Source organism: Brevibacillus halotolerans (assembly GCF_026891775.1).
Taxonomy (GTDB): domain Bacteria; phylum Bacillota; class Bacilli; order Brevibacillales; family Brevibacillaceae; genus Brevibacillus_B; species Brevibacillus_B halotolerans.
Window position 1 is genome coordinate 1 of sequence record NZ_JAPTNK010000017.1, and the last position, 57,671, is coordinate 57,671.

Sequence of the window (57,671 nt, forward strand, 5' to 3'; positions counted from 1 at the left end):
CTAGTAAGACCCCTTATAGACGATGAGGTTGATAGGTTCGGTGTGGAAGTGCAGTAATGCATGGAGCTGACGAATACTAATCGGTCGAGGACTTATCCACATTGCCTTTATGCTGACTTTCATTATCCAGTTTTCAGGGAATAAAGATAGAAGCTAGCTACCATTCATGGTAACTAGCTTTTTTGGTGTGTGAACAGACTATTTAAGGAGTTGTAATTGCTGTTCTACCATATAGGGGAAAATTCCCATATGATGCTTGCAGAACCTTTCTATTAATAATTTTTCTGCATACTGATGTGACAACACTAGATCTCCCCATAATTCGCTTTCATAACGACAAAGCATGCTTAGACCATAGAGCAGTAAATAATGATTTGCAAATTGGGGAACAGGATGATTATCGATATCATTCCAAAGATAAATATTTCTATTCTGATCTATTGAAAAGAGGGGATGCTCAAACAGAGACACTCGGTCATCACACTCAAAAAGTCGTCCCTGATTCGAAACAGATGAAGTTGAAGGAAGAGTGAACCTAGCTTTATCGGTGTTTTGTCTAAGGGTACAGAATAAAGGAAAGCTTCCGGAGGTTCCTTGATTATTAGTAGCAGCAAATAGACGATTTAAATAATGCTGCAAGGTTTCGTCTGAATAAGAAAGTGCCCCTTGGCTAGCATGAGGCAGAGCAAAAACAAAGGGTCGCTCTGTCATGATTGACACAGCTACCCAAGGACTTGGTTTTTGAAAATGGTCCATTTCCTCACGAAGCTCAGGTATTGATAAGAAAAGATCACTTACTCGATAACGATCCGATATGGGATGGATCGAAAGGAGTCGACATAGATGTGGAAAGAAGCCTTCCTTTTGGGGTTTCATTTCATCATCTAGTAAATGGTAGGGATTTTTCTTAACTTTTCGTGCTGTAACACCATGCTGTAGCATGCGACTGTTCTGGGGATAATCTGGATCTTTGGCAAGGATTAGACCCTTAAGTAAATGAACGCATCCGTAAAATAATAAGAGAGGCTTAATTAATAAAGAGCTTTTCGCAGCCATTTCATAATAATGTCTAGCCTGCATCCAGGTATATAAAAAACGAGTACTGTTTTGAAAGGCATGCTTTTCAGGATTTTGTAAGCCCATTCTATGATAAGAGGCTGTAAGAAAAGATCGTGAAGTAGGCTCTGTTTCCATAATAGAAAGCTGTTGCCAGACATCTTGAAGAGACATGGAGAAAATTACCCCTTTATTTTCCGAATATTCACTTTTATAAATGATATTCTTATGGAATCTAAGAAACATTTATATTTTCTCCTATAAAAGCGAACAATATAAGCATTCCTTGACATTAAATTGAGCCGTTTGCTACACTGATGAAAAGATTTTCGGCTGAAAGGGGTCCTTGAACCGTGTGGGAAAATAAGTTTGCTAAGGAAGGTTTAACTTTTGATGACGTATTATTGGTACCAGCTAAATCAGAAGTGCTTCCAAAAGACGTTAATGTATCCACAGTATTAAGCAAAAAGGTGAAACTCAACATACCATTAATCAGCGCCGGTATGGATACAGTAACCGAATCTGCACTTGCTATTGCAATGGCTCGTCAAGGCGGTCTAGGTATCATTCATAAAAATATGACCATTGAACAGCAAGCAAGTGAGGTAGATCGCGTAAAGCGCTCTGAAAGTGGTGTTATAACAAACCCATTTTCGTTAACTGAAAACCACACTGTTGCAGATGCAGATGCCCTCATGGGTAAATATCGTATTTCCGGTGTACCAATCGTTAACGATCAAAACCAATTGATTGGTATTTTAACAAATCGTGATCTACGTTTTGTACATGACTTCTCCATCATGGTCAAAGATGTAATGACTAAAGAAAATCTAGTTACAGCACCTGTAGGCACTACATTGCCAGAAGCTGAACAAATTTTACAGAAGCATAAAATCGAAAAGCTACCTTTGGTAGATGAAAATAATGTCTTAAAAGGGCTTATTACGATTAAGGATATCGAAAAGCTTATTCAATATCCGAATGCAGCGAAGGATGAGCAAGGACGATTGCTTTGCGGGGCAGCAGTAGGGGTATCCAATGATACATTTGAGCGTACAGAAGCTTTAGTACAAGCAGGAATTGATGTACTAGTTATTGATACAGCTCACGGCCATTCTAAAGGGGTTCTAGAGACCGTTAAGAAGGTCCGCAGTCTTTACCCTGATTTAACGATTATTGCTGGTAACGTCGCTACTGGACAAGCTACGAAGGACCTGATTGAAGCAGGAGCTTCTGTTATTAAAGTGGGAATTGGTCCTGGTTCCATTTGTACGACTCGTGTTGTTGCCGGTATTGGGGTTCCACAAATCACAGCGATTTATGAATGTGCAACCGCAGCGCGTCAATATAATATTCCAGTTATCGCTGATGGTGGTATTAAATACTCTGGTGACCTAGCAAAAGCTATAGGTGCTGGTGCATCTGTTATCATGATTGGTAGTTTGTTTGCAGGTACAGATGAATCTCCAGGTGAATTTGAAATTTATCAAGGACGCCGTTTTAAAGTGTATCGTGGAATGGGCTCCATTGGCGCTATGAAAGCGGGAAGTAAAGATCGTTACTTCCAGGAGAATGCTCAGAAGCTTGTTCCTGAAGGTATTGAAGGACGCGTAGCTTATAAAGGGCCTTTGGCTGATGTTGTGTATCAGCTTGTTGGTGGTCTAAGAGCTGGTATGGGCTATTGTGGAGCGGCAACCATTGCTGATCTACGTGACAAGTCTACTTTCGTTCGTATTACTGGTGCAGGCTTGCGCGAAAGCCATCCGCATGATGTTCAAATTACAAAAGAATCTCCGAACTACTCTATTTCATAAGGATAGGGCAACGATCGCTTTACCAAGCTAAAAAGCAAGGTAAGACAAAAGGGCTTTCCATTTGGGAGTCCTTTTGTTTTTTATATAATCCAAAAACTAGAATATAAGTCGTAGAGTAGATCATTACCATATAAGATTGCAGAATTCGAAACGATGTCCTAAATAAAAAAAGAAAATCTGAATCCAAATATCCTTTTAGAACGTCAGGTTAAAAGAAGGGTTTTCCGGATGGATACGATTACCAGTTCTTTTTCTCATGGAGATGCGTCTGGTGCTCTTCAAACAACGGCTTTTAGTATGATAGACTAAAGACTGTGTTCAACAGGAAAAAAGAAAAAAAGGATATTTTTAAAAGTAGGGGGAGTGATCGTAGACATGATGCACAAATGGACAGCAAGAGTAAGCAAACTTTTATTGGCTGGTGCAATTGGTATGCTATCCATTGTGGGAGGAGCAATGCAGGCTTCTGCTGCTGAGACGGCTGCCAATCTTGATCTAGTGGCGAGTTCAGCAATTTTAGTCGAGGCATCAACGGGAAAGGTTTTGTACAGTAAAAACCCAGATCAGCCATTACCACCAGCTAGTATGACTAAAATGATGACAGAGTATCTGGTATTAGAGGCTATTAAAAAAGGTAAAATTAAACAAGATGAACTTGTACCTGTTAGTGACTATGCTTTCTTTATTGCCAAAAAGAAGGATTCCTCAGGCGTGTACTTAAATGCTGGGGAAAGTCACAAGGTAAGTGAACTATATAAAGCTATGGCGATTGCCTCAGCTAACGATGCTACAGCCCTGTTAGCAGAAAAGATTGGTGGAACTGAAGCCAACTTTGTAGACATGATGAATAAAAAAGCCCAAGAGATTGGGATGAAAAATACGTTTTTTGTTACATCCACTGGATTGCCTGCTAATGAATTAGGACCTTATAAACCAGCGGATACGAGCAAGGATAATGTGATGTCTGCACGTGATGCAGCTATCTTGGCGGATCGTTTAGTGAGTGATTATCCTGAGGCATTAGAAATTTCTAAAATCCCGCGCTGGGTGTTCCGTGAAGGTCAAAAAGAAGAAATCAAGCTAGCAAACAATAACTGGATGCTTCCAGGCTTGCCGAATGAAACGCTTGGAGTAGATGGTCTTAAAACTGGTTATACGGATGCAGCACAATTTTGCTTTACGGGAACGGCTTATCGTGATGGAATGCGCCTGATCACAGTTGTCATGGGAGCTAAAACAAAAACAAGCCGTTTTGAAGAAACCAAAAAGTTATTAAATTATGGCTATAGCACCTACAAAGCTACGGAAAAACTGGGAAAAGGCGTTCCTGTTCCAGGATTTGAAAATGCGCCACTTAAAAAGGGTGTATCTCTAGAGGTTCCGGCTATTACCGCTAAATCAGTTAATGTTGTGGGTAAAATCGGAGAAGAAGCGAAAGTAACGCCGCGTGTAGAATATAAACCTTTGACCGCGCCTATTAAAAAAGGTGACGTGATTGGAACAGTCTACCTTGATACAGAAGGAAAAAGCGATTATTTGATGCCAAGCAATCAAAAGGGCGGGGTAGATTTAATAGCTGCTGAGGATGTAGAAGAAGGTAGCTGGATTCGCCTATTCTTTAGAAGTATCTTCGAATTTATCGCTAATCTGTTTAAAAGTATTGTTGGCTAATCAAGCAGGGGTAGTGCTGCCGAGGGCAGAACTTTAAAAGAAGGCAAATATTCTGTCAAGATATGTTGTCTACTTTTTCTGATTGGTTTACAATAAAAACAATGTTGCAAATCTAATCCTTTTGTAGGGATGTTCACTTATAGGGGAGGCTCACTGATGGTACAGGTAGGTACAGATCGTGTTAAACGTGGAATGGCAGAAATGCAAAAAGGCGGCGTAATTATGGACGTTGTTAACGCCGAGCAAGCTAAAATTGCGGAAGCTGCGGGTGCAGTAGCCGTTATGGCACTGGAACGCGTTCCATCTGATATTCGTGCGGCCGGTGGCGTAGCGCGCATGGCTGATCTAGGAATTGTAGAGGAAGTATTAAAAGCGGTTACGATTCCTGTAATGGCAAAAGCACGTATTGGTCATTTTGTAGAAGCACGTGTCCTTGAATCTATGGGAGTAGATTATCTTGATGAAAGCGAAGTACTTACTCCTGCTGATGACTTGTACCATATTAATAAAAAAGATTTCACAGTGCCATTTGTTTGTGGAGCGCGTGATTTGGGTGAAGCTCTTCGTCGTATCGGAGAAGGTGCATCGATGATTCGTACAAAAGGGGAGCCAGGAACAGGAAACATTGTTGAGGCTGTTCGCCATATGCGTACGATGCAATCACAAATCCGTAAAGTGCAAAGCATGTCTTATGATGAATTAATGGCTGAAGCGAAAAATCTTGGAGCTCCGTATGAATTGTTAGAGCAAATTCACAAAACAGGAAAGCTTCCTGTTGTAAACTTCGCGGCTGGTGGTGTTGCTACACCTTCTGATGCTGCTTTGATGATGCAACTAGGCGCAGATGGTGTATTTGTAGGTTCCGGTATCTTTAAGTCCGAGAATCCTGAAAAATTCGCACGTGCTATTGTAGAAGCGACTACACACTATACAGATTACGAATTGATTGCACGCGTTTCGAAAGACCTTGGTTCTGCGATGACTGGAATCGAAATTTCCAAGTTGCCGCAGGCTGAGCGCATGCAGGAGCGCGGCTGGTAATATGAGTAAGACAAGAATCGGTGTTCTCGCCCTACAAGGTGCGGTTGCAGAGCATATGCGCATGCTTGAGTTGGCAGGTGCAGAAGCAATCGCAATTAAAAAGGTGGACGAGCTATCTGAGATAGATGGCTTGATCATTCCCGGTGGCGAGAGTACAACAATTAGTAAGCTCATGCATAAATACGGCTTTATGGATGCGATTCGTCAGTTTGCGAATGAGAAGAAGCCTGTCTTTGGAACATGCGCAGGCGCTATCTTAATTGCAAATGAAATTGAACATGCACCAGAAGCCCATCTAGGTTTAATGGATATGAAGGTAGCGAGAAATGCTTTTGGGCGGCAAAAGGAAAGCTTTGAAATCAAGATGCCAATCGCTGGCGTAGCTTCCGACTTTCCAGCGGTCTTTATCCGTGCGCCTCTTATCCTGAAAATCGGCAATAAGGGTGAAGTGCTGGCGAAGCATGAAGACAATATCGTAGCGGCTCGCCAAGGGCAATTTTTGGCGGCATCCTTTCATCCAGAACTAACAGATGATTATCGATTGCATAAATATTTTTTAGACATGGTGAATGAATATCAAACAACAGGGAAAGCATCCGTATAGGGTGCTTTCTTCTTTTCAAAATAAAACAGAGCGTGTAAAATGGACATAGAGCATTGTTTGCAATTGCTTACATCATGTAGTACATTTAATAACAAGAAAAACACCCATAAAAAACATGTTGATAAGAAATAGTACTCTGTTTTAATTGGTTAAGAGAGTCGATGGTTGGTGCGAATCGACCCAATGGGCAGAAGAATCCATCTTTGAGTGGTAAAGGACATAACTTTGCCCGGTCTCGCGTACCGTTATTTACGTGGAATGAAGAGGATAAGACCAGCTTGCTTACCTACGGCAGAGCGATATGGCTTATCAATGAGGGTGGCAACGCGGAGTTAACATTCGTCCCTGGTAAGTGGGATGGGTGTTTTTTATTTTGTCTAAAATTTGGAGGGGTTTTACATGTTAGACGTAAAAATACTGCGTCAGGATCTTGAAGAAGTAAGACGTCGATTGGCGCACCGTAATGAGGATATCTCCGCACTGGATCAGTTTGCTGAAGTGGATGAAAAACGTAGACAGCTTATTCAAGAAGGGGATACCCTAAAAAATAAACGTAATACAGTATCAGAACAGGTAGCTGTATTAAAGCGTAATAAAGAGAATGCAGATCATTTGATTTCTGAGATGAAGCAAGTGAATGAACGCATTAAGGCATTGGATGAAGAGCTGCGCGAGTTAGATGAACAGCTCACTATCATTCTATTAAGCCTTCCTAATTTGCCGCATGAAAGCACGCCAATAGGTACAACTGAAGATGACAATGTAGTGCATCGTGTGTGGGGAGAAGCTTCGACCTTCAGCTTTGAACCAAAGCCGCATTGGGAGGTAGCCGATGCGTTGGGTATTCTTGATTTTGAAACAGCCTCTAAAGTAACGGGAAGCCGTTTTGTTTTCTATAAAGGCATGGGAGCTCGCTTAGAACGTGCCCTAATCAACTTCATGATGGATCTTCATGCAGACAAGCATGGATACGAAGAAGTATTGCCGCCATATATGGTTAATCGCGCTAGCATGACAGGGACAGGGCAATTACCTAAGTTTGAAGAGGATGCATTTAAGATTGATGGGGTAGATTATTTTTTGATCCCAACCTCTGAGGTACCTGTTACAAATATGCATCGTGATGAGATTCTTGATGTGGCTCAACTTCCGATTAAGTATAATGCATTTAGTGCATGCTTCCGTTCTGAGGCTGGGTCAGCTGGACGTGATACACGTGGATTGATTCGCCAGCATCAGTTTAATAAGGTTGAACTTGTGAAGTTCGTGAAACCTGAGGATTCATATGAAGAGCTAGAAAAGCTGGTAAACAATGCGGAAACCGTGTTGCAAATGCTTGGCCTGCCATATCGTGTCATGAGCATGTGTACAGGTGATCTTGGATTTACAGCTGCGAAAAAATACGATTTGGAAGTATGGCTTCCAAGCTATAGCACGTACCGTGAGATTTCTTCTTGCTCTAATTTTGAAGATTTCCAAGCTCGCCGTGCCAATATTCGCTTCCGTCGCGATGCAAAAAGCAAGCCTGAATTCGTGCATACAATGAATGGATCTGGCTTGGCATTAGGTCGTACAGTAGCAGCTATACTGGAAAACTACCAACAGGAAGATGGTTCTGTTGTAATTCCAGAAGCATTGCGTCCTTACATGGGTGGAATCGATCGGATTATAGCTAAGAAATAACTGTATAAGTACAGTTTGAGTGGTAGCAATAAACTTCATAGGTAAAAGCATAACTGGTAGTCGTCTATTTAAAAGGCGGCTACCAGTTTTTTTGTGATTTTGAGTGTGAAAAAAGCTATGGATTAAGGGTTTTTTATGATAAAAAACAATTTATTGGAAAATTCATGTAAAAAAGATTGCCAATTCGGAATTAACTGTTATATATTAATTTATATAAACTTTGATTGTTATAATACAGATTTACACAGGATAAGGAGGATGCAAGATGGACTGCTACAAATGTAATGGAAATGGCGAAAACGATTGCCCACATTGCAAGGGGAAAGGTCATTCACACGAGGGAGGTTACTGTGTCTCATGCCAGGGACATGGTTTCATCAGTTGTTGCACATGTAGTGGATCAGGATTAGTTGAATAATTGAGGCAGTTATACGGAGGGGAGTGTTGAAAATGGAAAGAATTTTAACTGAAATTCAACCGTATCCAACTGACGTTCAAATTACCGGAGAGATGAATGAACGTTATCTAGAAATATTGACACCAGATGCAGTAGCTTTTCTAGCTGAGCTATCAAGATTATTTGAAGCGAGACGACAGGAACTTTTGGTAAAAAGAGAAAAACGACAACAGGAATTTGACCAAGGGAAAATGCCTCACTTTTTAGAGGAAACCAAAGACATTCGGGAAGCGGATTGGACGATTGCTCCTATTCCCGCTGATTTACAGGATCGTCGGGTTGAAATTACTGGTCCTACCTCAGATCGGAAAATGGTCATCAATGCTTGCAATTCAGGTGCTAAAGCTTTTATGGCTGATTTTGAGGATGCCAATTCCCCTTCTTGGCGAAATACGATAGAAGGTCAAATCAACATGAGGGATGCCATTAACCGCACGATTTCTTTTACTAGTAACGAAGGAAAAGTATATCAATTAAAGGAGCAAATCACTACGTTGTTAGTGAGACCGCGCGGCTGGCATTTACAGGAGAAGCATATTTATGTAGATGGTCAACCTATGTCAGCTGGTCTTGTGGATTTTGGGCTCTATTTTTATCACAATGCTAAAAAGCTTTTGGAAATAGGGTCCGGCCCGTATTTTTATCTTCCGAAAATAGAAAGCCACGAAGAAGCAAGGCTATGGAACGATGTTTTTATATTTGCTCAGCAAAGACTAGGGATTGAACAAGGAACGATTAAAGCGACAGTGCTTATAGAAACAATTCTTGCAAGCTTTGAAATGGATGAAATTTTGTATGAACTGCGGGATCACAGTGCTGGACTTAACTGTGGACGATGGGATTATATTTTTAGTTTTATCAAAAAATTCTGCAAAAACAGCAATATTATCTTCCCTGACCGCGCTCAAGTAACCATGTCTGTTCCTTTTATGAAAGCTTATTGCGATCTAACTATTCAGACGTGTCATAAACGTAATGCTCATGCGATGGGAGGAATGGCAGCACAAATTCCTGTTCGCAATGATGTGTTAGCGAATGAAGCAGCTTTTGAGAAGGTAAGGCTCGACAAAGAAAGGGAGGCACTGGCCGGTCACGATGGCACATGGGTTGCGCATCCTGGTCTGGTCCCAGTTGCTATGAGTGTATTTGATCAAATCATGCCTTCAGCTAACCAATTGCATCAAAAGAGAACCGATGTACAGGTATGTGCGGCAGACCTACTTGCTGTTCCAGAGGGGACGATTACAGAGCAGGGGTTACGGACAAATATTAGCGTCGCGATTCAATATATAGAGGCATGGCTGAGGGGAATGGGGGCAGTACCAATTAATAACCTCATGGAGGATGCGGCTACGGCGGAAATATCTCGTGCTCAAGTCTGGCAGTGGATTCGGCATCCAAATGGAAAATTAATAAATGGCCCTAAAATTACATGGGAATTGGTAGAGGGATTGATCCATGAGGAAATCGCTGTCTTAAAGCAGAAAATTGGTCCCGAACGTTTTGAGGCGGGAGAGTTTTCCCGAGCGATTACTTTGTTTAAAGAGGTTGTTCAGGCAGAAGAATTTATGCCTTTCATTACGATACCAGCGTATGAGTACATCTAAAAAAGGAAGAGGAGTGGAGAAAAATGACTAAAATGAAGCAGATAAAGGATTTGGAGCAGTCTTGGGAGTCTAAACGTTGGGAAGGGATTACAAGACCATATTCGGCTGAGGAAGTAGTTCGCTTACGCGGTTCCATTCAAGTCGAGCATACCTTGGCAAAGCTAGGGGCAGATCGACTTTGGAATCTGCTGCATACAGAGGATTATGTTCATGCTTTGGGAGCTTTAACGGGGAATCAAGCAATCCAGCAAGTGAAGGCGGGGTTAAAAGCTATTTATTTAAGCGGGTGGCAAGTCGCTGCTGATGCCAACCTTTCTGGCCACATGTACCCCGATCAAAGCTTATATCCAGCTAACAGTGTCCCACAAGTGGTAAAAAGAATTAATCAAGCGTTCCAGCGGGCCGATCAAATTTCTTATTCAGAAGGAAAGGAAGATGTCAATTGGTTCGCACCAATCATAGCGGATGCGGAAGCAGGGTTTGGTGGACCACTTAATGTATTTGAATTAATGAAAGCCATGATTGAAGCCGGCGCAGCAGGTGTTCATTTTGAGGATCAATTAGCCTCTGAGAAAAAATGTGGTCATATGGGGGGAAAGGTCTTAATTCCTACTCAGGCAGCCGTTAGAAATTTAATAGCTGCACGATTTGCTGCGGATGTGATGGGTGTGCCAACCATCGTGATAGCTCGTACCGATGCCAATGGGGCCTACCTGTTAACCAGCGATGTTGATCCGCGCGATCAGGAATTTTTGACAGGAGATCGTACAGCAGAAGGATTCTATCAAATACGTGGAGGACTAGATGCAGCGATTGCCAGAGGACTGGCATATGCGCCTTATGCAGATCTTATTTGGTGCGAGACATCTGAACCTAATTTAGAAGAAGCTAGACGTTTTGCCGAAGCGATTCGTGAGAAATATCCCAATAAGTTATTAGCCTATAATTGTTCTCCATCCTTCAATTGGGAAAAGAAACTAGATGAGGAGACCATCGCTTCCTTCCAGCAGGAAATCGGAAAGATGGGGTATAAGTTCCAATTTGTTACTCTAGCTGGGTTCCATGCGCTTAACCACAGCATGTTTGAGCTAGCTAACGGCTATCGGGATCGAGGTATGGCAGCATACTCAGAGTTACAGCAAGCAGAGTTTGCTAGTGAGCAGAAGGGATATACCGCAACAAGACATCAACGTGAGGTGGGCACAGGCTATTTCGATGAAGTCGCTCAAGTCATCTCAGGCGGTACTTCTTCCACGACAGCCCTGCATGGCTCAACAGAAGAAGAGCAATTTTCAGGCAGTAGATAGGAGCGGGAGTTTAGCGATAAGCTAGCATAAAGATGATAAAACCAGACGATATGAATACAAAAAAGAGCAGGTTCCTTTTTAAAAGTTACCCTGCTCTTTTTCATGCAGTAGCAAAACGATGCGGTTATGTTTTATGAAAAGTATATCAGTAATGTCGATTGCCTTTTTATGCGCATGGGGGAATCTCATTAGGTGGGATTCTCCCAATCTTTCCTATCGTCAAAGAGATGGATGAAATGCTTTTCGATTGATTCAATAGCAGATAAATGTGGTTACATGATAACAGATTAGTTATTAATGCAGAGGTGATAAAAAGAATGAACCCAACGAATATTTTTGAAGTGACGCAGCAGGAAACCGAGTCAGGGACAATTGTATTCCTACAGGGCCAGCTTGATTTATCGATGGCTCCTTATTTTCGAACGGTTTTAGAGCCCCTCGTTATACAAAAGGACAAAACATTAACCTTAAATCTACGAGATTTACGATATATCGATAGCACAGGGATAGGAATTATTATTTCCTTTCTCAAAATGCGAAATGAAATGGGAACAACTTTGAATGTAGAGGAAGTTTCTCCTAAGACCCAGCGTCTATTCGATATGATTGGAATAACGAAGTTTTTAATGCCACAAAAGGAATCACGTATGGAGAAGACAGGAGGAACGGCATGATTGCTCAAAATAAATTAGTCCGTATGACCATACCTGCTCATGCTGACTTTATCGATGTAGTTCGGCTTTCTTTATATGGATTAGCAACCAGAATGGGCTTTTCTTTTGAAGAAATTGAGGATATGAAAGTAGCTGTATCAGAGGCTTGTAATAATGTTATTGTTCATGCCTATGCAGGAATGGAAGAAGGATTTATTGACGTGGCATTTGAGACCGCTCCTGATAGCCTGCGCATTGTTATTAAAGACTATGGAGAGAGCTTTGATTATCAAACGGTGTCTGAAAAGGCGGACTCTTTACACGATAAAGAAATAGCGGATATTAAGGCTGGCGGATTAGGAATTTACATGATGCAGGCACTGATGGATGAGGTAGAGGTATCAAACGATCATGGTACAGAGGTGGTACTTACTAAATGGCTTGGCGGAAGTCTAGGAGGGAATACGCATGCAGCAGAATCCAATGTTAGCGTCATCTCCCGGGATAGTAGAGAGTGATCTGGAAAAGATACGAAGGTATCAGGATACAGGCTGCCAAGAGCTGGCTACAGATTTATTAATGAATTATGATTCTATGATTAAAATGGCGGCTAAAAAGATCTCTCGTAACTGTCGGGATTTTTATGAGGATTTATATCAGATTGGGCAGATATCATTACTCCGCTCATTAGAGCAATTTGATGCTAGTTTAGGATTTGCTTTTGAGCCTTATGCGATGAAAAGTTTAATTGGGCATATGAAAAATTATTTAAGAGATAAATCTTGGTATGTTCAGGTGCCACGTCGGATTAAGGAAAAAGGCGCACGTATTCAACAGGTTATTGATGAGTTAACCATTACATTGGAGCGATCTCCAGACGTTGGGGAGATTGCTGATAAAATGGAAATGTCTGTAGAGGAAGCAATTGAGGTATTAGCTGGTCGTGAGTATTACCAACTAACTTCTCTTGATGCTCCTCTAAGTACAGACGAGGGCGGGTCGACAATTGGAGATTTAGTCAGTTCCCCAGTGGACGATTTTGGAGCGCTCGAAAATCAGTTAGATTTAAGAGAGGCATTCGAGCAATTAAAAGAAGAGGAACAAAAAGTCATATATGCTGCATACATAGATGGTCTATCACAGCGAACGATTGCTAATGAATTGGGGATTTCACAGATGAGTGTATGCCGTATCCAAAAAAGAGCGGTTAAAAAGCTGCGCGATCTATTATCGACGGGTCATATTGCTTCAAAAAAATAGAGAAGACACGTTATGTAATATAAGATAACCGGTTTCAAATAAAAGAACACTTGGTTATATTCATGCTACAAATGAAAATAAATAAAACGGGAATGGAGGAGTTCTGATGAGATGTAGAGCCGGGGTATGGAGCCGGATACCGCTTCGAAGCTGGTTGCAAATTCCTGTAGACGTTATCTTCAAACAGAAGCAAGCTAGAATGAATTGGTTAACAATGAAGCCACTTCGAGCTCAAATTAATCATAGAAGCTTGCTAGACATAGGGTGGGTGAGTCAAGGTACTCGCCCACTTTTTGTTTGTCAATGAGTATGATCTTACAAGGATTACTAACAAATAAGCAGGGGATTGTAGATGGTGATCGATCAGAGTGAAGAGTTTGAAGTTCAATAACTCGCGAGCTATACTGAAGAATAATAGAAAATGGGTACGGAAAGTAGTGATGATAGATGGAACCACAACACGAGAGATTTATGAGAGAAGCGATGAATGAAGCAAAAAAGGCAGCAGCGTTAGGAGAGGTTCCGATCGGTGCGGTTATCGTACGAAAGGGAGAGATTGTCGGCAGAGGATACAATCTGCGTGAAACGCAAAAAGACCCGACTTTACATGCCGAAATGATTGCGATCCGGGAAGCGAGTCAAAAACTAGGAGGATGGCGTTTAATCGGCTGTGACCTGTATGTGACTCTAGAGCCATGTCCGATGTGTGCAGGCGCAATTGTGCAAAGTCGGATTGAACAGGTTTATTACGGGGCAACTGATCCAAAAGCCGGTTGTGCAGGAACCTTGATGAATTTATGCGCTGAACCAAGATTTAACCATCAGGTGCCTGTATGGGCAGGGATATTACAAGAAGAATGTCAGATGATGCTTAAGGATTTTTTCCGACAACTGCGAAAAAAGAAGAAGGAAGATGCAAAGAACATCTCCCTCACACAAACTGATTAAATTCTGCTCTTCGCTTACTCGGCTTCTTGTCCTTTTCGCAAGGAGTTCAATTCTTCTTCGGTTAGTTCACGGAATTCACCTAGCTCAAGTGATTCATCGAGTAGGAGAGGACCCATACGAACGCGTTTTAAATAAATCACTTTAAGGTCGAAAGCGGCAAACATACGCTTTACCTGATGATATTTTCCTTCCATGATGGTCACGTGAATTTCTGAAATGTCCCCTGAATGAAGAATTTCGAGAGTAGCTGGCATGGTTTCATAACCGTCATCCAACGTTACACCTTGCTTGAAAGCAGCGATATGCTCCTCTGTAACACGTCCCTGAATCTGGGCAAAATACTCTTTGTCTACTTTCTTTTTCGGAGAAAGCAGGCTATGGGAGAGTTGTCCATCGTTGGTTAGAAGGAGAAGTCCTTCTGTGTCGATATCGAGACGACCTACAGGGTGTACTTTATGTCTCCATTCATCTGGCAACAAATCGACAACTGTTTCATGTAGAGCATCCTCAGTTGCTGAAATGACACCGGCTGGTTTATTAAGCATGACGAATACCCAACGTTTGAATTGAAGAGGTACACCATCAATTTCTATATGCTGTTGCTCTGGAATGACGTGCATGCCAGGATCGGTAGCCACGACACCATCAACGGTAACAATGCGCTGTTTAATCAGTTGTTTTACTTCCTTACGAGTTCCTTTTCCTGTGTTAGCTAATATCTTATCTAGACGTTCACGTTTCATTCATTCAGCCTCACTTTGTTCTTCCTTTCTCCCTATATTGGCTGATCTGATAACGAAAATCAAGGAGACGCTCTAGAAATATACTTGCTTGCTTTTTCCTGTGCTGGATTTGTTTATCGCTTGCTTATCCCAATTCTATTATGGTATGCTATGTAAGCAAAAGGTTTTCAGTACTTTGTTTATAAAGTTTGCCGTGCTAGATGGGGAGGTTGCGGTGCCCTGTAACCTGCAATCCGCAATAGCAGGATTGAATTCCTATCAGCGGTCATTTTATGTGAGGTCTGCCTTATACCGTTGGTGTTGAGGATTGGGTCCTATGCAACGTGAACCTATGAACCTGGTCAGGTCCGGAAGGAAGCAGCCATAAGTAGGACCTTGCGTGTGCCGTAGGGTAGCCTGGTCTGAGTCAATTGTATAAGTAACGCTCGGATGGAATGTATCAATGATAGGTGCACGGCATCTATACATATAACTAGAACGTCACTTTTAATAAGTGGCGTTTTTTGTTGTTACCTGGCGAAGAGTAGCGATATATTTTGGAGGAAAACTATTCCATACAAGCAGGGGCTTACCATTTTGTTGCCGAATCTCTATTTGAAGTCTACGAAAAGTCATAAACGCTTATTGTAAGTAATGGGGAAGGGGAGAGGCAACAGTTGGAGAAAATCATAACGTCACAGAAGTGCCATGCTTTCTCAAGACTAAAGCAATACTCACAGCATATCAAACACGCCTTGCTCATAGTTGATGGACAGGGTCTCATTTTGGAAGTGAGTGAAGCATTATTGCAGGCAACAGGGTTTAGCTACGAACAGATCATCGCTGCACCATTTCAAAAAGTAGTACCGTATATGAATTCTGTTAGACATCTTTATGATAGTTTATTAGAAAAAGAAAAACAGTCATTAAAGCCAACAGAAATGATTTATCAGGATGTTCAGGGGAAAAAATCAAAAACACCTGTTATGATTACGATTTCTTATAAAAATGGGGAGCCGATCTATTTTCTTCATTTCTTCCAGCTAACCAAGGATTTATCCATATCCCTATCTCACCGCATGGCTAACCAGCTCACCTCTGAAATTAATCTGGGTGTCGTCGTTCTAGATGTTCAGGCTCGATTGGTCGATATAAGTCAAGTAGCCTGTAAAATATTAGGTGTAGATCGAGTGCTTGTATTAAACCAGCATATTGATCAGGTTTTTGCGGGGATTCCTGAGGAGCAGCGACTAGTACAGCGAGAGCTTTTAGAAGGAGTAAAATTCCAAAATAAAGCGATGTCCTGGACAAATCAAAAGCAACGTTACGAGCTTTTAGTAGACTCTAATACCTTGCATAATGAAGTAGGTCAAATTGTTGGAGCTTATGTTATCTTCAAAGATGTGACCAATATGCGTTCATTAGAACAAAAGATTGAACGGAGTGACCGGCTGGCGATGATCGGTCAGATAGCGGCAGGGACTGCCCATGAAATAAGAAATCCGTTAACCTCAATCAAAGGTTTTTTACAAATGTTTCAGCAATCATTCAAGGAAAATGGGATGGATAAAGAAAAGACCTTTACTGATATTATGTTGACGGAGCTGCACCGGATTAATTCATTAGTAAGTGAATTTCTGCTTCTGAGTAAACCTCGCGATGTTCAATATCAAATGATCAGTTTACATACTGTCTTTGAAGAAATCATGCCCATCGTTGAAAATGAAGCACTGTTGCATGGAATTGAGGTTCGTTATACAGGGACAGAGGCCTTACCAATGGTTGTCGGTGATGCTGAATTATTAAAGCAGGTTTTCTTAAATATCTGTAAAAATGGAATGGAAGCAATGGGGAATGAAGGAACTCTGACGGTATCATACCATTATGAAGAGGATTGCAATAAGATTAGTCTAAATATTCAAGATACAGGTCCAGGGATACCTGGATATTTAATCGATAAGATTTTCGATCCTTTTTTCACAACAAAGGATGAAGGAACTGGGCTAGGATTATCTGTTTGCCAAAAAATCATTCATGATATTGGAGGACAAATTCGTGTCTCCTCTAAAGGATTTGGAACAACCTTTCACATTTTATTATCATATATCTAAAAAAACATAGCGTTCGGGGCATCTTCAGGTATGAGAGATGGGGCCGGGCGCTATATTATTTGAGCGGAAATATGGTTTGGTGTAACCAACTTTGGAAAAAGGCTATTGCTTATAGTATAATAAATAAGATGCAAAAGGTTTGACAACAGGTGAGAAGGAGTGAGCAAGGATGGCTTATACAGCGCTATATCGGGTATATAGACCGCAAACCTTTGGTGATGTGATTGGACAAACTCATGTCACAACAACCTTGCAAAATGCTCTTCGCGAGGGGCGACTTTCGCATGCTTACCTGTTTAATGGACCAAGGGGTACAGGGAAGACCAGTGCCGCTAAGATTATGGCAAAAGCAGTAAACTGTCAAAATCCACAGGATGGTGAACCTTGTAACCAATGTCCAGCATGTATAGCAATAACAGAAGGTTCAGTGACCGATGTCTTGGAGATTGATGCTGCATCCAATCGTGGTGTCGAAGAAATCCGAGATATACGTGATAAGGTCAAATTTGCACCAAGCGAAGTAAAATATAAAGTGTACATCATTGATGAGGTACACATGCTGACAACAGAGGCGTTTAACGCACTGTTAAAAACATTAGAAGAACCGCCCGGGCACGTGCTATTTATATTAGCGACGACCGAGCCGCATAAGCTGCCAGCAACCATTATTTCACGTTGCCAGCGCTTTGATTTCCATCGCATTTCGCTAGCTGAAATGACTCAGCGTTTACAGCATATATGTGATGCTCAACAAATTGAAGCTGAGGAACAAGCACTCAAGCTAGTTGCGAAAATGGCTGAGGGTGGAATGCGTGATGCACTTAGTTTGCTAGATCAGGCTATTAGTTATAGCGGGAATCAAGTAAGCGCATCTGACGTGTTAAAGATTACAGGGGCTGTGTCCCAAGCTTATTTTTCCACACTTGGTCGTATGATTTCTGAACAAAATGTAACGGGGGTAATGGAAGAGCTGGAGAAAATTATGTCTCAGGGAAAAGACCCTGAACAGTTCTTACAAGACCTGCTGTTTTATTTTAGGGATATGTTGTTATATAAAACAGCCCCTAATCTGGAAGAAATCATGGAGCGTACACTAATTGATGAAAAATTCCCAGAGGTAGCCAACCGCTTTGCTCTGCCTGTTTTATATGAAGTAATAGAACAGCTTAATCAGGCCTTGACCCAACTGAAATGGTCAACGTTCGCACGAGTTTTGGTAGAGATGACATTGGTTCGCTTATGCCACCTATCTGCCTCGTCCTCCACAGCCGGTTCTATATCTGTAGGGCAAGAAGCAATGGAGGCTGGTAATGGAGCAGGTGCGCGCGCTGTACCAAACACTGCTTCTGGAGGGACTCAGGCGGTGTCTAGTCCGGATGTGGCTCCTCTTTTCGAGCGTGTAAAAATGCTAGAAGAGAAACTAACCCAAATTCTACAGGGAAATCTTGTAGCAGGAGGAAAAGCGGCTTCAGAAGAAGGAAAACAACGAGAGGTTCGACGAGCTATGCCGGCTACAGGCGGTTCGAAGACTTCTATGACGAAGGTACGTGAAGCTGTTCGCCAAGTGGATGAGGGACTTTCCCAAAAAATCCGTGGTGCGTGGGGCCAAATTTTATCCGAAGTGAAAAAGGTCCACTATAAATATCATGCATGGGTTGTAAGCGGTCAGCCAACCGTTGCTAGCTCTGATGCCGTAATCGTTACTTTTAAAGGATCGATTCATTGTGAAAAAACAATGGAACCAGAGCTAAGAGGTATTGTCGAGCGTGCGTTTCTTACTGTAACAGGTAAACCACTTCAGCTTCTATCCATAACAGAAGACGAGTGGGAAAATGTCCGGGGAGAACAAACGCATTCCAATCCCTCAGGGTCAGATGAGCCCCCAGAAGACCCCTTTATAGCTGAAGCGATTCGGGTCGCTGGAGAACGATTGACACACATTAAGGAATAAAGCACGAACACATACATTTAAAGGAGGAATTACGAATGAAAAACATGCAGCAAATGATGAAACAAGTTAAAAAAATGCAGGATGAGATGCAAAAAGCACAAGAACAATTGAAGGAAAGAGTAGTAGAAGGTAAAGCTGGCGGTGGCGCTGTAGTTGTAAAAGCGAATGGACATAAGCAGGTTATTGATGTAACAATCAATCCAGAAGTAGTTGACCCAGAAGACGTGGAAATGTTGCAGGATCTAGTTCTTGCTGCAATTAACGATGCTATGAAAAATGTTGATGAAGTAGTTGGAAAAGAAATGGGACGCTTTACTGGCGGCATGAACATTCCTGGATTGTTCTAATTTGCCAGCATAAGCTCCCGTAAAGGAGTAGGTCATTGTGTTTTATCCAGAGCCCGTCTCGAAATTAATAGAAGGATTTATGAAATTGCCGGGCATTGGACCAAAAACAGCAAGTCGGTTAGCTTTTCATGTGTTAAGCATGAAGGAAGATGACGTACTTGATTTAGCAAAAGCATTGGTTAACGCCAAACGGCAACTGCACTATTGCTCGGTTTGTAATAATATCACCGATTCGGATCCCTGTCAGATTTGCCGCGATAAAAGCCGTGATGGCTCTATCATCTGTGTCGTTCAAGAACCAAAAGACTTGGTTGCCATGGAACGAACCAGAGAATTTGTGGGGTATTATCACGTTCTGCATGGTGCCATTTCACCTATGGATGGGATTGGTCCTGAAGATATTCATATTCCCGATCTGCTCAAACGCTTAGGTGATGAACAAGTACAAGAGCTTATTTTAGCTACAAACCCTAATATTGAAGGGGAAGCTACAGCTATGTATATTTCTCGTTTAGTAAAACCCTTTGGCATTCGTGTCACCCGTATTGCTCATGGTCTACCTGTCGGTGGGGATTTAGAGTATGCCGATGAAGTAACATTGACTAAAGCCTTAGAAGGTCGCCGGGAATTATAATAATAGGGATAAGAGGTGCATGAGAAATCATGCGCCTTTTTGTTATATGAGGTAATAAAAGATATTTTATGCTTCAATGGGGTTATAGCTTGGACAGACCCACATTTATTAATAGAGAAAGTAAGTTCCTAGTACGGAAACCTACATTTGGTCAGGAAGTATTTTTTTATAGGGAAAGAAAGTGCTTTTTTACTAGGACGAGGCATAACCTAAAGAGTAGGAGAGTGAATGAATGCAACCTTACATGCCATTTCTGCCAACGGTAAGAAGGCGTTCTGTAAAATGGGCTTGGGTATTAACCTTTCAATATGTTCTGTATATAGGCGTTCAACTATCAGCAACGTCAATCTTGCGAAAGGCAGACGGTACCTGGGAAATCCATATGCTAGCCAATATGGAAACAATACAAGTTTTATTGTTATGGGGGAATATATTCCTTACACTGCTTACGAGTGTTTTGTTTTTTATTGCTTTGATTCGAGATCAGCGCATCTCTACTTGGACTGGTCATACAGAGGTAAACGGTACGGATTTTATACATGCAGTCGCATTTATGCAAATCTTTTATAATGCCTCCATTTTCTTATATGGGACGGGGCTTTTAAGCTATCCGCTTTTTACAACAGGAAGTATAGGAGGATTATTTGAATCTGCTTCCTTGCAAATTTTCTTATGTATGTTTTGCTTCATTTGGTTTCGAGGTCGGTTAGAATCAATAGGCTTTCAAAGTCCAACTGATGTCGGGAAAATGTTTTTCTTTATCATCGGCTGTTATTTGGGGATTACATTCCTGCTGAGCTATGTGGTGGCCCCTTTGGCTGACCTTTTTCACATATCGTTAAGCTCTGCACGTGAGGAAGGAATCAGCCGTGAAATAAGGGATGCCAAGCAAAACAGCTTGCTAACGATTCTTTTATCCTTTTTTATGACAGGCTTATTTGTCCCGATCGCAGAAGAAATGATGTTTCGCGGGGTTCTTCAGACTTATCTTGTGAAAAAGTGGGGAGCTTTCTGGGGAATCCTGATCGCGAGCTTTTGGTTTGCTATTATTCATATTGATATAGCCTTATTTCTACCTTTATTTATAATTGGGTTGTCCCTTGGAATTGTCCGTCATCGCTTTCACTCACTGTGGGCCTCGATTATTTTGCATTCAATCAACAATGTAGTTAGTGTCATTCTTTCTTATCAATCATAAACCTGATGAATAGAGGGAAGGGGAACTTGTATGAAATGGTTGAAGAGGAACACGGGTTTGAAAGAGCCGCAGGTGCAGCCTTATCATTTACAGGAAGCGATTGCTAGTGCCCTACAGTATTGGCAAAATGCTCAGCGGCATGTGGATGTCTCGGAAGGATTTCAACAGATTGACCACTTTATTTACCAATACCGTCTGGCTGAAAAGCGATACATGTATCTGCTCAAACAAATACGCCGTCGAAATGAGAAACAAAGAGAAGCGTAGAGGGAGAGGATGGCGAAATGAACACGGAGATTATGATAGCTGGAATGATCATTGGGTTCCTTGTTTTGGTGGCGCTTAGCAGATCAGTTTCCCGTCCATTGCGTTGGACGGGAACGATTGCTCTAAATGTCATTATTGGTGCGATCCTTTTGTATTTCTCTAATTTCTTTGGTGAGATGGTGGGATTCTATGTACCGATTAATCCCGTAACAGCTATTATAGCAGGCTTTCTACGGATTCCGGGCTTACTTGCACTGATCGTTATTCGGCTCTTTCTGCTAAGCTAAGCATTAACTCTTTCCATCAGTCATTAGAAATGCAAGGCTTGCTTTTTCGTATTTCACATAGGCTTCCTGTGGGTGTCGGAAGGAAACAAGCAACGGAATCAAACGCGGAAGTAAACTAAATATGGTGATGATTACCAAAAAGTGACCAGAAGGAAAAGAAGACCATGGAAAAATAGCTAAACATGTGAAGAATACACCTAGGCAAGTCACTGTCTCCAGTCTTCTGTACCTTGAGAGTGATACCATAAGCGAATGAGTAGTGCCCCACCATGGAGACAGCCAAGACAATTTGGATAGTTGAAATGGCTGAGCTAGAATAGAGGTATACACCCAAACGGCAGTCATATGTAATAGTGGGATAAAAATAAGATAACAAAGGAAAAGAATGAAAGAATTCCAAGTTAGAGCTTGCCAGAGGCCCAAAATAAAAGCGGCCGTAATGATCCCGATTAGTTGCAACAGATAACCACCCATTCCCCAACGAAAACGATATAGTAAGCGGTAGCTGTAAATGGTCTGTTCTTTCATCAACAGGCCTCCTTTTTGTTCGTTCTATAGTATTATCGGTAGGTTATATAGATAATTGTATCCTTCAATTGACAGGTAAATATAGGGTTATTATCATAGGAATTAATTGGTAGTAGGAAGGAGAGGGGAATGCCATGAGTACAGCTTTCAACCGTGAAAAGATTGCCATGGGCTGCTGGAGTATTTTCCGACAGGGAAACATATTTACTCTCCTATTCGTGGTGGTTGGTTTTTTATTGTTTCACTTTTCAGAATGGTTAGATATAGTGTTTTGGGAAAGCTTTTTTATATCTCTACTATTATGCTTCCCTATTTTCCTCTTATTGTTTTTCTATGATTATCCCTTGCATATTCGCTGGTTTTTACTAGGACCCCTCTGTTTTGCAGGCATACTGTGGTATAAATGCCTGTTACTTAGTATGGCTGTATATACCATCTGTTTCTATCTCCTTGCGGTTACCGTGTTATGGGGCATTTATCATTTCTCTGGAGCTGGGCATATCAGCTTCTCCTTCCAATTGATGCACTTTATTAAAAGGCTTACTAGGGCTAGTGATTCAAGCAGTGCTAATATATTTGAGCAATTGCCCAAGGCCTTGATTTTGCTGATAGCGATGCAGGAAGCTTCTGTGTCATGGCAGGAATGGACAGTGAGTGAGAGTATTTTATCTCACTTTGTATTTGCATTTGTATTATTTTTTTATAGCTATACCATCCATCAACTGTTTTTTACATGGAAGCCCGATGAGAATATAGATAATGCGAAAAAGATTACTACACAGTATGTTTTTCCCGTTGAACGAGTTTACTTGGTGGTGTTGAATGGCTGCAATAAGGAACAGTTGGTCGAAGCTCACACTCCTTTTCTTGATTGGTTACAACGAACAGGAACTAGCTGGGAAAAGGCAGAGAGTGTATATCCCGCAGATACAAGGTCCTGTTTTTGCTCTCTTTTGACAGGAACCTATCCGTCTGAACATCAGATAAATAGCCATCTTGGTAATCGAAAAACAATACAGCGCGAGACAATCCTTGATGTCCTGCATCAAGCAGGGAAGGCAGGGATGATATTGGCTGAAGAGGAGATAAGCTGTCTATTTGATAAGGAAGCTCGCCAGGCATATGTACGGGAAAATCAACAGACTGATAACTGCCGAATAGAGCAGGCTATTCAAATTGCAGAGCAAGACAATCCAGACTTTTTGCTTGTACAAATGACAGATATTTATCGAACAGGAATGACATGTGGAGTCTATTGCGACGAATATCTTGCAAAAATAAATCAGGCTGATCAAATGATCGCGCAGTTCTATCACCAATTAGACAAGCTCGGCAAGCTCAATCAAGCCGTATTTATGGTTTGTTCTGATCATGGAGAAGCGACAGGCATGGGAGGGCGTGTACATTTGAGTCATAAAGAACGCTACATTTCACTTCTCATGCAAGGAACGTCTATCCATCGAGGAAAGGTTGTGACTACACGGCCTGCCATCGTGTCAGTAGCTGCCACAATCGCTTATCTTTTAGCAGTTCCGTATCCAAAGCAAGCAAAGGGGCCTGTTTTGTTAGAAGGGATGATCACGTGTCAAAACGAGGAACATCAATTCCCCATTTCTGGGAATGATAAGTTCGAGCAGATTATATGATAGGCAAGCGGAAGGAGCAGATCATAGGTGAGCCAGGCAACGCTTGTGTACTTGCACTCGGTAGCCCCCCTATCGTTACCGCGGGAATGCCTTGATGCATTTGCCACATGTGAGATCGACATCATTTCTGCAAAGGAATGGGAGCAGACAAAAGTGGAAATATCCGGCTGGCTTTTTACTGAAGGGCTGTCTCCTGTAGAATGGCAAAGGTTTATACGTGATATAACAAAGTATGTTGGGAATAATCGGTTAAACAATCGGCGCTATCTTGTGCTTCTAGCAGGAGATCATGTTTCTGATACGGCAGCGTATGAGTTTATAAAACGGCTACAGCCCTTACAGGATTCTGTTGAAATCATACGCTTACTCTGCTGGACGGAGCAAAAAAAGGCCATAATCGGAAGCGAGGCTTGCGAATGCTTTTCCGAAGATGCTTTTGCAGTACGAAATTGGCATGACCGTTTCCGAAGAGGGCTTGCCGTGCATGGGTACATTTCGTTTTTATGCAGATATGAAGAAGCAGTTGAAATGGCTTGGGCACGTCAAATATTTTTGAATCAGAAAACGAGATTTTATCATAGGCTAGCCACTCGATGTGACGAGCTGGGGGCTAGAGCATATATTGTAGGGCAAGGTCTGGGCATGGACAGACAAATTGGACAAGGCTGGCTGTTTCCCAATGTTTATGACGAGGGGATTCTACAGCTAGAACAAGAATGGCTTGAGCGAGAGTGGCATGATCTGTTGCAGCAAGTAAGCATCAAGCGAGTCGCTATTTGGGGATTTTCCCCTAGCCTTCCTCTTGATATGCTTGCACAACGTGTCGACTTGGAAGTCTCATGTTACGTACGAGCGTATCAGCAAAAAACGAACAATCTACCTCGGGACTGGCGCTATTGCCATACTCCGCTGGAAGCAGCAAAACTGGCTGATGTTCTACTCATTGTAAGACATGATCAGGATATTCTCAGTATACGTTTAGACAACTTATACGAAAGTATGGCTAAGCCGTATATTTTAGACGTAGTGGATTGCTTTCCGTCAAATGAGGCAAAGCTTGAGAAAATATACTATCGAACACTTGGTCAAAAGCCGAACGTTTGGAATGGAACGGATTATAATGGGATATAATGGTTGATAAGCTTAGCGAAAAGGTAGGTGTCCCATATGGAAGACCACTCTCATCGCTGCATTATCTGCAACAGGGAACAAGCCGTTGGTATATCCATTTGTAACCAATTTATTTGTTATACATGTGAGCAAGAAATGGTCAAGACCGACGTACGTGATGAACGTTATCCCTTTTATATTAAACAGATGCGGCAAATCTGGTTTAAAAAGAATGCATAATAACATGTAAAAGAGGCATGTCAATGGGCGATGCCTCTTTTCTTATGGGCTTTTAGACTTTTGGACATGGTACAATAGGGGGTACCGAAACAAAAGGACGTGAGAAAGATGATGCAAAATCAGGAAGATTTTTGGGAGAGACAGCGCAAAGCTCCGTTGTTTGATGCACTACAAAGGCATGTACGACAAAACCCCCATCCTTTTCATGTACCTGGGCATAAGATGGGGAGAAGCTTCGATAAGGAAGCAAGGTCTTTTTTTGAAAAATACCTGTCAATTGATTTAACAGAGATTACAGGCTTGGATGACTTGCATCAGCCGGAAGATATTATTGCTCAAGCTCAACAGTTGGCCGCAGAGGCATACGGAGCGGAAGAAACCAAATTTTTAGTCGGTGGAACAACAGTAGGGAATTTGGCTGCGATCATGTCGATTTGCCGACCTGGAGATAAAATTATTGTTCAGCGTAATTGTCATAAATCCGTTTACCATGGGTTGATGCTTGCGAAAGCGGAGCCGATCTTTGTCGTTCCTGCTGTAGATGCAGAGACTGGTATTGCCGCAGGTGTACGGCGTGAGGATGTAGAGCGGCTTTTAATGGAGCACCCTGATTGCAAGGCTGTCTTTCTTACCAATCCGACCTATTATGGGATGGGTATTGATTTAGAAAAGATGGCTACAGTTGTTCATCGTTATCACATTCCATTAATCATTGACGAGGCGCATGGCGCGCACTATGGTTTCCATCCAGAACTGCCTGCCTCAGCTGTGCAGAGTGGGGCCGATATTTCCATTCAGTCTACACATAAGATGGGAACTGCTTTTACAATGGGGTCAATGCTGCATGTTCAAGGAGAGCTTATTGATCGCAGCCGATTGTATCGTTATCTGGCGATGCTACAGTCCTCTAGCCCTTCATATCCGTTAATGGCATCTCTTGATTTAGCCCGTCGACATATGGTGCTAGAGGGGCAACAAGAGCTACAGAAGGCGATTGGGCTTATCGAAAAAACGAAAGAACGCCTTAGCCAATTCGATTGGTTTTCAGTAGCCGGCTGGAAGAAGCAGACAGGGTATCAAACACTAGATCCGCTCCGAATTGTAATCAATTTACATTCCGCTCAGCTATCAGGCTTTGAATTGCAAACAAAGCTAGAAGAAGCTTATATTTATACAGAGTTAGCTGGATTGCATCATCTTTTGCTACTAGGGTCTACAGGTACGACAGAGCTGGATTGTAAAAGGTTACTTACGGTTATGGAGGAGCTGTCAAAGCAAGTGAGAGGAGAAGGACTGCGTGCTTTTGAAACAGGGTTAGTCTCCTCCTGCTTTTTACGTAAAGTAGCTATGAGTATGCATATAGCGGTAGAAGAGGAAGCAGAGCCTATATTATTAGAAGAAGCACAGGGACGTATCTGCGCTGAGATGGTGATTCCATATCCGCCAGGTATACCTATGATTGTTCCAGGTGAAGTCCTAGACGAGCAGGTAATTGCTCTTTTGCAGGAATTACAAAGAAAAGAGGCTCGTTTTCATGGTGTGAAGGATGCCACGGTAAAAACCATTCAAGTCATAAAAGGTAAACATTGTTAAACGAGAGGGTATGGTGAACACAGGCATGTTTATTTCATTAGAAGGTGGAGACGGTGCGGGAAAATCCACTGCAATTACACTTTTAGAAAAGAGAATAACAGAACAGGGGCTGCCGGTCTTAGTCACACGTGAACCAGGTGGGGTGGATATCGCTGAACAAATTCGTGAGGTAATATTGAATCGAGCAAACACAAAAATGGATGGGCGAACAGAGGCGCTATTATATGCCGCAGCAAGACGCCAGCATCTTGTGGAAAAAGTAATACCTGCGTTGGAACAGGGGAAAATTGTACTTTGTGATCGATTCATTGATAGTAGTCTAGCTTATCAGGGTGTAGCGCGGGGTCTACCTACCGACGAAATATTTGCTATTAATCAATTTGCTATTGAGGATCGTATGCCCGATCTTACCTTTTATCTTGATGTATCCCCAGAAGTGGGACTAGCTAGGATTGAGGCTAATTCTAATCGAGAAAAAAATCGCCTTGATTTGGAAAAAGTATCATTTCATAACCGGGTGCGTGAAGGATATGAGCTATTGATTCATAAATTCCCGGAACGGATTGTTCGTATTAACGCTGACCAGCCAATAGAGCAGGTAGTCGATGAAATGCTTGCTATCGTCCAAGAAAAAATAAAAAAAGCATAGAGGGATAGCCTAAAAAAAGAGCAGACGCATGATTCGTGTTTTCCCCGTCGATACGGTGAAGGCAGCAATGATGAGATGCTCTTTTTTTTTCAACAAAACTCTTTAGCAAGAAAAATATGTTTGAATGAAAAATAGGTCGTACATGCTGTATAATAGGAAAAAGCACAGAGGAAGTTTTCCTTGTGCGAAAGCTAGAAAAATTACACCAACTAGCTATTTTGACATACCAATAAGGTAAGCCCCTTAAAAAGAATGATAATACCAAATTTTATTTGATTTTTCCGATTAAGCAACGCCCTTTTCTAAAGGAAAGTGGTACCCTTCAATCGAATTATAGCCAGAGTAATTTATATGTTACTGGTAAGAGAGCTAAGCACTACAATTGCGAAGCAGAAAGGATGAAATCACTATGAAAATGGTCATCGCTGTTGTGCAGGATAAAGACAGTGGGCGTTTGTCACAAGCCCTTGTGAAAAAAGGATTCCGTGCTACAAAATTGGCCAGTACAGGAAGCTTTCTCCGCGCTGGGAATACAACGTTTCTTGTAGGGACCGATGATGGTCGTGTAACAGAGCTTATCACCATCATTGAGCAGAACTGCCAATCCCGCAAACAGATGGTGACTCCTGTGTCGCCGCTTGGAAGTGGAGTTGATTCATTTTTGTCATATCCGCTTGAAGTACAAGTGGGGGGCGCAGCCGTTTTTGTGATGGACGTAGAACATTTCCATTCTTTTTAGTTTCGGGTAAAGGTGAGCGGGAGTGAGGACCTAGTGAAAATTGATAATGGCATCAGACCTACATTTGAAGTAAAAGGGATAGGTCAACGCAGGGATGTATCTGTGGAAAAGATGAACTTTCGAGATATGGTTAAAGGTGAAGGGCAGAGATTGAACGAGGAAAGACTTCAGCTACTGCTTACAGAAATAGATAAACACGGAGATATTTTGGCTCGCTCCCGCAATGTACGAGATTACTATTCGTATCGTAATCTTATCAAGCGATTTATGGAGGAAGCTGTTCGGTTTGGGATTGCTCTCGATGAGCGTAAAGGAACCAATCGCCGAGGAAGAGGCCGCATTCATAAAATTATCAAAGAGATCGATGCCGAATTATTAGCATTGGCAGACGATCTATTGAGCGAGCAGGCTCCTTTGATCGATATGCTTGCTCGAATTGGTGAAATCAGAGGCATGCTAATCAATTTATATTTTTAGGTGACAATAAATGAGCTGGAGTAATGTAGCAAAAAAACAAGAGCGTGTGGCAGAAGTCTTAGCTAATAGTATGAAGTACGATCGTTTGGCTCATGCATACCTATTTACGGGACCAAAAGGAGTAGGCAAAATGGAAGTGGCTCAGCATGTGACTAAATCCATTTTTTGCTTAGATCAGCCCGGTGACGCTTGTGGGACATGCCTGAACTGCCAACGTATTCAATCAGGGAACCATCCTGATGTGTATCAAATCTCTCCAGATGGTGCATCTGTCAAAATAGAGCAAATTAGGGCCTTACAAAAAGAAATGAAGATGCGTGCTGTTGAATCGAAGAATAAGGTTTATATTCTAGAGCATGTAGATAAAATGACAACCCAAGCGGCAAATAGCTTGCTGAAATTTTTAGAAGAACCACCAGCGGGTGTGCTTGCTTTGTTGCTATCTGAAAACAGTCATGCCATTTTACCCACAATTTTATCCAGATGTCAGACAATAGTATTCAACCCTCTACCGGTTGAAATGATTGTGCAATCGCTTGTAAACGAAGGAATTACACGGGGCATTGCCCAGGTTGCTTCCCAAATTACAACAAATCTGGACGATGCACGGCTATTAAGCCAATCAGAATGGTTTGCACAGCTTAAAGCTATGGTGATACAATTGGGAAGGGATTTGAAACAACGTGATTCCCAAGCGCTGTTTACGATTCAAGATCAATTTCAACGTAACGATAGATTAAAAGAAGAACTTCCTCTCTTTCTGGATTTGCTCATCCTTTGGCTGCGAGATATCCTCTATATTCAAGTAGGGCGTAGGGCCAACATCATCAACATAGACCAACAGGATGCATTAGAAGAGCAGGCCTTGCAGTGGGCTCAAACCGAGATATTGCGAGGAATTGATGTAGCCATGGAGACAAGAAATCGGATAGAGCGTAATGCTAACCCACAATTAGCGTTAGAGCGACTTGTTCTTCATATCCAGGAGGGATAAATTTTGTACGAGGTGGTCGGAATCCGCTTTAAAAAAGCGGGTAAGATATATTATTTTGATCCTGACGAATTGCAGATAGAAAAAGACAGTCACGTGATTGTTGAAACAGCACGTGGTGTTGAGTATGGCAAGGTTGTGATCGGGCAAAAGACAGTGGAAGATTCTGATGTAGTTCTTCCTTTAAAGAAAGTAATTCGAATTGCCGATGAATCGGATGCTAGTCAAGTCGATGAGAATCGCGCTGCTGCAAAAAATGCTTTTCAGGTGTGCCAAACCAAGATTAGAGAACATCAACTGGAAATGAAGCTGGTAGATGTTGAATATACATTCGACCGGAATAAAATTATTTTTTATTTTACAGCGGACGGCCGCGTTGATTTTCGTGAATTAGTAAAGGATTTAGCAGCGGTGTTTCGTACGCGCATTGAATTACGGCAGATTGGTGTTCGGGATGAAGCTAAGATGCTTGGCGGTATAGGGCCTTGTGGTCGTATGCTATGCTGTTCTACCTTTTTAGGTGATTTTGAACCGGTATCCATTAAAATGGCGAAAGATCAAAATCTCTCGCTTAATCCGGCTAAAATCTCCGGTTTATGTGGACGTCTCATGTGCTGTTTGAAGTATGAAAATGATAATTACGAAACAACGAAGGAAGAAATACCTGAACTAAGCTCATGGGTGAAAACACCAATGGGGGATGGCAGAGTTGTAAGCTTGAATATTTTAGGCAGAGTGGCTCAGGTTGATCTCCTAGAAGTAGGAAGAGTCATGGAGTTTACCTTTGATGAAATTGTAACAAGTCGACCAGAGATCGGATAGAGGACGGGTAGCGAGAGGTGATGAAGTTGGAGAAACAGGAAATCTTCGCTAAAATCGCGAGCATGGAAGAGAGAGTGGGCGAACTCTATCAGGAGATTGGCAGCCTAAAAGACGTGATCGTCAAACTTTTGGAAGAGAATGCTCAGCTTCTCATTGAAAATGAACACTTGCGTAACCGATTCCAGAAAAGAGCCGATCAGTCTACTTCCAAAAAGCAAAGTGCTGGCCAACAAAAAAGGGCAGCAGCCAGTCAAAAGATAGTAGGCAATCAAAAAATAGTGGGCGAAGGATATGATAATCTTGCGCGACTATATGCGGAAGGATTTCATATTTGCAACGTACACTATGGTAGTATAAGAAAAGAAGGCGATTGCCTGTTCTGCTTATCTTTTTTAAGCGGTGGACACAAGTGATACGAGAAAACAAAAGCGACCTGATGTCTTTTACACAGACGGGTCGCTTTTTACTGATAAAATGATAGGATAACTACCTTCTGATTGGTAAGAGAGGATACAATATGACAGAAAAACAGCAAGTCCCCTTGTATGATACAGAACGGATTGACGATTTGTTAACCTACGAATTAAAAATCATTCAAAGCCATGAAGTGTTTTGTTTTTCAATGGATGCAGTATTACTTGCTCGTTTTGCACAGGTGCCTAAGAGGGGAAAAGTATTAGATTTTTGCACAGGTAATGGAGTCATTCCTTTATTAATGAGCACAAGAACGCCATTTGCTGAATTTGAAGGTATTGAACTACAAGAACGATTGTTTCATATGGCAGAACGTAACGTGATCATGAATGGATTGCAAGAACGTATTACTATTCATCATGGCGACGTACGCAAGGCAGTGGAGAGATTTGGAGATAATAAATATGATCTCATCACTTGTAATCCACCTTATATGCCTTCGATCACAGGGGAAGTAAGTAAAAATGACCATCGTGCTATAGCTCGCCACGAGATTCATCTTACGTTAGATGATGTACTACGGGTTGGAAGCAGACTGCTGAAGCAAGGCGGGAAGCTAGCATTAGTGCATCGTGCAACTCGTCTGATAGATATTGTTACAGGCATGAGGATGTATGGTATCGAGCCTAAGCGTATGCGGTTCGTGCATTCCCGCCAAGATAGTGAACCTAATATGGTACTTGTGGAAGGGATACGCGGAGGGAAACCAGAGCTTCGGATACAACCACCACTGATTGTGTATAAGCAAGGGGAAGAGTACTGCGATGAACTATATGAAATCTATTACGGAAAGCGAGATTCCCTCACATAAAAGTCACTATGTCTATATGTTACAATGTGCAGACGGGTCGTTGTATACGGGATACACAACAGAGATACAGCGTAGACTTAAGCAGCATAGGATTGGGAAAGGTGCCAAATATACAAGAGGGCGTTGTCCGATTGAGCTGGTGTATTGGGAAGAAGGCGCTGATCGTTCATGGGGACTTAAAAGGGAAGAACAAATTAAACGTCTTCAACGTTCAGCCAAGGAAAGCTTGATTTTATTCGGCAATGCATCGGTTCAATCTACTTTGATGAAATAACCATTTAGGAGTTACGATAGATGAATATACAAAAGAGTTTTGCTCAAATGACAAGCACAGGTATCCTATACCTAGTGGCAACACCTATCGGAAATTTGGATGATATTACAGTCCGTTCCTTGCAGACATTGCGTGAGGTGGACGTGATTGCTTGTGAGGATACACGCCAAACCAGAAAGCTCCTTACTCATTTTCAGATAGAGAAACGTACACTTAGCTATCATGAACACAATAAAGCATCTAGTGGACCGGAATTAATTAACTGGTTGTTGGATGGAAAAAATATTGCTCTAGTCAGTGATGCAGGCTTGCCCGCCATTTCTGATCCAGGAGCCGACCTGGTACGAGAAGCAATTGATGCTGGCTGTACGGTTGTTCCCATCCCTGGTGCTAACGCGGCATTAACAGGTTTGATTGCCTCTGGATTACCGACAGAGAAATTTGTGTTCTGCGGTTTTTTACCGCGTGATAAAAAGCAACGTAAGGTAGAGCTGGATCGTTTAGCCCATTACCCAGAAACGTTATTATTTTATGAAGCACCTCATCGCATTACGAAAACACTAGCGGCTATGCAAGAGGTATTAGGCGATCGTGAGACGGTGCTGGCGAGAGAGCTGACCAAAAGATACGAGGAATTCGCCAGAGGCACGATGTCTGAGCTGATAGGCTGGCTAGAGCAAACAGAGATTAGAGGAGAGTTTTGCATAATTGTTTCTGGCTATAATGGCCAGCCTTTAACGGAAGAAGATACAGAGGCTTGGTGGAGCCACTTTGGTCTAAAAGAACATGTAGAACATTATATCGAACAGGGAATGTCTGTTAAGGAAGCGTGTAAAAGAACGGCTGAGGATCGAAAGCTGACACGTAGAGAAGTATATAATGAATACCACCAAGACTAATTGAGAAGAATGACAGCAAATATTAAAAAAGGCTACTGCTCATTATCAAGAGCAATAGCCTTTTATTATTATTTCTGTTGGGAACTCTCGTCAAGCAAAGATGCCATCTCTTGAATACAAGCTTTGCTGATCATTTTTCCTTTGTAATATACCAAGTCTTCAGCGTTTCCTGTGAAGATACAAGCTGGTTCATATTTTTTAAGGATGATGCGTTCTCCGTCAACAAAGATTTCTAGAGCATCTTTTTCTGCAATTCCAAGTGTACGACGAAGTTCAATTGGAATAACAACACGTCCTAATTCATCTACTTTTCTTACAATACCAGTTGATTTCATACCCTTCAAGCTCCTCTCAAACTCTTAAAAAAAGTGGGTGGATCCTGTATCGATGAATACCGAATATTTATCTATTAATCGTCAATATTCGACAATTTATTATAGCTTATGATACCAGTGATTACCAAAGGTGTCAATGGCATTTTTACAATTATTACAATTTATACGAATAAAACGTGATAATCACGAAATATCAGTAATAATTATATGAAATTAGGGGCTAAAAACCCCTTTATATATGAATCTGTCAGAAATCTTTTTTCATAAAAGATGGAAAATGTCATACGACAAATTAACCTAATAATGGATATTAATATAGAAAAATGTCGAATTATATGTCGAGATTCGACATTTTTTTGGCGAAAAAGAAACCTAACGTAAATCCCTTGACATTACGTTTATGAACAGATAATTTAGTATACAATAGAAGTATCATTTTAATAGTAAACGTTGACGGGAAGAGTACACTTTCAAAAGCTTATGTAGAGAGCTGGGGTAGGTGAAAGCCAGTTAAGTGAAGGAAGTGGAAGATGGTCCTTGAGTTTCGTTCATGAACGGTCATTGTAATGATGGCGGATAAGGAGCGACGTATTCCTGCGTTATAGGAGAGTAGCTGTTGACTACTTACCGAGTCCGTTTCTGTGAAGGAACGGAGCATTTGGGTGGTACCGCGAGTACAAGACTCGTCCCAATTAGGGGAGGAGTCTTTTTTTTATGTGTAAAAACATATTTAGGAGGGTGTATGACATGACAAAAAAGCCAACATTTTATATTACAACGCCTATTTACTATCCAAGTAATAAGCTACATATCGGGAATGCTTATACAACCATTGCTGCAGATGCGATGGCCCGTTACAAAAGATTGCGCGGCTACGATGTATACTATCTGACGGGTACAGACGAGCACGGTCAAAAATTACAGGAACGAGCTGCCGCAGAAGGCCTAGCTCCTTTGCAGTTTATTGATCCTGTAGTTGATTGGATTAAGGACCTATGGCAGAAACTAGACATTTCTTTTGATGATTTTATCCGCACGACAGAGGAACGACATAAAATGATCGTTCAAAAGATTTTTAAACGCTTAGTCGATCAAGGTGACATTTATCTTGGGGAATATGAAGGTTACTACTGTGTGCCAGATGAAGCATTTTGGACTGAAACTCAGGCGAAAACCGATAAAGGCTACTTCTGCCCAGATTGCGGACGCCCTGTTGAGAAGGTAAAGGAAAAGAACTATTTCTTCCGTATGTCCAAATATCAAGACAAACTCCTTGCTCATATTGAGGCAAATCCTGATTTTATCCAGCCTGAATCTCGTCGCAATGAGATGGTAAACAACTTTTTAAAGCCTGGTTTACAGGATTTGAGTGTGTCTCGTAGCACATTTGATTGGGGCGTAAAGGTGCCAACAGATCCAGAACATGTGATTTATGTATGGATTGATGCGCTTGCAAACTATATTACAGCGCTTGGTTACTTATCCGATAACGATGAAAAGTATCAGCGCTACTGGCCTGCTAATGTTCATTTAGTAGGAAAGGATATTCTCCGTTTCCATACGATTTATTGGCCAATCATCCTGATGGCGTTGGATCTTCCATTGCCGAAACAAATTTTTGGTCATGGCTGGTTATTAATGCCGGATGGCAAGATGTCCAAATCAAAAGGAAATGTTATCGATCCTAAATTCTTAATTGAGCGCTATAGCTCTGATGGTGTTCGTTACTTCCTGCTCCGCGAGATCGCCTTTGGTCAGGATGGAGTGTTTACACCAGAAAGCTTTATCCAACGCTTAAATTACGACCTGGCAAACGATCTAGGTAACTTGGTAAGTCGTACGATTGCCATGATTGAAAAATATTTCGATGGCATTATTCCAAGTCCAAGTCAATCAGGGGAATTTGATGATCAATTAATTAAGCAGGCGCTTGAAACGAAAAAGCTTGTAGAAGAGCATTTAGACGAAATGCGCTTTAGTAATGCACTAAGCCATCTGTGGGATCTAGTTAGCCGCACGAATAAATACATTGATGAAACACAGCCGTGGGCTTTGGCTAAATCAGAAGAAAATAAAGAGCGTCTAGCTACTGTTATGTATAATTTAGCGGAAAGTATTCGCATTACTTCTATTATGTTGCAACCATTTATGACCAAGACTCCAGCTAAAATTTGGGCGCAGCTAGGTATTGCAGAACAAGCGGCTATCTTGACTTGGGAGCAAGCTGGTGAATGGGGAAGATTGCCGGTTGGAATCAAGGTAAATCGCGGCGGAGAATTGTTATTCCCACGCCTTGACGTTGAACAGGAGCTAGCTTTTATTGATGCAAGCACAGCAGAAGCTCGCAAGCAAGCGGAAGAGAATAAAAAGAAACAGGATGCATTGAAAGGGGAAGGCAAAGTGAACGAAGAGAAAAAAGAAGCAGTTGAAGCAAAAGAAAAGACTTCCGAATCAAAAGATTTGATCGGCATTGATGATTTTGCAAAAGTTGAATTACGTGTAGCAGAGGTAAAAGAATGTGCTGCGCATCCAAATGCAGATAAGCTACTAGTTTTACAAGTTGATTTGGGTGATGAACAACGCCAAATCGTCTCAGGTATTGCGAAATATTACAAGCCAGAGGAATTGGTTGGTAAAAAGGTTATCGTAGTAACAAACCTGAAGCCTGTAAAATTACGTGGAGAAATGTCTCAGGGCATGATTTTAGCAGCTTCTCATGGTGACCAATTGACTGTTTCTACGGTTGATGCCAGCATGCCAAATGGTTCTGTTGTAAAATAACACTAGCACAAGCTAATAAATAAGAGGAATTGTTGTTTAAAAGCAGTGCGGAAGCCTTGTGTGGCGTTCGCACTGCTTGCCTTTTTTGATTATGATCTTAACGGCAGATGATCTCAACACAGGTTATGAAATAAAGGAGGGAAATCTATGCTGTTTGATACACATGCACATTTGAATGCAGAACAATTTGATGAGGATCGCGATGAGGTAATTGCTCGTGCGAAGGAGAATGGAGTAAGTACGATCGTAAACGTTGGTTTTAACCGCGAGACAATCCCTACAACAATGGAGCTGGCTGAGAAGTACGACTTTATTTACGCGGTTGTTGGCTGGCATCCACAAGATGCTATTACTATGAAGGAACAAGACCTGGAATGGTTAGAAGAATTGAGTAAACATCCTAAGGTTGTTGGGCTGGGAGAAATGGGGCTGGACTATTATTGGGATACGTCACCACGTGATGTACAAGCAGAGGTATTCCGTAAACAGATTCGTCTGGCTCGAAAATTACAAATGCCGATTATTATTCATGATCGTGATGCACATCAGGATATTATCGAGATTCTGCGAGAAGAAAAAGCAGGGGAAGTAGGCGGTATTATGCATTGCTTCTCTGGTAGCTATGAGTTGGCTAAAATGGCCCTGGATATGAATTTTTATATCTCGTTTGGCGGCCCTCTCACTTTTAAAAATGCGAAACGTCCAAAAGAAGTGGCAGCAAAGATCCCGCTTGAGCGTATTTTGATTGAAACAGACTGTCCATATTTAACACCTCATCCATTTAGAGGTAAGCGAAATGAATCAGCGTATGTCAAATTTGTTGCTGAAGAGATGGCTCAAATCCATGGACTGCCTTATGAGGAATTGGCAAAGATTACAGCTAATAATGCGCGCCGTTTGTTTAACATTAGAGAAACTGTATTATAATGAAGGAACGCGTAAGCCTGATCGATTTCATCTGGAAATTGATCAGGTTTTTTTATGGGAAGTTGTCGTTTGGACATTAAAAAGTAGCTTTCTAGTAAGTACTTTATATAGAATGTTTGGAAAAAGCTTTCAAGAAAATTCTTTTATTTTTGTAAAAAAAAGCGATAAAAATTCACTAGATTAGTGGAAGTGAATTTTTAATATATTTAAAACTAATGATAGGAATTTTAACTGTGTATTTTCCATTATTGATAAACAAAATGTAGTGAAATCAAATATAAGCAGATACATAAAGTGCATATTTTATTAAAATTTTAAAAAATATCACTATATATAAACTTTTAATGGGTTTTTATTTTTTTGTTACAAGATTGTCACATGATCTCTGGGCGATGAGTAAAAATTATATATGCGTTCTATCAATCTGCATATTGACATAACATGTTTTCGTAGGTTCCCTTTCTTTCGTTTTTAAAAGCGAAATTAGTGCCCTGTCGAACGAAAAAGAGGAATCGACAGAATTGCTCGACAGAAAACTGCTTTCATTCTCCGTGGCTTATTTGGTAAGGTAAAAGACATGTTGAGAAACACAGAAATAGCTGGATTTTCCGTAAAAAAATCAGCCGCACAATCTGGAGAGGGAAAGGGGGAGAATTTGACAAAAGAAAAAAAGTGATATAATATCCTTCTCAGGCTTAAAAAAGGAGTGTGGGGAATGGAATTAGGTAAAATCTGGGTACCGCACAATCGATTGCTCCTCTCGATTTTAGGAGCTGCAACCTTTGTGTTGTTATCAGTGGGTATCTACTTCTTTAACCTATCTACCCAGCCAAAGCAAGTAACGCTAGTCATTGATGGGGTATCCCAGGACATCACGACTACGGCAAAAACGGTTGAACAATTATTACAAGAAAAACAAGTTCAAATTACTGATAAAGATAGTATTAAACCAGGCTTGGACACATCTGTTGAAAAAGCCATGACCGTTGATTTGCAAACGAGCTGGGCAATACCTGTCCAAATTGCCGGACAGAAGACAGTGGTTCATACAATAAAACGTACAGTAGCCGGTGCATTGGCGGATGCAGGTGTCAAAGTAAGCCAGAAGGATAAAATAAATCCGTCTGTAGATTCAAAGCTGACGAAAGATACGGAAATTTCTGTCATTAGGGTAGAAGAAAAAGCAGTTCAGGTTAATAAAGATATCGCTTTTCGAGAAATACGCCAAAAAGACACTTCCCTCAACAAAGGCGAAGTGCGTGAACTAAAAAAAGGTCAAGCTGGGAAAGCTATTTTGCACTATAGTGTGGTCTTTGAGAATGGTAAAGAGGTATCCCGCAAATTAGTCAAAACCGACGTGGTAACAGAAAAACAAGACCGCGTTTTGGCAGTGGGTACGAAGAAACAAGAAGTTATGGCGGCTTCCCTACCTTCGCGTGGTGGAAAAGATATTCGCGCAAAACGCGTCTTGAATAATGTAACTCTTACAGCCTATGCTCCGAACGCTGGCGGCGGATACGGAAGAACAGCAATGGGTGTAAAAGCTACAGTCGGAAAAACAGTGGCAGTTGATCCCAAATTGGTTCCATTAGGCTGGTGGGTCTACATTGAGGGCATCGGTTATCGTCGTGCGGAGGATACCGGTGGGGCCATCAAAGGGCACAAGATGGATGTATATTTGGGCAGCGAATCTGAGGCAATGAGATTCGGTCGTAAAAAAGGATACAAGGTACATGTAATCGGCCCGAAGTTGCCGTAACATCTACTTTAGAAAAAGGCAGGAGTTTCTCCTGTCTTTTGTTTTGGGCATAAATGTGGTAAGCTGTTTGAATCTCTATACTTCTTATACGCAAGTAAGCTTGCTTTCGTTTCCTATTTTAGGACAAATAAAAAAAGTTTTTTTGCAAGCAAGTACACAAGAACGAAGGATGGATTAACGGATGAAGATCAAAGAGGTTATCGTGGTGGAAGGACGAGACGATACGGCCGCAATTAAGCGGGCAGTCGATGCTGATACCATCGAGACAGGTGGTTCCGCAATCAACGAGGTAACCCTTCGAAAAATAAAGATGGCACAACAGAAACGCGGTGTGATTGTGTTTACCGATCCAGATTATCCGGGTGAGCGCATTAGAAAAATTGTCAGCCAATCTGTGCCCGGATGCAAGCATGCTTTTATTAAAAAAGAGGATGCTAGAAAAAAGGGAAGTAATCTTGGTGTGGAGCATGCAACACCGGAAGCCATTAGACAGGCTTTGGCTGATGTAAAGACCGAGTTCCTAGAGGGGCAAGGGGAAATTACCTTGGAGCACCTCGTGCAAGCCGGAATGGTAGCCGGAATGGATACCAAGCATCGTCGCACCCGATTAGGAGAGATATTGGGTATCGGTTACTCTAACGCTAAACAATTAGGTAAAAGGTTAAACATGTTTCAAATCAGTAAGGCGGAGTTTGATGCTGCTGTGGACCAGATTGATTCAGAACAAGGGGGAAGCTAATAGATGACGGCTGGATATAAAGATATCGCAACTCCAACCAGAACGCGGGAGATCATTGAGAAGTACGGCTTTTCCCTCAAAAAAAGCCTGGGACAAAACTTTTTAACCGATATTAACATTTTGCATAACATCATAGATGCTGCAGAGCTTTCTAAGGATAAAGCTGTTATTGAGATAGGGCCAGGTATTGGAGCGTTGACTGAGCAGCTTTGTCGGGCAGCAGGCAAAGTAATGGCGATTGAGATCGACCAACGTCTTCTGCCAATTTTGGAGGATACACTTTCTCCTTACGACAATATCACAGTGGTACATGGAGATGTATTGAAGCTGGACGTAGCTGCTCTTATAGCAGAACACCTATCTGGGTGTAGCGGAGTCAGTGTAGTAGCTAACCTGCCTTATTACGTAACGACACCAATTCTCATGGGGTTGTTAGAATCTGGTATCGAGCTTGATCATATTGTTGTCATGATCCAAAAGGAAGTGGCAGAGCGCATTGCTGCTAAACCTGGTACGAAGGATTATGGCTCGCTGAGTGTAGCAGCTCAATTCTATGCGGAGACGAGCATAGAGATGATTGTGCCAGCCAGCGTATTTATTCCAAGGCCTAATGTTGATTCAGCGGTCATTAAGCTGTCTATTCACAAACAACCAATCGTAGAGGTAGCAGATGAAAAGCTCTTCTTCCGTGTTGTAAAGGCTTCCTTTGCTCAAAGACGCAAAACTTTACTGAATAACTTAGTTACCAACTACTTCGGTAAAGAAAAGAAGGAGCAGGCCCTGCAAGCGCTAGAAGAAGCCGACATTTTACCGAGCAGACGTGGAGAGACGCTTTCTATTCAGGAATTTGCGACATTAGCCAATACCATTCACCGCCTACAGATAAAATAAGTGTATGCCCTATCCCTCACGAAAAGGATAGGGCATTTTTATGTAAGGGGAGATATTTTTCGATGAGAATTGACATAAATGTCCTAAAAAATTCATTGACAAAAAGCTCCTTTGGTTGATATAATTTTTCGTTTGTTTGACAAACTAAGTATAGGCTGTTATACTTGTACATAAGCGAGGTGGATAATTGGAATGGCTAGGAACGCGTTAGTTGATATTAAACGCAGTTTGGACGGACACATTGGAGAACGTATCATGCTCAAGGCCAATGGCGGTCGTCGTAAGACCGTCGAAAGGACTGGCATCCTAGAAGAGACATACCCCTCAGTATTTGTAGTTAAGCTTGATGACGACCAGTTATTTGAACGAGTTTCTTACAGCTATGCTGATATTTTGACGGAAACCGTAGAACTAATGGTATGTCGAGACGATACACATATAAAGATTACCTTTATTCAACAGTAGAGCCTATGTTCTACTGTTTTGTTTTACCCTTTACTGATCATACTAACCTTGTCAGTAAGTAAGGGAGGCTGAAGCACGATGAGTCGAAGAAGAGGCATCATGTCCGAGGAGTTCAAATATGAATTGGCCAAGGAACTGGGCTTTTACGACACCGTCAAAAGCGAAGGCTGGGGTGGTATCACAACCCGCGATGCTGGTAACATGGTGAAACGAGCAATTCAGATTGCCGAGGAAGCATTAGCTAGACAATCGATGAAATAACTTACTGACAACCAAAAGCCGCGGGGAATCCCCCCGGCTTTTTTGTTTCTTATTGACTTTCCCTCTCGCAAGTGGCAAGCTTATTTCTGCCTGTGATAAAATCAGAAGAAGAGATTAGGATAAGCTGAGGTGAACACGGTGCGAGTTTCAATCAAAGCTCCCGCAAAAATAAATCTTACACTGGACGTACTCTCCAAGCGACCAGATGGTTATCATGAAGTTGAAATGGTTATGACTACGGTTGACTTGGCTGATCGCGTTGACCTGACATTGTTGGAGTCAAGAGATATCCTAATCGATTGTTCCGCAAGCTTTGTTCCAAATGATATGCGAAATCATGCATACAAGGCTGCCAAGCTATTACAAGAGCGTTATTCGGTCAATAAAGGAGTTCATATCTATATAGATAAACAAATTCCTGTTGCCGCAGGTTTAGCAGGAGGAAGCAGTGATGCAGCTGCAACGCTAAGAGGCTTGAATCGTTTGTGGAATTTGAGGCTAAGTCTGGATGAATTGGCTTTGATTGGGGAGGAGATCGGTTCTGATGTGCCCTTCTGTGTGTACGGAGGTACAGCCCTGGCTAAAGGCCGAGGAGAAAAACTCAGACACATGATCAGTCCCACCCCCTGCTGGGTGATATTGGCCAAACCACCGATCGGAGTTTCCACAGCAGATGTATATGGAAATTTGCGGGTCGATCAAATTAAGAAGCATCCAAAGACAGAAGAGATGCTACAAGCTATAAGCGAGCAGGATTTTTCTTTAATGGCAAGATCTTTGGGGAATGTCTTGGAAGAGGTTACACTTAATCGTTATCCTCAAGTCCGCCAAATTAAAGAGCTTATGCTAGAATCAGGGGCAGATGGTGTACTGATGTCAGGAAGTGGTCCCACTGTATTTGCTTTGGTACAAAAAGAAGCTAAAGTGCATCGGATATATAATGCATTACGTGGTTTTGTCAAAGATGTGTATGCAGTCCGAATGTTAGGCGAATCAGAGATGGAAATACTTGATTAAACACGTACATTAATGTTACATTATGGTAATAATATACGGCTTTTTGTTTGGAGGAAGAATTGATGAGAAAATTGCGCAGAAGCGCGAGGTTAGTGGATATGACGCAGCATTTGTTAGCTCATCCACACACATTGATTCCCCTGACATATTTCTCAGAAGAATATGGTTCTGCCAAGTCCTCTATCAGTGAAGACTTGTCCATTATCAAAGAAGCATTTGAGTCTCAGGGAATCGGTGACCTACGCACAGTAGCAGGTGCGGCTGGAGGAGTTAAATACATCCCGCGAACCACTCATGAACATGCCGCAGCGTTTATGGAAACATTGATTATGGAATTGGCTAAACCTGAGCGTTTGCTGCCAGGCGGATATTTGTATATGTCTGATATTCTTGGCGATCCCAAAACCTTAAATCATATTGGGAAGCTACTTGCCTCAGCTTTTCGTCAAAGCGATGTAGACGTGGTAATGACGGTAGAGGCGAAGGGTATTCCACTTGCTTATGCGACCGCAAGCTTTTTGAATGTCCCTGTGGTGGTGGTAAGAAGAAACAATATGGTAACAGAAGGCTCAGTAGTAAGTATCAATTACGTATCTGGCTCCAGTAAACGTATTCAGACGATGTCGCTTGCCAGACGAGCACTCCCAGAGGAGTCTCGTGTCCTCATAGTGGATGATTTCATGAAAGCAGGTGGAACCATTCAGGGTATGATGGACTTATTGCAGGAGTTTAAAGCTACGGTTGTGGGCTGTGGTGTGTTTGTAGAAACAGCGGATGATGCAGATCGTTTAATTGAAGATTATATTTCACTTGCAAAGCTTCAAGAAGTAGATGTCAAAGAAAAACAAATAATGATTGAATTAGGTAGTTATTTTTCCAATAAAGAAGAATAATAACACTAGATAAATGGGTCCTGATAGCGTAGCTATGCATGGGACCCTTTTCTATATCAAAATAAAGAAAAGGCAGATAAAAATATTTTTTACAATTTTTCGGAAAACAAAGCAGGAATATTTAACCATCACGTTGAAAATATAGGCTATCCGACATAGATAAAGGGAGTGAACATGATGGAAGTAACTGATGTAAGACTTCGCCGTGTTAATACGGACGGCAGAATGAAAGCGATTGCCTCAATTACCATTGACCACGAGTTTGTGGTTCATGATATCCGCGTAATTGATGGGAACAACGGAATGTTTGTGGCTATGCCTAGCAAACGCACTCCTGATGGTGAATTCCGAGATATTGCCCACCCAATTTCTTCAACAACTCGCGAAAAAATTCAGGCAGCAGTTCTATCTGAATATGAGCGTGTCGGAGTTGAAGAAGAAGCGCAGATTGAAGCGGGAGCATGATGAAGAAGAACTGGCATTCGCCCTGTATTCGGTGAATGCCTAGGCATTTTACAAACGTCATAATTCTGAAATTAATGAAAAATGAAATAAAAGGGCACCTGTTTTTTAGGTGCTTTTTTATTTTTTTTTCGGCATAAATGGTTGATTTATGAAGTGCGGTAGCATTTTTCGAGAGCTTCTATAATATTGTCCTTATCAATTCCTTCTCCAATGAAAACGGCTACCATTTTTGGCCCGAAATTGCTAAAGGGAAATAAATGTACCTGTGTTTGAGTTTGCTGGAAAGAAATCAAATCGTCTTGTCCAATAAATTGCACGTATCCTTTTGCCCGGTAGATGGTTTTGGGAAGATCATACAAAAAATCTTCAAAGGCTTCAGCGTCAACGGGTCCCTTGAAATGATATGAAAAAGTATCAATCGAGTGAAAAAGGGAAGGCTGGTTTGTTTTAAGTCCTAGTGTTTGCTTTAATTTATCTAATGGAGAAAATCGGCCGATCGTTTTTTGTACAGGGATAGAGGGTGAGTTTGACATCTCTTTGCTTTGAGCCAATCGTTTTACCTGTAGCAGCTTCTCTAGATCCATCTCTGTCCGTATCGTTACATGCATAGGAGCATGAGAGTTTGTTTCCTGAAGCTTTGCTTTTACTTTTGATAAGATGTCTTCATCCACTAAATCAACTTTGTTTATGATTAAAAGATCTGCATATTTTACCTGATTGCGAATGGTCTTAATCAACGCCCCGCCAGCTTGAAAGAAAGAAGTCAGCTCTAAATACCTCGAAGCATCTATGACACTAATAATTCCTTTTAGATTCATTCTGTCGTAAAGCTCGGGATGCGTCATGGCATCGACTACTTCAATGGGGTCAGCTACACCTGTTGTTTCAATGATGAGATGCTCCGGTTTTATATTTTGCATGATTTCCTTTACGTTTTCTGTCAGCTCTCCACGAATGGAGCAACAAATGCAACCATTGAGCATTTTTTTTACGGGAAAACCAAATCCCTCCACTTGCTCCCCATCTACATCCTCTTCTCCCATTTCGTTCATCATAACAACGACATTACTGCTTTGATCACGCAGATAAGCAAGAAGCTGTTGGAGCAGAGTCGTTTTTCCACTTCCTAGATAACCTGTCAATATATATACATCTGTACTCATTTCATCCTCCTTGTTTTTTGAATAAAATAGAGTATGTTATTTAAATAGTAGTTGTTTTATTAAGTGTTATCAAACAGGAAAAGTTTCATCATGTCTTGAAATGAACACCTATTTTAAGATATAGTCATGATGGAACTTCAGTATGTTGGAGGGTTAACATGTCTATTATACATGCGGTAATTCTTGCTGCTGGTCAGGGAACACGTATGAAATCCAAATTATATAAAGTACTGCATCCTGTATGCGGCAAGCCAATGGTTCAGCATGTTGTGGATACTTTGGCTTCCATGCAAGTAAACGATGTAGTTGTAGTAGTAGGACACGGAGCTGATAAAGTTCGTGAAACGCTACAAGACCGTGTTCAATACGCCATGCAAGCAGAACAATTGGGAACAGCCCATGCAGCTTTGCAAGCCAAAGATTTCTTACTAGATCAAGAGGGAACGACTCTGCTTTTATATGGGGACGTGCCATTGCTCTCAAAGGAAACGCTTACCAAGCTATTGGCTTATCATGAAGAGCAGAACGCCGCTGCTACCGTTTTAACCGCTTTAATGGCCGATCCAACCGGATATGGTCGCATTGTTCGAAATGAACGAAATGAAGTGTTACGCATCGTTGAGCACAAGGATGCAACAGACGAGGAACGTAATATTGCAGAAATTAACACAGGTATTTATTGCTTTGATAATCGGAAGCTTTGGGAAACATTATCCCAAGTGAAGAATGATAATGCTCAGAATGAATACTATATCACCGATTGTGTGGGTATTCTACGAGAAGCGGGCGAGAAAGTATTGGCTTATGCTGCCGAAGACCCAGATGAAACAATGGGGGTTAACGATCGCGTTCAGCTTTCTGAGGCAGAAGCTTATATGCGTAAACGCATTGCTGTTGAACACATGAAGAACGGTGTTACTATCATTGATCCAGCTTCTACCTATATTGAAGCAGATGTAGTGATTGGCGCCGACACAATAATTGAACCGAATTCCTATTTGCGAGGAAAAACGGTTATTGGCACAGACTGCAAAATTGGCCCACAAACTGAATTAACCAATATGCAAGTGGCGGATGGCGTAAGCATTTCTTATTCCGTACTAGTGGACAGCCAAGTGGATGAACAGGCTACAGTTGGTCCGTTTGCTTATGTACGACCACAAACACATATTGGCTCAAATGTAAAAATTGGAGATTTTGTGGAGCTGAAAAATGCTAAAATTGGTGCAGGAAGTAAAGTTCCTCATCTCAGCTACCTAGGAGATGCTGAGATTGGTCAGGGTGTTAATGTTGGATGCGGAACAATCTCCGTGAATTATGATGGGGCGAAAAAGCATAAGACGGTAGTAGGCGATCGATCCTTCATCGGATGCAACTCTAACTTAGTTGCTCCTGTGACGGTAGGTCATGATGCTTACGTTGCTGCTGGCTCGACCATTAATCAAGATGTACCAGATGGAGCGTTTGCCATTGCGCGCGAACGCCAAACCAATAAACTGGACTACGCGGTAAAACTACCACGTAAACAAAGCGAATAAGAATAACGGGAGGCTTTTAACAAGATGGCTAATTATCGTGACCCGAAGCTGAAGGTTTTCACTTGCAGTGCCAATCCTAAATTGGCTCAGGAGATTGCTGAACATATCGGCTTAAACGTGGGCAACATGGAGACAGCAAGATTCAGTGACGGTGAGTGCCAAATCAAGCTAAATGAGAGTGTGCGTGGATCAGACGTATTCATTATCCAACCTACTTGCGCACCAGTTAACGAACACCTAATGGAGTTACTGGTTGTGGTCGACGCTCTAAAACGTGCTTCTGCCAAAAGCATTAATGTTGTGATTCCGTATTATGGATATGCAAGACAAGATCGCAAAGCGCGTTCTCGTGATCCTATCACAGCGAAATTAGTTGCAAATCTTATCGAAACAGCAGGGGCACAGCGTGTGATTACAATGGACTTACACGCGACACAAATCCAAGGCTTCTTTGATATCCCTGTAGATCATCTGTTGGGAGTTCCAATCTTGGCTAAATATTTCCAAGAGAAAAATCTCTCAGACGTTGTTGTTGTATCACCAGACCACGGAGGAGTTACACGTGCTCGTAAGCTGGCTGAACGATTAGAAGCACCAATTGCCATCATTGATAAACGCCGTCCTGAACCAAACGTAGCTGAGGTTATGAATATTGTTGGTAACATTGAAGGTAAAACAGCTATCATCATTGACGATATCATTGACACAGCCGGAACGATTACTTTAGCTGCTAATGCATTGGTAGATGCAGGGGCTCGTGAAGTGTACGCTTGTTGCACACATCCTGTTCTCTCTGGTCCTGCCATTGAGCGTATCCAAAACTCCAAGATTAAGGAATTGATTGTTACAAATACGATTCCTTTAGATTCGGACAAATTAATTGATAAGGTGAAGGTATTATCTGTGGCTCCATTAATTGGAGAAGCGATTATCCGTGTTCACGAAGAATTGTCAATTAGTAAATTGTTCGATTAAAATTACAGTATAGTTGATAATCATTACCTCCTCTGGACAAGCTAGAACTGTCTTAGATCTACTTGGTCAGAGGAGGTTTTTATATTGGTAGCAATTAAAGCAGAGGTACGTACAGCTCAAGATAAAACAACAGCTAAAGCGATTCGTCGTGAGGGTTGGGTTCCTGCGGTGTTATACGGAACGGATGTAGGAAATAAGGAAGTCAAGATACTTGCGCTTGAGCTGGATCAAGCCTTACGTACGCAAACCACCAACGTTCCTTTTACGCTACAGGTAGATGGAAATGTATATGACGTGATGGTGTATGAGCTTCAGAGACATCCAGTTCAAGGTAGGATTTTGCACGCTGACTTTAAACAGATAGACATGAAGGAAAAAATTCATACGTCTGTGCCTATTACGATGACGGGAGATCCTGAATTGGGAGCAGCTACATTGGTTCGTCACAGTGTAGAAATCTCCTGCTTACCTACTGATATCCCGGCAACACTAACTGTAGATACAGATGGGCTACATATAGGAGATGTTGTACTTGTTAAAGATTTACAAATACCTCCAAACGTAGACGTGCATCTTGACGAGCTGGAAGTAGTCATTAGCGTACTTCCGCCAAAAGCAAAATCGGATGAATCCATTGAAGCTCAGCAAAGCGCTATGGAAGTTGCAGAACAAGCAAAAGCTCCTGTAGCCGAAGCGGAAAAAGTATAACCAGTGACCTCCCAATTCCTTTGGGAGGCTCTTTTATGTATGGACATGCCGTTTTTTGACGGAAGAAGTCGACTTCCCTTGCTTTTTAAAAGGCTTACATTCATGTACAATGGAATTAAGTAGGTTATTTTGCTTGGAGGTAATTTCATTGAAAGTCATCATTGGGTTAGGGAACCCTGGTAAACAATATGAGGATACCAGACATAATGTAGGGTTTCTTGCAATAGATACATTAAGTAAAGAATTACAAATTCCGTTAAGCACGATGAAATTTCGTGGAATTATAGGAGAGGGAAATGTACAAGGCGAGAAGGTTTTATTAGTAAAACCACAAACTTACATGAACCTATCTGGAGAAACGGTAGGGCAAATCGTTTCTTTTTATAAACTGACAGCAAAGGATATCGTTGTCATCTATGATGATCTTGACTTACCGGTAGGCAAGCTGAGACTGCGGGAAAAGGGCAGTGCAGGAGGCCATAACGGGATTAAATCCATCATTGCTCATTTAGGCACACAAGATTTTAGTCGCATCAAAATTGGTATTGATCGTCCGGAACCGGGCAAAAGTGTGAGTGACTATGTACTGCACTCATTTTCAAAAAGCGAGTGGCCGCATATCCAAGATGCAATTCAATCAGCAGCAAAAGCCAGTGAAGATTGGATCAAGGGTGATAGCTTCCTGACAGTTATGAATCGTTATAATCCAACACGTGGCTAGTAGTACAGTATCGAATAGCTATAATATGCCCATACTAAGTGGAAGAAAGTACTATATTTTCACTTAGGGGGTAATCATATGAGTTACCGCTATGTATGTCGGTGTTGTGGCATGAAGGTGGGGGAAATTCAGCAATCGAATGTCTCCGAATGGCAGCTAGGCTTTCAATTCTTGACCCAACAGGAGCGCCAACATATAATATCCAAGGATGAGATAGGGAATACAGTTGTTCGCGTTGTTTGTGACTATTGTAAAGAGGCCCTTGATCAAAATCCTGATTTGTCGGTTGTAGGTAATCCGTTGCAATAGCAAGCCATTTTTACCTTTCAAAATGACAAGGCATGAAAAGTAAGGTAGCCTAGTTTTTTAGAAGCTAAGGCTACCTGTGGATTTTTATCGATTGAATAAATAAATAACTTTTTCGTACAAACTGCGATGTGGGAAGGTTGATCTGCGCCGCAGTTTTAGTGCTGTAACCTATGTAGTAATAGGAGAGTAAGGTTGGAGAGGAGATTAGGGATGCAAGTCATCATTAATCGTATAAAAGAAGATTCCAATTTCGGAACCATTCTTGCTGGTTTGTCACAGGGCTTACATGAACAGTTGATGGCCGGACTATCTGGTTCCGCTCGTCATATTTTCATGGCTGCCGTTTATCAAGAGAGTAAACGCCCCCTGTGTATCGTGACGCATAATATGTTTCAAGCGCAAAAAGTGTATGAGGATGTAGCAGAGCTGCTTTCCCCAGAGGAAGTCATGCTTTATCCGGGTAATGAGCTGATTGGGTCAGAAATGGCCATTGCGAGTCCAGAGACATTAGCACAACGTATTCAAGTATTTAACCGTTTAGCGAATGGCTTCACGGGTATTTTGGTTGTTCCTTTTGCAGGTATTCGCCGCTTGACCGTACCTCACAATGTATGGAAAGAGGCTCAAATGACCGTAAGTCGTGGAGGAACTTTAGATTTACAAGACTTTTTAGAGAGAATGGTTGAATTAGGCTACGAACGAGTCGAGATGGTTGAACGTAAAGGCGAATTAAGTATTCGTGGCGGAATCGTTGACTTATTTCCTGTTGATTCGGACTGGCCGATTCGAATTGAACTCTTTGATGATGAAATTGATTCCATTCGAACATTTGATATGGGTACACAGCGTTCTCAAGAACATTTAGAACAATATGTGATTGGCCCGGTAAAAGAGACAATTGTTTTTTCGTCGAAGCTAGTAGAGAGTGCTGCTTATTTAGAGAAAAAACTAGGTGAAACATTAGGTAACACCAAGGATGAGGTTGTAAAAGAAAGATTGATGGAGCAGATAGGGCGAGATATTGAATTAATGCGCCAGGGTAGCCGACCAGCTAATCTATACAGCTATTTATCCGTTCTGTATCCTGAGATGGAAACCATCCTAGACTACCTGCCTTCTGATACGTTAATGATTATTGATGAACCGTCCCGCGTCATTGATACTGCGGTACAATTGCAAAAGGACGAATCAGAATGGATTACTAGTCGTATCGAACAAGGCGATTTTATGTCTAATCTTATTCTGTCACAGTCGTATGATGAGCTTATTCATGGGCAGAAGAGACAGATAATTTATTTATCGCTATTTTTACGTCAAACCCCAAAAACGCATCCACAAAATATCGTCAACATGAACTGTCGTGCGATGCAAAATTTTCATGGGCAAATGAACGTATTAAAAAGCGAACTGCAACGATGGATAAAGGGTCAACATCAAATTATCTTCGCTGCTGCTGATGCGGAGCGCGCCAAGCGTTTGGAGCGAGTTTTAGATGATTATGAGATGGAAGCTGATTTGCTGCTAGAAGAGGTAAGAACAATTCCTCCAGGCCGACCTACTATTATTATTGGAAATATTCAAAGCGGTTTTGAAATGCCATTAAGCAAAATGGTTGTTGTTACAGAAGGAGAAGTCTTCACAGCAAAGCAGCGTAAAGCTCGCAAAGTAAATCAAAACATGAGCAATGCTGAGCGCATCAAGAACTACATGGAATTAAAGCCTGGTGACTTTGTTGTACACATTAATCATGGGATTGGTAAATATCTAGGAATTGAAACAAAGGAAATCCTAGGTATTCATAAGGATTATTTACATGTACAATACGCAGGCGGAGATAGCTTGTTTGTCCCTATTGATCAAATCGATCATGTACAAAAGTATGTTGGCAGTGAAGAAGCTCAGCCTAAAATTTATAATTTAGGCGGAAATGAGTGGAAACGTGTAAAGAGCAAGGTAGAAACATCGGTAAAAGATATCGCCGAGGATCTAATCAAGCTGTATGCACAACGAGAGCAAGCTGTAGGCTATAGCTTTAACAAGGACAGCTTGGAGCAAAGAGAATTTGAGGCGATGTTCCCGTATCAGGAGACCGTGGATCAATTGCGTGCCATCACAGAAGTGAAAGCTGACATGGAAAGCAAGCGTCCTATGGATCGTTTGGTTTGCGGGGATGTAGGATATGGAAAAACAGAAGTAGCGATACGTGCTGCTTTTAAATCGGTCATGGACGGAAAGCAGGTAGCTTTACTTGTACCAACTACGATTCTAGCTCAACAGCACTTTGAAACGTTTAAGGAGCGGTTTTCTGATTTTCCGATCAGAGTAGAGGTTTTGAGCCGTTTTCGTTCTCGAAAGGAACAAAATGCAACAATGAAGGGTCTAAAGGAAGGAACGGTAGATGTAGTGATCGGTACGCACCGATTGCTGTCTAAGGATATTGTATTCCGTGATCTAGGGCTACTGATTGTCGATGAGGAGCAACGCTTTGGTGTAAGCCATAAAGAAAAACTGAAGCAGTTAAAAACCAATGTAGATGTACTAACGCTTACAGCTACTCCTATTCCGCGTACGCTTCATATGTCTATGCTAGGAGTTCGTGATTTATCTGTTATTGAGACACCGCCGGAAAATCGCTTTCCTGTACAAACTTATGTATTAGACTATAGCCCGGCTCTGGTTCGAGAAGCGATTGAGCGAGAATTGGCCCGTGAAGGACAGGTGTTCTTCCTTTACAATCAGGTACAAGGTATAGAACAAATGGCGGAGCATATTTCGGCCTTAGTTCCTGATGCTAGGGTAGCGGTTGCTCATGGACAAATGAATGAAAGTGAGCTAGAACGAATTATTCTCGATTTCTTAGACGGCAATTATGATGTGTTGGTAAGTACCACAATCATTGAGACTGGTGTCGATATTCCAAACGTAAATACGTTAATCATCTATAATGCCGATCGGATGGGCTTGTCACAGCTTTATCAGCTACGTGGACGCGTAGGCCGTTCTAATCGTATTGCCTATGCATACTTCACATACCAACGCGACAAGGTACTGACAGAGGTAGCGGAGAAACGGTTACAGGCTATTAAGGAATTCACAGAGCTTGGGTCCGGCTTTAAAATTGCGATGCGAGATTTATCGATTCGTGGAGCAGGTAATTTATTGGGGGCAGAGCAACACGGCTTCATTAATACTGTCGGATTTGATTTGTATACACAAATGCTGAAGGAAGCGATTGATGATTTACGTGGTGAGGTAAGGACAGAAGAGATTGCTCCTGTTCCACCAGTTGAAATTAATCTTCAAATTGATGCGTATTTACCTTCAGATTATATTACTGATAGTCGTCAGAAGATCGAGATGTACAAAAAATTTGTAGCAACCTCTACGATCGAGGAGCTGGATGATCTTGCTGATGAGCTAATCGACCGTTTTGGTAATATCCCATCTCCAGTAGATAATTTACTGATGATTTCACGTTTACGTATTCAAGCGATGGAGCATCATATTGTTGAGATTAGTCAGAAAGATCCTGATGTTATTAAAATCATTTTGGCAGAGCATCAAACCTCCAATATTGATGGTGGGGCTTTATTTGGCTTGTCTAGCAAATATGATCGCCGGATTGGGCTTTCGACGACCCAAGGTGGACAACAGATCATCGTAACTGTTAAAGTTAAGGGGTTAAAGATTGAGGATGGGGTCAAGATGGTAGTAGACTTAATTAATGATTTCCATCTGATTGAAAAGAGTAAGAGCCCTGACCCCTCATTACACTAAATCCACTAGGTGCTAAAGGTGCCGAGAAGGGAGCTTTTGTTTTATGAAAAAGACAACATTTACGAAGGGTAAACGTATGTTGGCCCTACTTTCCACCACGGCATTAACGCTAGCGATTTTGAGTGGCTGCGGAACGACTAATAAAGCCGAAACAGCACAACCAGCTAAACCAGGAGCAGAACAGCCGGCTGATAAGGAAGATCCGCTTGCGCAATTCCCACCGGTTAAATTGCCTTTTACGGTTGATCCAAATGCTGCTATTTTTGAATATCAGGGCGGGAAGCTAACAGGCCAGGAGTTTGAAGATTTCCTACGTGCACTTGGCTTCATGAATCCTCCACAAGCCTATGCTATTGGAGTTTCTACACAAGAGATGGTCGATAACTACGCACGTCAATACCTAGCTACGAAGCTAAAAGCGGAAAAGGCTGACGAAGCGATTAAGAAAGCAGCAGCTACAGAAGCGGATAAATCTTTTGAATCACTAAAAGGTCAGTATATCCAAGTTCTCGGTAGCGAGGATAAATTTAACCAATTGATGAAGAATCATAACATCACAAAAGAAGCGATTGTGAAACAACTAGCAAACATTAACGCTTCTGTGAAGGTTATGGAAGGTGAAGTAAAAGATGCTGATTTGAAGAAGGCCTATGATACAGCAGATAAATCTGCGTATACAACAGCTTCTGTGCGTCATATTTTGGTTAAGTTCGAGAACCGTAAACCAGAGGAAGCAGACAAATTGGCAAAAGGCTATCTTGCCCGCTTGAAAAAAGGGGAGGACTTTGCCACTCTTGCCAAACAAGTGTCTGAGGACGAAGGCAGCAAAGCAAACGGTGGATTATATGCAAATGCTGACGTGAACAATTGGGTGCCAGAATTTAAGAAAGCTGCTCTCACCCAAAAAATTGGAGTCCTCAGTGAACCGGCAGTTAAGACTGAATATGGCTATCACATTGTGAAAGTAGAAGACCGTAAAGTAAAAACTTTTGATGAAGTAAAAGCTCAGTTGAAGCAGCAGGTGTTGGAGAAGAATTTCGAGCAATACACTACCAAAGATCTGGACGCGATTATTACGAAAAAATCTCTTCCAGAGGTAAAAGCGCCAGCTCCAGCAGCTACTCCTGAAACAAAATAGCATAAATAAAAGTAGCTCCTTTTGTAACCAAGCGGACTGTGTTTACAGTTTGTGGTTGATTACAAGAGGAGCTTTTTTATTGGGAAAATGTCAGTGCAGGCAGACCCATCAAAAGGTTATCTTGGAATAAAAAAAGCTGGTTTAATTTTGTTTTGATCGCATATTCTTCTTGCCAAGGCAAATACTATTATCACTCGCTACCGCCCGGGGGAGAGTACAAAGCAAGGTTAATTGGCAACAAATACAAATACAAGATATTAGTAAAAAGCGAGAAGATAGGAAATCATAGGAGTAAATCCTCAAAAAACTACAAAATCAATCTTCTCAAGAAAGCGAGGCAACAAGATTATGAAGGCAACTGGAATTGTTCGTCGTATAGACGACCTCGGACGGGTTGTAATCCCGAAGGAAATCCGTCGCACACTTCGTATTCGTGAGGGGGATCCACTTGAGATTTTTGTCGATCGTGATGGGGAAGTAATCCTTAAAAAATATTCTCCAATTGGAGAATTAGCTGATTTTGCTAAGGAATATGCTGACTCTTTATACGAAAGCTTAAATCATATTGTCATTATTTCCGACCGAGATACGGTTATTGCAGTAGCTGGCGCTTCCAAGAAGGAATACCTAGAAAAACCAATTGGCAATCTAGTAGAAAAATCATTGGAAGAACGCAAGAGTAAGGTGGAAAAAAATTCCGGTCAATATGAATTATGTCGTGATATGCCGGAGCAGTACTCATCTTATGTAGTAGCTCCTATCGTAGCAGGTGGAGACCCAATTGGCGCAGTGATCCTTGTCAGCAAAGCAGAAGCCAAAATGGGCGATTTAGAGCTGAAAATGGCAGAAACAGCCGCTGGATTCCTAGCTAAACAAATGGAACAATAATAGTGATTAAATAACGCAAGTGAAAAACAAGCCTTATACAAGGGGCTTGTTTTTTTCACTTTCCCTACTACATGCAAGTAAACCACGAATGACCCACGTCTCATTCCCCTTGATTACTCACTTCCTCTGTGTGGTATAATGGACAAAGTTTCTGAACGTAGACTTTTTGTAAGAGGAGAAATAGATACTGTATGGCAGGAGAGAGAAGTGCGAATCATTTTGTCAAAGGTGCTGCTATTCTAGGTATTGCCGGCTTGCTCTCCAAGGTTCTCGGAGCGATCTATCGCATACCTTATCAAAATATCACAGGTGATGTTGGGTTATATGTGTACATGCAGGTATACCCGTTGTACACAGCCTTATTGATTTTGGCAACAGCAGGTTTTCCAATTGCCATTTCTAAAATCGTCTCAGAACGATTAGCAGTCGAGGATCATCTAGGTGCACGTAAGGCTTTCCGTGTAGCCAGCGTTTCACTAGGAATACTAGGAGTATTCTTTTTTCTCCTTTTGTATCTAGGGGCTCCTGCATTAGCTCGATTTATGGGCGATGAACAGCTTACATTGCCGCTACGAGCCGTAGCATGGTCTTTACCATTAGTTCCGTTGGTATCCATATTGCGTGGTTATTTTCAAGGACAGCAAGACATGGTGCCTACGGGTGTATCACAGGTAGTCGAACAGATTATTCGTGTAATCGTTATTTTAGTCTCAGCTTACTGGATGATGAGTGCCTATCAGGATGCTTACCTTGCCGGTACAGGAGCAGTATTTGCTGCCTTTCCAGGGGCATTAGCAGCCTTTTTGGTTTTGTACTATTATTATCGGAAATCCAGACGATATTATCGACGCAGGGGGTATCGTAAAAAATTACGTGCCCAACAGCTTACCGATACAGTAACGAACAAGCAAGTGCTGATCAGCATTTTACATTACGCAATTCCGATTTGTATCGGTGCTCTGGTGTTGCCGATGATTCCATTAATTGATTCGGTGACAGTTTCTAATTTGCTGCAATGGAACGGATATGAACTTGATATAGCAAAAGAATTAAAAGGAATCTATGACCGTGGACAACCACTCATTCAATTTGGAACGTTTTTTGCCACATCCCTTTCCTTGGCGTTAGTTCCTGCTATTAGTGAGGCTGTAGCACAAAAACAGGATAAACTGATCATGAATCGTACCGAGATGGCTCTACGCCTAACCCTGATGCTAGGGTTGCCAGCCTCAATCGGACTGGCTTTGTTAGCTGAACCAGTCAATATTATGGTATATGGAAATGATAAGGGTACCTGGTCACTTGCTATTCAAGCCTTTGTCATTGTGTTTGCGACATTAAGTATTGCTACCTCTGGAATCTTGCAGGGCTTAGGGCATGTTAAATTACCAGCTCGACATTTGCTGATTGGTGTACTGGTAAAATTGTTGGCCAATCTTGCATTAACGCCTTTGTGGGGCATACAGGGGGCGGCAGTGGCCACAGTCCTTGCCTATGTGACATCAATGAGCTTAAACATGAGGTCGATTCGCCATTATCTGGGGCTTTCCTTTAACATAAAGGAAATGCTGACTAAGCCTTTGATAAGTGTCGCTCTTATGTCAGTCATGGTTTTACTCGTTCAAGGCCTAATGAATCTAATTGTGGGTTCTCTGCTCGATAGCGAGCGTTTGGCTCAAACGATCGTCGGAGTGTTTGCAGTTACTGTGGGACTAGTAGTATATATGCTTTCCCTTTTATATACAGGGGGCATCAAACGCGAGGAAATTTTGTATTTGCCAAAAGGAAAGAGACTAGTCTCTCTTTTGGAGCGGTATAAGCTTTTACAGATTCGAAAATAGTCAGGGATTAAAGAACGGAGGATTCCTACATGGTGAACACCATTTATGTCGTAGGACTTGGGGCAGGCAATCTAGATCAAATGCCTCTGGGTATGTATAAACGCTTAAAACAGGCCACGCATTTGTATGTCCGTACAGCTGATCATCCAGTATTAGATCAATTGGCTGAAGAGGGCCTTACTTACACGTCCTTTGATTCTATTTACGAAAAACATGACTCCTTTGAACAGGTATATCAAGAGATTGCACGCGAGCTGTTATCTAAGATGAAAACAGAAGGTGAAGTAACCTATGCAGTTCCGGGACATCCTTTAGTAGCAGAACGGACGGTGCAACTGCTACTAAGTCATGCGGTAGAGGAGCAGATAGAGGTAAAGGTATTGGGCGGACAAAGCTTCTTAGATCCACTTTTCGCTCGTCTGGCTATTGATCCGATCGAAGGATTTACCTTGTTAGACGCCACAAGTATGACAGCAGATCAAGTAAATCCGGGTCTACACACAGTTATAGCTCAGGTCTACGATCAAATGTCTGCTTCAGACGCGAAGCTCACCTTAATGGAAGTCCTTCCAGACGAATATGAGGTTATCGTTGCTACAGCGGTTGGGATAGAGGGTCAAGAGATCGTGGAGCGTCTACCATTATACGAGTTAGATCGAGTGGAGCATCTGGGAAATCTAAGTCTCATCTATGTACCACCTACTGTAGAAGAGTCAGTAAAGCAACGTCAATTCTCTTATTTAAAAGAAGTGATCGCAACCTTGCGTGGACCAGAAGGGTGCCCATGGGATCGGAAGCAAACGCATCAAAGCTTGCGTCGTTATTTATTAGAAGAAGCCTATGAAACAGTGGAAGCAATCGATTTGGATGATGTGGATGCGCTGTGTGAGGAATTAGGGGATGTGCTCTTGCAGATTATGCTCCATGCACAGATTGCTTCAGAGGAAGGCTACTTCACCATTGAAGACATCATTTCTACTCTGACAGCCAAAATGATTCGACGCCATCCGCATGTATTTGGAGAGTCGAAGGTAGCTGATGCCGATGCAGTGGTGGTGAATTGGGAGCAGATAAAAGCTCAAGAGAAAGCAGAGAAAGGGCTTGTGCCAGAAACAGCCTCCTTGCTTGATGCTGTACCAAAGGATTTACCAGCGATTTTAGCAGCCGTCAAAATTCAAAAGAAGGCCGCAGAAGTTGGGTTTGATTGGG

57 protein-coding genes, 1 rRNA gene, 1 other RNA gene and 2 other annotated features (1 of these 61 running past the window's edge) are annotated in these 57,671 nt (G+C 41.8%); of the genes, 54 read left to right on the top strand and 5 right to left on the bottom strand.

Annotated features, from left to right (window positions below):
- Nucleotides 1-100 (top strand): 23S ribosomal RNA (locus O0550_RS18540); the annotation flags it as partial.
- A gap of 98 nt (nt 101-198) precedes the next feature.
- Here the strand turns inward: O0550_RS18540 and O0550_RS18545 are convergent.
- On the bottom strand, nt 199-1,302 hold the full coding sequence (locus O0550_RS18545; protein WP_396125773.1) for a YaaC family protein: 1,104 nt from the start codon (nt 1,300-1,302) through the stop codon (nt 199-201).
- A gap of 107 nt (nt 1,303-1,409) precedes the next feature.
- Here O0550_RS18545 and guaB point away from each other — a divergent pair, with 107 nt between their 5' ends.
- From guaB to tadA, 12 genes are all read left to right on the top strand, one after another.
- Nucleotides 1,410-2,870: an IMP dehydrogenase gene (gene guaB / locus O0550_RS18550; RefSeq protein WP_003333958.1), complete on the top strand. Its 1,461-nt coding sequence runs from the start codon at nt 1,410-1,412 to the stop codon at nt 2,868-2,870.
- Between the two features lie 375 nt (nt 2,871-3,245).
- Nucleotides 3,246-4,541 (top strand): D-alanyl-D-alanine carboxypeptidase family protein, encoded by a 1,296-nt coding sequence (locus O0550_RS18555; protein ID WP_003333957.1) that lies wholly within the window; start codon nt 3,246-3,248, stop codon nt 4,539-4,541.
- A 156-nt stretch (nt 4,542-4,697) separates the two neighbouring features.
- Nucleotides 4,698-5,582, top strand: coding sequence for a pyridoxal 5'-phosphate synthase lyase subunit PdxS (pdxS, locus tag O0550_RS18560; protein WP_003333956.1), 885 nt, complete (start codon nt 4,698-4,700; stop codon nt 5,580-5,582).
- A 1-nt stretch (nt 5,583) separates the two neighbouring features.
- Nucleotides 5,584-6,186 (top strand): pyridoxal 5'-phosphate synthase glutaminase subunit PdxT, encoded by a 603-nt coding sequence (gene pdxT / locus O0550_RS18565; RefSeq protein ID WP_003333954.1) that lies wholly within the window; start codon nt 5,584-5,586, stop codon nt 6,184-6,186.
- A 109-nt stretch (nt 6,187-6,295) separates the two neighbouring features.
- Nucleotides 6,296-6,536: a binding site (T-box leader), on the top strand.
- A gap of 49 nt (nt 6,537-6,585) precedes the next feature.
- Nucleotides 6,586-7,869, top strand: a complete 1,284-nt coding sequence (gene serS / locus O0550_RS18570) for a serine--tRNA ligase (protein WP_258427042.1) — start codon at nt 6,586-6,588, stop codon at nt 7,867-7,869.
- A gap of 450 nt (nt 7,870-8,319) precedes the next feature.
- Nucleotides 8,320-9,933 (top strand): malate synthase A, encoded by a 1,614-nt coding sequence (aceB, locus tag O0550_RS18575; protein ID WP_258427043.1) that lies wholly within the window; start codon nt 8,320-8,322, stop codon nt 9,931-9,933.
- A 23-nt stretch (nt 9,934-9,956) separates the two neighbouring features.
- Nucleotides 9,957-11,240, top strand: a complete 1,284-nt coding sequence (gene aceA, locus O0550_RS18580; protein WP_258427044.1) for an isocitrate lyase — start codon at nt 9,957-9,959, stop codon at nt 11,238-11,240.
- 317 nt (nt 11,241-11,557) lie between these two features.
- The gene (locus tag O0550_RS18585) at nt 11,558-11,914 is read left to right on the top strand and encodes an STAS domain-containing protein (RefSeq protein WP_258427045.1); all 357 of its coding nucleotides are present in this window, start codon (nt 11,558-11,560) and stop codon (nt 11,912-11,914) included.
- Entirely contained in the window at nt 11,911-12,411 is a 501-nt protein-coding gene (gene rsbW / locus O0550_RS18590) for an anti-sigma B factor RsbW (protein ID WP_003333948.1), read from the top strand. The genes O0550_RS18585 and rsbW overlap by 4 nt, the downstream gene beginning before the upstream one ends.
- Nucleotides 12,362-13,153: a sigma-70 family RNA polymerase sigma factor gene (locus tag O0550_RS18595; RefSeq protein WP_121473193.1), complete on the top strand. Its 792-nt coding sequence runs from the start codon at nt 12,362-12,364 to the stop codon at nt 13,151-13,153. The genes rsbW and O0550_RS18595 overlap by 50 nt, the downstream gene beginning before the upstream one ends.
- 106 nt (nt 13,154-13,259) lie before the next feature.
- Entirely contained in the window at nt 13,260-13,460 is a 201-nt protein-coding gene (locus O0550_RS18600) for a hypothetical protein (protein ID WP_003343379.1), read from the top strand.
- 140 nt (nt 13,461-13,600) lie between these two features.
- The gene (gene tadA / locus O0550_RS18605) at nt 13,601-14,101 is read left to right on the top strand and encodes a tRNA adenosine(34) deaminase TadA (RefSeq protein WP_003333946.1); all 501 of its coding nucleotides are present in this window, start codon (nt 13,601-13,603) and stop codon (nt 14,099-14,101) included.
- A gap of 14 nt (nt 14,102-14,115) precedes the next feature.
- Here the strand turns inward: tadA and O0550_RS18610 are convergent, their stop codons facing one another.
- Nucleotides 14,116-14,844 (bottom strand): pseudouridine synthase, encoded by a 729-nt coding sequence (locus O0550_RS18610; RefSeq protein ID WP_003333944.1) that lies wholly within the window; start codon nt 14,842-14,844, stop codon nt 14,116-14,118.
- A gap of 191 nt (nt 14,845-15,035) precedes the next feature.
- Here O0550_RS18610 and ffs point away from each other — a divergent pair.
- The 8 genes from ffs (at nt 15,036) to O0550_RS18650 (ending at nt 21,618) form a co-directional block, all read left to right on the top strand.
- Nucleotides 15,036-15,301, top strand: an RNA gene (ffs, locus tag O0550_RS18615) — signal recognition particle sRNA large type.
- A 199-nt stretch (nt 15,302-15,500) separates the two neighbouring features.
- Nucleotides 15,501-16,934 (top strand): PAS domain-containing sensor histidine kinase, encoded by a 1,434-nt coding sequence (locus O0550_RS18620; RefSeq protein WP_258427046.1) that lies wholly within the window; start codon nt 15,501-15,503, stop codon nt 16,932-16,934.
- 169 nt (nt 16,935-17,103) lie between these two features.
- On the top strand, nt 17,104-18,885 hold the full coding sequence (dnaX, locus tag O0550_RS18625; protein ID WP_181749276.1) for a DNA polymerase III subunit gamma/tau: 1,782 nt from the start codon (nt 17,104-17,106) through the stop codon (nt 18,883-18,885).
- Nucleotides 18,886-18,920: 35 nt separating this feature from the next.
- Nucleotides 18,921-19,232 carry a YbaB/EbfC family nucleoid-associated protein gene (locus tag O0550_RS18630; RefSeq protein ID WP_003333941.1) on the top strand — a complete coding sequence of 104 codons (312 nt, stop codon included), beginning with the start codon at nt 18,921-18,923 and terminating at the stop codon, nt 19,230-19,232.
- Between the two features lie 37 nt (nt 19,233-19,269).
- A complete protein-coding gene (gene recR, locus O0550_RS18635) occupies nt 19,270-19,866 on the top strand; it encodes a recombination mediator RecR (RefSeq protein ID WP_003333940.1) in 597 nt (198 codons plus the stop codon).
- Nucleotides 19,867-20,098: 232 nt separating this feature from the next.
- On the top strand, nt 20,099-21,064 hold the full coding sequence (locus O0550_RS18640) for a CPBP family intramembrane glutamic endopeptidase (RefSeq protein ID WP_003343390.1): 966 nt from the start codon (nt 20,099-20,101) through the stop codon (nt 21,062-21,064).
- A gap of 30 nt (nt 21,065-21,094) precedes the next feature.
- On the top strand, nt 21,095-21,331 hold the full coding sequence (locus tag O0550_RS18645; protein ID WP_003343392.1) for a DUF2508 family protein: 237 nt from the start codon (nt 21,095-21,097) through the stop codon (nt 21,329-21,331).
- Nucleotides 21,332-21,348: 17 nt separating this feature from the next.
- Complete coding sequence (locus tag O0550_RS18650) at nt 21,349-21,618, top strand: pro-sigmaK processing inhibitor BofA family protein (protein WP_258427047.1); 270 nt, start codon at nt 21,349-21,351, stop codon at nt 21,616-21,618.
- 3 nt (nt 21,619-21,621) lie between these two features.
- Here O0550_RS18650 and O0550_RS18655 read toward each other — a convergent pair whose 3' ends face one another.
- A complete protein-coding gene (locus O0550_RS18655) occupies nt 21,622-22,146 on the bottom strand; it encodes a hypothetical protein (protein ID WP_003333936.1) in 525 nt (174 codons plus the stop codon).
- Between the two features lie 134 nt (nt 22,147-22,280).
- Between O0550_RS18655 and O0550_RS18660 the strand changes: the two genes are divergently transcribed.
- The 13 genes from O0550_RS18660 (at nt 22,281) to rsmI (ending at nt 32,871) form a co-directional block, all read left to right on the top strand.
- Nucleotides 22,281-23,792, top strand: a complete 1,512-nt coding sequence (locus O0550_RS18660) for an alkaline phosphatase family protein (protein WP_258427048.1) — start codon at nt 22,281-22,283, stop codon at nt 23,790-23,792.
- Between the two features lie 27 nt (nt 23,793-23,819).
- The gene (locus O0550_RS18665) at nt 23,820-24,923 is read left to right on the top strand and encodes a Rossmann-fold NAD(P)-binding domain-containing protein (RefSeq protein ID WP_258427049.1); all 1,104 of its coding nucleotides are present in this window, start codon (nt 23,820-23,822) and stop codon (nt 24,921-24,923) included.
- Between the two features lie 36 nt (nt 24,924-24,959).
- Nucleotides 24,960-25,142: a sigma factor G inhibitor Gin gene (locus tag O0550_RS18670; protein WP_003343399.1), complete on the top strand. Its 183-nt coding sequence runs from the start codon at nt 24,960-24,962 to the stop codon at nt 25,140-25,142.
- A 108-nt stretch (nt 25,143-25,250) separates the two neighbouring features.
- A complete protein-coding gene (locus tag O0550_RS18675; RefSeq protein ID WP_258427050.1) occupies nt 25,251-26,735 on the top strand; it encodes an aminotransferase class I/II-fold pyridoxal phosphate-dependent enzyme in 1,485 nt (494 codons plus the stop codon).
- Nucleotides 26,736-26,760: 25 nt separating this feature from the next.
- Entirely contained in the window at nt 26,761-27,384 is a 624-nt protein-coding gene (gene tmk / locus O0550_RS18680) for a dTMP kinase (protein WP_031309804.1), read from the top strand.
- A 409-nt stretch (nt 27,385-27,793) separates the two neighbouring features.
- Nucleotides 27,794-28,123, top strand: a complete 330-nt coding sequence (locus O0550_RS18685; RefSeq protein WP_003333929.1) for a cyclic-di-AMP receptor — start codon at nt 27,794-27,796, stop codon at nt 28,121-28,123.
- A gap of 33 nt (nt 28,124-28,156) precedes the next feature.
- Nucleotides 28,157-28,600, top strand: a complete 444-nt coding sequence (locus O0550_RS18690; RefSeq protein WP_003343407.1) for a YaaR family protein — start codon at nt 28,157-28,159, stop codon at nt 28,598-28,600.
- Between the two features lie 10 nt (nt 28,601-28,610).
- Entirely contained in the window at nt 28,611-29,594 is a 984-nt protein-coding gene (gene holB / locus O0550_RS18695; RefSeq protein ID WP_003333927.1) for a DNA polymerase III subunit delta', read from the top strand.
- Nucleotides 29,595-29,597: 3 nt separating this feature from the next.
- A complete protein-coding gene (locus O0550_RS18700) occupies nt 29,598-30,413 on the top strand; it encodes a PSP1 domain-containing protein (RefSeq protein WP_022586611.1) in 816 nt (271 codons plus the stop codon).
- Between the two features lie 26 nt (nt 30,414-30,439).
- Nucleotides 30,440-30,826 (top strand): DNA replication initiation control protein YabA, encoded by a 387-nt coding sequence (gene yabA / locus O0550_RS18705; protein ID WP_041751879.1) that lies wholly within the window; start codon nt 30,440-30,442, stop codon nt 30,824-30,826.
- A 104-nt stretch (nt 30,827-30,930) separates the two neighbouring features.
- Complete coding sequence (locus O0550_RS18710) at nt 30,931-31,698, top strand: tRNA1(Val) (adenine(37)-N6)-methyltransferase (protein ID WP_003333923.1); 768 nt, start codon at nt 30,931-30,933, stop codon at nt 31,696-31,698.
- Nucleotides 31,652-31,972 (top strand): GIY-YIG nuclease family protein, encoded by a 321-nt coding sequence (locus O0550_RS18715; protein WP_003343412.1) that lies wholly within the window; start codon nt 31,652-31,654, stop codon nt 31,970-31,972. The genes O0550_RS18710 and O0550_RS18715 overlap by 47 nt, the downstream gene beginning before the upstream one ends.
- Nucleotides 31,973-31,992: 20 nt before the next feature.
- Nucleotides 31,993-32,871: a 16S rRNA (cytidine(1402)-2'-O)-methyltransferase gene (gene rsmI / locus O0550_RS18720; protein WP_022586609.1), complete on the top strand. Its 879-nt coding sequence runs from the start codon at nt 31,993-31,995 to the stop codon at nt 32,869-32,871.
- Nucleotides 32,872-32,939: 68 nt separating this feature from the next.
- Here the strand turns inward: rsmI and O0550_RS18725 are convergent, their stop codons facing one another.
- Nucleotides 32,940-33,206 carry an AbrB/MazE/SpoVT family DNA-binding domain-containing protein gene (locus O0550_RS18725; RefSeq protein ID WP_003333920.1) on the bottom strand — a complete coding sequence of 89 codons (267 nt, stop codon included), beginning with the start codon at nt 33,204-33,206 and terminating at the stop codon, nt 32,940-32,942.
- A 441-nt stretch (nt 33,207-33,647) separates the two neighbouring features.
- Nucleotides 33,648-33,900, top strand: a binding site (T-box leader).
- A 20-nt stretch (nt 33,901-33,920) separates the two neighbouring features.
- Between O0550_RS18725 and metG the strand changes: the two genes are divergently transcribed.
- From metG to spoVG, 10 genes are all read left to right on the top strand, one after another.
- Nucleotides 33,921-35,987: a methionine--tRNA ligase gene (gene metG / locus O0550_RS18730; protein ID WP_258427051.1), complete on the top strand. Its 2,067-nt coding sequence runs from the start codon at nt 33,921-33,923 to the stop codon at nt 35,985-35,987.
- Nucleotides 35,988-36,134: 147 nt separating this feature from the next.
- The gene (locus tag O0550_RS18735) at nt 36,135-36,914 is read left to right on the top strand and encodes a TatD family hydrolase (protein WP_003333918.1); all 780 of its coding nucleotides are present in this window, start codon (nt 36,135-36,137) and stop codon (nt 36,912-36,914) included.
- Between the two features lie 715 nt (nt 36,915-37,629).
- Nucleotides 37,630-38,673 carry a resuscitation-promoting factor gene (locus O0550_RS18740; RefSeq protein WP_003343420.1) on the top strand — a complete coding sequence of 348 codons (1,044 nt, stop codon included), beginning with the start codon at nt 37,630-37,632 and terminating at the stop codon, nt 38,671-38,673.
- Nucleotides 38,674-38,854: 181 nt separating this feature from the next.
- A complete protein-coding gene (gene rnmV, locus O0550_RS18745; RefSeq protein WP_003333915.1) occupies nt 38,855-39,412 on the top strand; it encodes a ribonuclease M5 in 558 nt (185 codons plus the stop codon).
- A gap of 3 nt (nt 39,413-39,415) precedes the next feature.
- A complete protein-coding gene (gene rsmA / locus O0550_RS18750; RefSeq protein WP_101667150.1) occupies nt 39,416-40,303 on the top strand; it encodes a 16S rRNA (adenine(1518)-N(6)/adenine(1519)-N(6))-dimethyltransferase RsmA in 888 nt (295 codons plus the stop codon).
- A 192-nt stretch (nt 40,304-40,495) separates the two neighbouring features.
- The gene (gene veg, locus O0550_RS18755) at nt 40,496-40,768 is read left to right on the top strand and encodes a biofilm formation stimulator Veg (RefSeq protein WP_003333913.1); all 273 of its coding nucleotides are present in this window, start codon (nt 40,496-40,498) and stop codon (nt 40,766-40,768) included.
- Between the two features lie 78 nt (nt 40,769-40,846).
- Entirely contained in the window at nt 40,847-41,029 is a 183-nt protein-coding gene (locus tag O0550_RS18760; RefSeq protein ID WP_035318803.1) for a small, acid-soluble spore protein, alpha/beta type, read from the top strand.
- Between the two features lie 138 nt (nt 41,030-41,167).
- Nucleotides 41,168-42,046, top strand: coding sequence for a 4-(cytidine 5'-diphospho)-2-C-methyl-D-erythritol kinase (ispE, locus tag O0550_RS18765; protein ID WP_003333911.1), 879 nt, complete (start codon nt 41,168-41,170; stop codon nt 42,044-42,046).
- A 62-nt stretch (nt 42,047-42,108) separates the two neighbouring features.
- On the top strand, nt 42,109-42,939 hold the full coding sequence (purR, locus tag O0550_RS18770) for a pur operon repressor (protein WP_003333910.1): 831 nt from the start codon (nt 42,109-42,111) through the stop codon (nt 42,937-42,939).
- A 177-nt stretch (nt 42,940-43,116) separates the two neighbouring features.
- Nucleotides 43,117-43,404 carry a septation regulator SpoVG gene (gene spoVG / locus O0550_RS18775; RefSeq protein ID WP_003343428.1) on the top strand — a complete coding sequence of 96 codons (288 nt, stop codon included), beginning with the start codon at nt 43,117-43,119 and terminating at the stop codon, nt 43,402-43,404.
- A 146-nt stretch (nt 43,405-43,550) separates the two neighbouring features.
- Here spoVG and O0550_RS18780 read toward each other — a convergent pair whose 3' ends face one another.
- The gene (locus O0550_RS18780) at nt 43,551-44,567 is read right to left on the bottom strand and encodes a CobW family GTP-binding protein (RefSeq protein ID WP_096887869.1); all 1,017 of its coding nucleotides are present in this window, start codon (nt 44,565-44,567) and stop codon (nt 43,551-43,553) included.
- Between the two features lie 158 nt (nt 44,568-44,725).
- Between O0550_RS18780 and glmU the strand changes: the two genes are divergently transcribed.
- The 10 genes from glmU to yabN form a co-directional block, all read left to right on the top strand.
- Entirely contained in the window at nt 44,726-46,105 is a 1,380-nt protein-coding gene (gene glmU, locus O0550_RS18785) for a bifunctional UDP-N-acetylglucosamine diphosphorylase/glucosamine-1-phosphate N-acetyltransferase GlmU (protein WP_121473207.1), read from the top strand.
- Nucleotides 46,106-46,129: 24 nt separating this feature from the next.
- Entirely contained in the window at nt 46,130-47,080 is a 951-nt protein-coding gene (locus O0550_RS18790; RefSeq protein ID WP_003343435.1) for a ribose-phosphate diphosphokinase, read from the top strand.
- An 84-nt stretch (nt 47,081-47,164) separates the two neighbouring features.
- On the top strand, nt 47,165-47,788 hold the full coding sequence (locus tag O0550_RS18795; RefSeq protein ID WP_003343437.1) for a 50S ribosomal protein L25: 624 nt from the start codon (nt 47,165-47,167) through the stop codon (nt 47,786-47,788).
- A 148-nt stretch (nt 47,789-47,936) separates the two neighbouring features.
- Nucleotides 47,937-48,509, top strand: coding sequence for an aminoacyl-tRNA hydrolase (pth, locus tag O0550_RS18800; protein ID WP_003333903.1), 573 nt, complete (start codon nt 47,937-47,939; stop codon nt 48,507-48,509).
- A gap of 78 nt (nt 48,510-48,587) precedes the next feature.
- Nucleotides 48,588-48,818 (top strand): anti-sigma-F factor Fin family protein, encoded by a 231-nt coding sequence (locus O0550_RS18805; protein ID WP_022586599.1) that lies wholly within the window; start codon nt 48,588-48,590, stop codon nt 48,816-48,818.
- Between the two features lie 210 nt (nt 48,819-49,028).
- Entirely contained in the window at nt 49,029-52,595 is a 3,567-nt protein-coding gene (gene mfd / locus O0550_RS18810) for a transcription-repair coupling factor (RefSeq protein WP_003333901.1), read from the top strand.
- A gap of 43 nt (nt 52,596-52,638) precedes the next feature.
- Nucleotides 52,639-53,733: a peptidylprolyl isomerase gene (locus O0550_RS18815; protein WP_022586597.1), complete on the top strand. Its 1,095-nt coding sequence runs from the start codon at nt 52,639-52,641 to the stop codon at nt 53,731-53,733.
- 348 nt (nt 53,734-54,081) lie between these two features.
- Nucleotides 54,082-54,621 carry a stage V sporulation protein T gene (gene spoVT, locus O0550_RS18820; RefSeq protein ID WP_003333899.1) on the top strand — a complete coding sequence of 180 codons (540 nt, stop codon included), beginning with the start codon at nt 54,082-54,084 and terminating at the stop codon, nt 54,619-54,621.
- Between the two features lie 191 nt (nt 54,622-54,812).
- Nucleotides 54,813-56,462, top strand: a complete 1,650-nt coding sequence (locus O0550_RS18825; protein WP_121473211.1) for a putative polysaccharide biosynthesis protein — start codon at nt 54,813-54,815, stop codon at nt 56,460-56,462.
- Between the two features lie 29 nt (nt 56,463-56,491).
- Nucleotides 56,492-57,671: the 5' portion of a bifunctional methyltransferase/pyrophosphohydrolase YabN gene (gene yabN, locus O0550_RS18830; RefSeq protein WP_258427052.1), read on the top strand. The gene runs 287 nt beyond the window's last position; only the first 1,180 of its 1,467 coding nucleotides appear in the window; the start codon lies at nt 56,492-56,494; the stop codon falls past the right edge of the window.

Bases quoted from the DNA above. Each gene is read 5' to 3' on its own strand.
- aceB (WP_258427043.1), top strand. From the start codon at position 8,320: ATGGAAAGAATTTTAACTGAAATTCAACCGTATCCAACTGACGTTCAA.
- O0550_RS18610 (WP_003333944.1), bottom strand. From the start codon at position 14,844: ATGAAACGTGAACGTCTAGATAAGATATTAGCTAACACAGGAAAAGGA.
- tadA (WP_003333946.1), top strand. From the start codon at position 13,601: ATGGAACCACAACACGAGAGATTTATGAGAGAAGCGATGAATGAAGCA.
- rsmA (WP_101667150.1), top strand. From the start codon at position 39,416: ATGACGGCTGGATATAAAGATATCGCAACTCCAACCAGAACGCGGGAG.
- O0550_RS18675 (WP_258427050.1), top strand. From the start codon at position 25,251: ATGATGCAAAATCAGGAAGATTTTTGGGAGAGACAGCGCAAAGCTCCG.
- rnmV (WP_003333915.1), top strand. From the start codon at position 38,855: ATGAAGATCAAAGAGGTTATCGTGGTGGAAGGACGAGACGATACGGCC.
- O0550_RS18780 (WP_096887869.1), bottom strand. From the start codon at position 44,567: ATGAGTACAGATGTATATATATTGACAGGTTATCTAGGAAGTGGAAAA.
- O0550_RS18640 (WP_003343390.1), top strand. From the start codon at position 20,099: ATGCAACCTTACATGCCATTTCTGCCAACGGTAAGAAGGCGTTCTGTA.
- pdxT (WP_003333954.1), top strand. From the start codon at position 5,584: ATGAGTAAGACAAGAATCGGTGTTCTCGCCCTACAAGGTGCGGTTGCA.
- O0550_RS18555 (WP_003333957.1), top strand. From the start codon at position 3,246: ATGATGCACAAATGGACAGCAAGAGTAAGCAAACTTTTATTGGCTGGT.
- dnaX (WP_181749276.1), top strand. From the start codon at position 17,104: ATGGCTTATACAGCGCTATATCGGGTATATAGACCGCAAACCTTTGGT.
- O0550_RS18595 (WP_121473193.1), top strand. From the start codon at position 12,362: ATGCAGCAGAATCCAATGTTAGCGTCATCTCCCGGGATAGTAGAGAGT.
- mfd (WP_003333901.1), top strand. From the start codon at position 49,029: ATGCAAGTCATCATTAATCGTATAAAAGAAGATTCCAATTTCGGAACC.
- rsmI (WP_022586609.1), top strand. From the start codon at position 31,993: ATGAATATACAAAAGAGTTTTGCTCAAATGACAAGCACAGGTATCCTA.
- O0550_RS18710 (WP_003333923.1), top strand. From the start codon at position 30,931: ATGACAGAAAAACAGCAAGTCCCCTTGTATGATACAGAACGGATTGAC.
- O0550_RS18650 (WP_258427047.1), top strand. From the start codon at position 21,349: ATGAACACGGAGATTATGATAGCTGGAATGATCATTGGGTTCCTTGTT.
- holB (WP_003333927.1), top strand. From the start codon at position 28,611: ATGAGCTGGAGTAATGTAGCAAAAAAACAAGAGCGTGTGGCAGAAGTC.
- O0550_RS18545 (WP_396125773.1), bottom strand. From the start codon at position 1,302: ATGTTTCTTAGATTCCATAAGAATATCATTTATAAAAGTGAATATTCG.
- O0550_RS18790 (WP_003343435.1), top strand. From the start codon at position 46,130: ATGGCTAATTATCGTGACCCGAAGCTGAAGGTTTTCACTTGCAGTGCC.
- tmk (WP_031309804.1), top strand. From the start codon at position 26,761: ATGTTTATTTCATTAGAAGGTGGAGACGGTGCGGGAAAATCCACTGCA.
- glmU (WP_121473207.1), top strand. From the start codon at position 44,726: ATGTCTATTATACATGCGGTAATTCTTGCTGCTGGTCAGGGAACACGT.
- O0550_RS18645 (WP_003343392.1), top strand. From the start codon at position 21,095: ATGAAATGGTTGAAGAGGAACACGGGTTTGAAAGAGCCGCAGGTGCAG.
- O0550_RS18685 (WP_003333929.1), top strand. From the start codon at position 27,794: ATGAAAATGGTCATCGCTGTTGTGCAGGATAAAGACAGTGGGCGTTTG.
- O0550_RS18600 (WP_003343379.1), top strand. From the start codon at position 13,260: ATGAGATGTAGAGCCGGGGTATGGAGCCGGATACCGCTTCGAAGCTGG.
- O0550_RS18630 (WP_003333941.1), top strand. From the start codon at position 18,921: ATGAAAAACATGCAGCAAATGATGAAACAAGTTAAAAAAATGCAGGAT.
- purR (WP_003333910.1), top strand. From the start codon at position 42,109: ATGAGAAAATTGCGCAGAAGCGCGAGGTTAGTGGATATGACGCAGCAT.
- pdxS (WP_003333956.1), top strand. From the start codon at position 4,698: ATGGTACAGGTAGGTACAGATCGTGTTAAACGTGGAATGGCAGAAATG.
- O0550_RS18805 (WP_022586599.1), top strand. From the start codon at position 48,588: ATGAGTTACCGCTATGTATGTCGGTGTTGTGGCATGAAGGTGGGGGAA.
- O0550_RS18760 (WP_035318803.1), top strand. From the start codon at position 40,847: ATGAGTCGAAGAAGAGGCATCATGTCCGAGGAGTTCAAATATGAATTG.
- veg (WP_003333913.1), top strand. From the start codon at position 40,496: ATGGCTAGGAACGCGTTAGTTGATATTAAACGCAGTTTGGACGGACAC.
- metG (WP_258427051.1), top strand. From the start codon at position 33,921: ATGTGTAAAAACATATTTAGGAGGGTGTATGACATGACAAAAAAGCCA.
- O0550_RS18825 (WP_121473211.1), top strand. From the start codon at position 54,813: ATGGCAGGAGAGAGAAGTGCGAATCATTTTGTCAAAGGTGCTGCTATT.
- spoVT (WP_003333899.1), top strand. From the start codon at position 54,082: ATGAAGGCAACTGGAATTGTTCGTCGTATAGACGACCTCGGACGGGTT.
- O0550_RS18585 (WP_258427045.1), top strand. From the start codon at position 11,558: ATGAACCCAACGAATATTTTTGAAGTGACGCAGCAGGAAACCGAGTCA.
- O0550_RS18735 (WP_003333918.1), top strand. From the start codon at position 36,135: ATGCTGTTTGATACACATGCACATTTGAATGCAGAACAATTTGATGAG.
- O0550_RS18740 (WP_003343420.1), top strand. From the start codon at position 37,630: ATGGAATTAGGTAAAATCTGGGTACCGCACAATCGATTGCTCCTCTCG.
- O0550_RS18815 (WP_022586597.1), top strand. From the start codon at position 52,639: ATGAAAAAGACAACATTTACGAAGGGTAAACGTATGTTGGCCCTACTT.
- O0550_RS18725 (WP_003333920.1), bottom strand. From the start codon at position 33,206: ATGAAATCAACTGGTATTGTAAGAAAAGTAGATGAATTAGGACGTGTT.
- O0550_RS18715 (WP_003343412.1), top strand. From the start codon at position 31,652: ATGAACTATATGAAATCTATTACGGAAAGCGAGATTCCCTCACATAAA.
- spoVG (WP_003343428.1), top strand. From the start codon at position 43,117: ATGGAAGTAACTGATGTAAGACTTCGCCGTGTTAATACGGACGGCAGA.
- aceA (WP_258427044.1), top strand. From the start codon at position 9,957: ATGACTAAAATGAAGCAGATAAAGGATTTGGAGCAGTCTTGGGAGTCT.
- O0550_RS18655 (WP_003333936.1), bottom strand. From the start codon at position 22,146: ATGAAAGAACAGACCATTTACAGCTACCGCTTACTATATCGTTTTCGT.
- serS (WP_258427042.1), top strand. From the start codon at position 6,586: ATGTTAGACGTAAAAATACTGCGTCAGGATCTTGAAGAAGTAAGACGT.
- rsbW (WP_003333948.1), top strand. From the start codon at position 11,911: ATGATTGCTCAAAATAAATTAGTCCGTATGACCATACCTGCTCATGCT.
- O0550_RS18670 (WP_003343399.1), top strand. From the start codon at position 24,960: ATGGAAGACCACTCTCATCGCTGCATTATCTGCAACAGGGAACAAGCC.
- O0550_RS18660 (WP_258427048.1), top strand. From the start codon at position 22,281: ATGAGTACAGCTTTCAACCGTGAAAAGATTGCCATGGGCTGCTGGAGT.